Origin of the sequence: Pelotomaculum terephthalicicum JT (assembly GCF_022410535.1) — a bacterium.
Classification (GTDB): Bacteria; Bacillota; Desulfotomaculia; order Desulfotomaculales; family Pelotomaculaceae; genus Pelotomaculum_D; species Pelotomaculum_D terephthalicicum.
Genome location: NZ_JAKNBL010000007.1, coordinates 1 through 57,671, shown reverse-complemented (window position 1 = coordinate 57,671; position 57,671 = coordinate 1). Strand labels below are relative to the sequence as shown.

58 protein-coding genes and 1 riboswitch (1 of these 59 running past the window's edge) are annotated in these 57,671 nt (G+C 46.2%); of the genes, 50 read left to right on the top strand and 8 right to left on the bottom strand.

Annotation, left to right across the window (positions count from 1 at the left end; genetic code table 11):
• The 23 genes from L9W92_RS06870 to L9W92_RS06760 form a co-directional block, all read left to right on the top strand.
• A protein-coding gene (locus L9W92_RS06870; RefSeq protein ID WP_240083006.1) for a phosphatidate cytidylyltransferase crosses the window boundary here: on the top strand, positions 1-289 show its final stretch. It extends 500 nt beyond the left edge of the window; only the last 289 of its 789 coding nucleotides appear in the window; the start codon falls outside the window, past its left edge; its stop codon occupies positions 287-289.
• Positions 290-301: 12 nt separating this feature from the next.
• Positions 302-1,348: a sporulation integral membrane protein YtvI gene (gene ytvI / locus L9W92_RS06865; RefSeq protein WP_240083005.1), complete on the top strand. Its 1,047-nt coding sequence runs from the start codon at positions 302-304 to the stop codon at positions 1,346-1,348.
• Positions 1,349-1,572: 224 nt separating this feature from the next.
• Entirely contained in the window at positions 1,573-2,730 is a 1,158-nt protein-coding gene (locus tag L9W92_RS06860; RefSeq protein ID WP_240083004.1) for a 1-deoxy-D-xylulose-5-phosphate reductoisomerase, read from the top strand.
• A 117-nt stretch (positions 2,731-2,847) separates the two neighbouring features.
• A complete protein-coding gene (gene rseP, locus L9W92_RS06855; protein WP_240083003.1) occupies positions 2,848-3,888 on the top strand; it encodes an RIP metalloprotease RseP in 1,041 nt (346 codons plus the stop codon).
• A 2-nt stretch (positions 3,889-3,890) separates the two neighbouring features.
• Positions 3,891-4,940 (top strand): flavodoxin-dependent (E)-4-hydroxy-3-methylbut-2-enyl-diphosphate synthase, encoded by a 1,050-nt coding sequence (gene ispG, locus L9W92_RS06850; protein ID WP_282442312.1) that lies wholly within the window; start codon positions 3,891-3,893, stop codon positions 4,938-4,940.
• 105 nt (positions 4,941-5,045) lie between these two features.
• Positions 5,046-6,758: a proline--tRNA ligase gene (locus L9W92_RS06845; protein WP_240083001.1), complete on the top strand. Its 1,713-nt coding sequence runs from the start codon at positions 5,046-5,048 to the stop codon at positions 6,756-6,758.
• Positions 6,759-6,760: 2 nt separating this feature from the next.
• Positions 6,761-7,906 carry an MGDG synthase family glycosyltransferase gene (locus tag L9W92_RS06840; RefSeq protein WP_240083000.1) on the top strand — a complete coding sequence of 382 codons (1,146 nt, stop codon included), beginning with the start codon at positions 6,761-6,763 and terminating at the stop codon, positions 7,904-7,906.
• 164 nt (positions 7,907-8,070) lie between these two features.
• Positions 8,071-8,532: a ribosome maturation factor RimP gene (gene rimP / locus L9W92_RS06835; protein ID WP_240082999.1), complete on the top strand. Its 462-nt coding sequence runs from the start codon at positions 8,071-8,073 to the stop codon at positions 8,530-8,532.
• Positions 8,533-8,553: 21 nt separating this feature from the next.
• Positions 8,554-9,636 carry a transcription termination factor NusA gene (nusA, locus tag L9W92_RS06830; protein ID WP_240082998.1) on the top strand — a complete coding sequence of 361 codons (1,083 nt, stop codon included), beginning with the start codon at positions 8,554-8,556 and terminating at the stop codon, positions 9,634-9,636.
• Between the two features lie 21 nt (positions 9,637-9,657).
• Complete coding sequence (gene rnpM / locus L9W92_RS06825) at positions 9,658-9,936, top strand: RNase P modulator RnpM (RefSeq protein WP_240082997.1); 279 nt, start codon at positions 9,658-9,660, stop codon at positions 9,934-9,936.
• A 147-nt stretch (positions 9,937-10,083) separates the two neighbouring features.
• Positions 10,084-12,993, top strand: a complete 2,910-nt coding sequence (gene infB, locus L9W92_RS06820) for a translation initiation factor IF-2 (RefSeq protein ID WP_240082996.1) — start codon at positions 10,084-10,086, stop codon at positions 12,991-12,993.
• 57 nt (positions 12,994-13,050) lie between these two features.
• Entirely contained in the window at positions 13,051-13,410 is a 360-nt protein-coding gene (gene rbfA / locus L9W92_RS06815) for a 30S ribosome-binding factor RbfA (protein ID WP_240082995.1), read from the top strand.
• Positions 13,403-14,380, top strand: a complete 978-nt coding sequence (locus L9W92_RS06810) for a DHH family phosphoesterase (protein ID WP_240082994.1) — start codon at positions 13,403-13,405, stop codon at positions 14,378-14,380. The genes rbfA and L9W92_RS06810 overlap by 8 nt, the downstream gene beginning before the upstream one ends.
• 1 nt (position 14,381) lies before the next feature.
• Complete coding sequence (gene truB / locus L9W92_RS06805) at positions 14,382-15,320, top strand: tRNA pseudouridine(55) synthase TruB (protein ID WP_240082993.1); 939 nt, start codon at positions 14,382-14,384, stop codon at positions 15,318-15,320.
• 218 nt (positions 15,321-15,538) lie between these two features.
• Complete coding sequence (locus tag L9W92_RS06800; RefSeq protein ID WP_240082992.1) at positions 15,539-16,468, top strand: bifunctional riboflavin kinase/FAD synthetase; 930 nt, start codon at positions 15,539-15,541, stop codon at positions 16,466-16,468.
• Between the two features lie 112 nt (positions 16,469-16,580).
• Positions 16,581-16,808 (top strand): hypothetical protein, encoded by a 228-nt coding sequence (locus L9W92_RS06795; protein WP_240082991.1) that lies wholly within the window; start codon positions 16,581-16,583, stop codon positions 16,806-16,808.
• Between the two features lie 12 nt (positions 16,809-16,820).
• Positions 16,821-17,042 carry a hypothetical protein gene (locus tag L9W92_RS06790; RefSeq protein WP_240082990.1) on the top strand — a complete coding sequence of 74 codons (222 nt, stop codon included), beginning with the start codon at positions 16,821-16,823 and terminating at the stop codon, positions 17,040-17,042.
• An 86-nt stretch (positions 17,043-17,128) separates the two neighbouring features.
• On the top strand, positions 17,129-17,398 hold the full coding sequence (gene rpsO / locus L9W92_RS06785; protein ID WP_240082989.1) for a 30S ribosomal protein S15: 270 nt from the start codon (positions 17,129-17,131) through the stop codon (positions 17,396-17,398).
• Between the two features lie 152 nt (positions 17,399-17,550).
• The gene (locus L9W92_RS06780; RefSeq protein WP_240082988.1) at positions 17,551-19,776 is read left to right on the top strand and encodes a polyribonucleotide nucleotidyltransferase; all 2,226 of its coding nucleotides are present in this window, start codon (positions 17,551-17,553) and stop codon (positions 19,774-19,776) included.
• A gap of 292 nt (positions 19,777-20,068) precedes the next feature.
• Positions 20,069-21,352, top strand: a complete 1,284-nt coding sequence (locus tag L9W92_RS06775) for a M16 family metallopeptidase (RefSeq protein ID WP_240082987.1) — start codon at positions 20,069-20,071, stop codon at positions 21,350-21,352.
• A gap of 83 nt (positions 21,353-21,435) precedes the next feature.
• Positions 21,436-21,912, top strand: coding sequence for a dUTP diphosphatase (gene dut, locus L9W92_RS06770; protein ID WP_240082986.1), 477 nt, complete (start codon positions 21,436-21,438; stop codon positions 21,910-21,912).
• A 132-nt stretch (positions 21,913-22,044) separates the two neighbouring features.
• Positions 22,045-22,380: a hypothetical protein gene (locus L9W92_RS06765; protein WP_240082985.1), complete on the top strand. Its 336-nt coding sequence runs from the start codon at positions 22,045-22,047 to the stop codon at positions 22,378-22,380.
• Between the two features lie 48 nt (positions 22,381-22,428).
• The gene (locus L9W92_RS06760; RefSeq protein ID WP_240082984.1) at positions 22,429-22,698 is read left to right on the top strand and encodes a YlmC/YmxH family sporulation protein; all 270 of its coding nucleotides are present in this window, start codon (positions 22,429-22,431) and stop codon (positions 22,696-22,698) included.
• Positions 22,699-22,788: 90 nt separating this feature from the next.
• Here L9W92_RS06760 and L9W92_RS06755 read toward each other — a convergent pair whose 3' ends face one another.
• The gene (locus L9W92_RS06755) at positions 22,789-22,938 is read right to left on the bottom strand and encodes an Hsp20/alpha crystallin family protein (protein ID WP_240082983.1); all 150 of its coding nucleotides are present in this window, start codon (positions 22,936-22,938) and stop codon (positions 22,789-22,791) included.
• Between the two features lie 63 nt (positions 22,939-23,001).
• On the opposite strand from L9W92_RS06755, the gene L9W92_RS06750 reads away from it, so the two are divergent.
• From L9W92_RS06750 to L9W92_RS06695, 12 genes are all read left to right on the top strand, one after another.
• Positions 23,002-24,003 carry an SDH family Clp fold serine proteinase gene (locus L9W92_RS06750; RefSeq protein ID WP_240082982.1) on the top strand — a complete coding sequence of 334 codons (1,002 nt, stop codon included), beginning with the start codon at positions 23,002-23,004 and terminating at the stop codon, positions 24,001-24,003.
• Positions 24,004-24,033: 30 nt separating this feature from the next.
• Positions 24,034-24,237, top strand: coding sequence for a hypothetical protein (locus L9W92_RS06745; protein ID WP_240082981.1), 204 nt, complete (start codon positions 24,034-24,036; stop codon positions 24,235-24,237).
• Between the two features lie 268 nt (positions 24,238-24,505).
• Complete coding sequence (gene dapB / locus L9W92_RS06740; protein ID WP_240082980.1) at positions 24,506-25,306, top strand: 4-hydroxy-tetrahydrodipicolinate reductase; 801 nt, start codon at positions 24,506-24,508, stop codon at positions 25,304-25,306.
• A gap of 92 nt (positions 25,307-25,398) precedes the next feature.
• Positions 25,399-26,304: a dipicolinate synthase subunit DpsA gene (gene dpsA / locus L9W92_RS06735; protein ID WP_240082979.1), complete on the top strand. Its 906-nt coding sequence runs from the start codon at positions 25,399-25,401 to the stop codon at positions 26,302-26,304.
• Between the two features lie 18 nt (positions 26,305-26,322).
• The gene (locus L9W92_RS06730) at positions 26,323-26,922 is read left to right on the top strand and encodes a dipicolinate synthase subunit B (RefSeq protein WP_240083071.1); all 600 of its coding nucleotides are present in this window, start codon (positions 26,323-26,325) and stop codon (positions 26,920-26,922) included.
• A 144-nt stretch (positions 26,923-27,066) separates the two neighbouring features.
• Positions 27,067-28,086 carry an aspartate-semialdehyde dehydrogenase gene (locus L9W92_RS06725; RefSeq protein WP_240082978.1) on the top strand — a complete coding sequence of 340 codons (1,020 nt, stop codon included), beginning with the start codon at positions 27,067-27,069 and terminating at the stop codon, positions 28,084-28,086.
• Between the two features lie 281 nt (positions 28,087-28,367).
• Positions 28,368-29,600 carry an aspartate kinase gene (dapG, locus tag L9W92_RS06720; RefSeq protein ID WP_240082977.1) on the top strand — a complete coding sequence of 411 codons (1,233 nt, stop codon included), beginning with the start codon at positions 28,368-28,370 and terminating at the stop codon, positions 29,598-29,600.
• 35 nt (positions 29,601-29,635) lie between these two features.
• Positions 29,636-30,499 carry a 4-hydroxy-tetrahydrodipicolinate synthase gene (gene dapA, locus L9W92_RS06715; RefSeq protein WP_446676302.1) on the top strand — a complete coding sequence of 288 codons (864 nt, stop codon included), beginning with the start codon at positions 29,636-29,638 and terminating at the stop codon, positions 30,497-30,499.
• 232 nt (positions 30,500-30,731) lie between these two features.
• Complete coding sequence (locus tag L9W92_RS06710; RefSeq protein ID WP_240082976.1) at positions 30,732-32,390, top strand: ribonuclease J; 1,659 nt, start codon at positions 30,732-30,734, stop codon at positions 32,388-32,390.
• Between the two features lie 124 nt (positions 32,391-32,514).
• A riboswitch (cyclic di-GMP riboswitch) is annotated at positions 32,515-32,608 on the top strand.
• 163 nt (positions 32,609-32,771) lie between these two features.
• Entirely contained in the window at positions 32,772-33,668 is an 897-nt protein-coding gene (locus L9W92_RS06705) for a COG1470 family protein (RefSeq protein WP_240082975.1), read from the top strand.
• 89 nt (positions 33,669-33,757) lie between these two features.
• The gene (locus L9W92_RS06700; RefSeq protein WP_240082974.1) at positions 33,758-34,231 is read left to right on the top strand and encodes a hypothetical protein; all 474 of its coding nucleotides are present in this window, start codon (positions 33,758-33,760) and stop codon (positions 34,229-34,231) included.
• Positions 34,232-34,459: 228 nt separating this feature from the next.
• Entirely contained in the window at positions 34,460-35,056 is a 597-nt protein-coding gene (locus tag L9W92_RS06695) for a hypothetical protein (RefSeq protein WP_240082973.1), read from the top strand.
• 286 nt (positions 35,057-35,342) lie between these two features.
• Here the strand turns inward: L9W92_RS06695 and L9W92_RS06690 are convergent, their stop codons facing one another.
• From L9W92_RS06690 to L9W92_RS06680, 3 genes are read right to left on the bottom strand one after another with little or no spacing between them, the layout of a single operon-like run.
• Positions 35,343-36,305 carry an acyl-CoA dehydratase activase gene (locus tag L9W92_RS06690; protein WP_240083069.1) on the bottom strand — a complete coding sequence of 321 codons (963 nt, stop codon included), beginning with the start codon at positions 36,303-36,305 and terminating at the stop codon, positions 35,343-35,345.
• A gap of 19 nt (positions 36,306-36,324) precedes the next feature.
• Positions 36,325-37,428, bottom strand: a complete 1,104-nt coding sequence (locus tag L9W92_RS06685; RefSeq protein ID WP_240082972.1) for an acyl-CoA dehydratase activase-related protein — start codon at positions 37,426-37,428, stop codon at positions 36,325-36,327.
• The gene (locus tag L9W92_RS06680; protein WP_240082971.1) at positions 37,416-38,408 is read right to left on the bottom strand and encodes an acyl-CoA dehydratase activase-related protein; all 993 of its coding nucleotides are present in this window, start codon (positions 38,406-38,408) and stop codon (positions 37,416-37,418) included. The genes L9W92_RS06685 and L9W92_RS06680 overlap by 13 nt, the downstream gene beginning before the upstream one ends.
• Before the next feature lie 284 nt (positions 38,409-38,692).
• Between L9W92_RS06680 and L9W92_RS06675 the strand changes: the two genes are divergently transcribed.
• On the top strand, positions 38,693-39,208 hold the full coding sequence (locus L9W92_RS06675) for an NUDIX hydrolase (protein ID WP_240082970.1): 516 nt from the start codon (positions 38,693-38,695) through the stop codon (positions 39,206-39,208).
• A 53-nt stretch (positions 39,209-39,261) separates the two neighbouring features.
• Here L9W92_RS06675 and minC read toward each other — a convergent pair whose 3' ends face one another.
• Positions 39,262-39,921 carry a septum site-determining protein MinC gene (minC, locus tag L9W92_RS06670; RefSeq protein ID WP_240082969.1) on the bottom strand — a complete coding sequence of 220 codons (660 nt, stop codon included), beginning with the start codon at positions 39,919-39,921 and terminating at the stop codon, positions 39,262-39,264.
• 175 nt (positions 39,922-40,096) lie between these two features.
• On the opposite strand from minC, the gene L9W92_RS06665 reads away from it, so the two are divergent.
• The 3 genes from L9W92_RS06665 to glgA all read left to right on the top strand — a co-directional run bounded on the left by L9W92_RS06665 (position 40,097) and on the right by glgA (position 43,039).
• Complete coding sequence (locus tag L9W92_RS06665; RefSeq protein WP_240082968.1) at positions 40,097-40,399, top strand: MTH1187 family thiamine-binding protein; 303 nt, start codon at positions 40,097-40,099, stop codon at positions 40,397-40,399.
• 107 nt (positions 40,400-40,506) lie between these two features.
• A complete protein-coding gene (gene galT / locus L9W92_RS06660) occupies positions 40,507-41,553 on the top strand; it encodes a galactose-1-phosphate uridylyltransferase (RefSeq protein ID WP_240082967.1) in 1,047 nt (348 codons plus the stop codon).
• Positions 41,546-43,039, top strand: coding sequence for a glycogen synthase GlgA (gene glgA, locus L9W92_RS06655; protein WP_240082966.1), 1,494 nt, complete (start codon positions 41,546-41,548; stop codon positions 43,037-43,039). Before galT ends, glgA begins: the two co-directional genes overlap by 8 nt.
• Before the next feature lie 226 nt (positions 43,040-43,265).
• Here the strand turns inward: glgA and L9W92_RS06650 are convergent, their stop codons facing one another.
• Positions 43,266-44,654 (bottom strand): sigma-54-dependent Fis family transcriptional regulator, encoded by a 1,389-nt coding sequence (locus tag L9W92_RS06650; RefSeq protein ID WP_240082965.1) that lies wholly within the window; start codon positions 44,652-44,654, stop codon positions 43,266-43,268.
• Between the two features lie 576 nt (positions 44,655-45,230).
• Between L9W92_RS06650 and L9W92_RS06645 the strand changes: the two genes are divergently transcribed.
• From L9W92_RS06645 to L9W92_RS06600, 11 genes are all read left to right on the top strand, one after another.
• Positions 45,231-46,574, top strand: coding sequence for an MFS transporter (locus L9W92_RS06645; protein ID WP_240082964.1), 1,344 nt, complete (start codon positions 45,231-45,233; stop codon positions 46,572-46,574).
• 134 nt (positions 46,575-46,708) lie between these two features.
• The gene (locus L9W92_RS06640; protein ID WP_240082963.1) at positions 46,709-47,506 is read left to right on the top strand and encodes an SDR family NAD(P)-dependent oxidoreductase; all 798 of its coding nucleotides are present in this window, start codon (positions 46,709-46,711) and stop codon (positions 47,504-47,506) included.
• Positions 47,507-47,577: 71 nt separating this feature from the next.
• Positions 47,578-48,339 (top strand): SDR family NAD(P)-dependent oxidoreductase, encoded by a 762-nt coding sequence (locus L9W92_RS06635; RefSeq protein WP_240082962.1) that lies wholly within the window; start codon positions 47,578-47,580, stop codon positions 48,337-48,339.
• Between the two features lie 71 nt (positions 48,340-48,410).
• Positions 48,411-49,541, top strand: a complete 1,131-nt coding sequence (locus tag L9W92_RS06630; RefSeq protein ID WP_240082961.1) for an acyl-CoA dehydrogenase family protein — start codon at positions 48,411-48,413, stop codon at positions 49,539-49,541.
• A gap of 25 nt (positions 49,542-49,566) precedes the next feature.
• Positions 49,567-50,751 (top strand): CaiB/BaiF CoA transferase family protein, encoded by a 1,185-nt coding sequence (locus L9W92_RS06625; RefSeq protein ID WP_240082960.1) that lies wholly within the window; start codon positions 49,567-49,569, stop codon positions 50,749-50,751.
• 59 nt (positions 50,752-50,810) lie between these two features.
• The gene (locus tag L9W92_RS06620) at positions 50,811-52,445 is read left to right on the top strand and encodes a class I adenylate-forming enzyme family protein (RefSeq protein ID WP_240082959.1); all 1,635 of its coding nucleotides are present in this window, start codon (positions 50,811-50,813) and stop codon (positions 52,443-52,445) included.
• 1 nt (position 52,446) lies between these two features.
• On the top strand, positions 52,447-52,698 hold the full coding sequence (locus tag L9W92_RS18840) for an SDR family NAD(P)-dependent oxidoreductase (protein ID WP_282442309.1): 252 nt from the start codon (positions 52,447-52,449) through the stop codon (positions 52,696-52,698).
• Positions 52,695-52,931 (top strand): SDR family NAD(P)-dependent oxidoreductase, encoded by a 237-nt coding sequence (locus L9W92_RS18835; protein ID WP_312038073.1) that lies wholly within the window; start codon positions 52,695-52,697, stop codon positions 52,929-52,931. The genes L9W92_RS18840 and L9W92_RS18835 overlap by 4 nt, the downstream gene beginning before the upstream one ends.
• Complete coding sequence (locus L9W92_RS06610; RefSeq protein ID WP_240082958.1) at positions 52,915-54,051, top strand: 2-hydroxyacyl-CoA dehydratase subunit D; 1,137 nt, start codon at positions 52,915-52,917, stop codon at positions 54,049-54,051. The genes L9W92_RS18835 and L9W92_RS06610 overlap by 17 nt, the downstream gene beginning before the upstream one ends.
• Positions 54,029-55,333 carry a 2-hydroxyacyl-CoA dehydratase subunit D gene (locus L9W92_RS06605; protein ID WP_312038071.1) on the top strand — a complete coding sequence of 435 codons (1,305 nt, stop codon included), beginning with the start codon at positions 54,029-54,031 and terminating at the stop codon, positions 55,331-55,333. The genes L9W92_RS06610 and L9W92_RS06605 overlap by 23 nt, the downstream gene beginning before the upstream one ends.
• Positions 55,314-56,093 (top strand): acyl-CoA dehydratase activase, encoded by a 780-nt coding sequence (locus tag L9W92_RS06600; RefSeq protein WP_240082957.1) that lies wholly within the window; start codon positions 55,314-55,316, stop codon positions 56,091-56,093. The genes L9W92_RS06605 and L9W92_RS06600 overlap by 20 nt, the downstream gene beginning before the upstream one ends.
• Before the next feature lie 47 nt (positions 56,094-56,140).
• Here the strand turns inward: L9W92_RS06600 and L9W92_RS06595 are convergent, their stop codons facing one another.
• Both L9W92_RS06595 and L9W92_RS06590 read right to left on the bottom strand, forming a co-directional pair.
• Positions 56,141-56,542: an Asp23/Gls24 family envelope stress response protein gene (locus L9W92_RS06595; protein ID WP_240082956.1), complete on the bottom strand. Its 402-nt coding sequence runs from the start codon at positions 56,540-56,542 to the stop codon at positions 56,141-56,143.
• Positions 56,543-56,666: 124 nt separating this feature from the next.
• Positions 56,667-57,524 (bottom strand): flavodoxin family protein, encoded by an 858-nt coding sequence (locus tag L9W92_RS06590; protein ID WP_240082955.1) that lies wholly within the window; start codon positions 57,522-57,524, stop codon positions 56,667-56,669.
• Positions 57,525-57,671 lie beyond the last annotated feature (147 nt).

Below are 57,671 nucleotides of genomic sequence, written 5' to 3'. Positions count from 1 at the left end.
AACTCTGGAGGGAGCCTCCGGCGGTCTTCTGGGAAGTGTTATTATCGCTTATTTGTTTGGAATTGTTTATCCGTTTTTACCTTTACCCAAGCTGCTGTTATTAGGTTTTATGCTGGGAATTGCCGCCGGTGTGGGTGATTTGCTTGAGTCGGCGTTTAAAAGGCAGGCCGGCCTGAAAGACTCCAGCGCTTTAATTCCGGGTCATGGCGGCATACTTGACCGATTTGACAGCGCCCTGTTTACCGCTCCTTTGGTATATTATTTCGTACGACTATTTATTATTGGCTGAGGTGGCCTGTAAATGCCCAAAAAACTAGTTATGCTAATTTATGCGATAATAATTGCGTTAATCGTTATGATTGCTGTTAAGTATATATTGCCGGTGCTGGTGCCGTTTATAATCGCGCTGGTTTTTAGCATTATTATGGAGCCGATAATTGTGGCTTTACAGCACAAGGGGAGGCTGCCCCGCGGCGTTTCCACTTTTATTGCCATGCTTATCGTCTTTGGGGGAATTGGTGTTATCTTTACGGTAGTAACCTTGAAACTTGTTGCGGAGTTGGTTCAGCTTTCAGTTTCCCTACCCGGAATTGCAGCGGATTTAAGGGTTTATTTTCAAGATTTAATCGAAAAGGCGACGACGTTTTATGTGAATCTGCCACCATATGTTACTTCTTCACTTGAACAAAATATTAACAGTATTGCCGCGAACATCGAAGGTTTTATCACTCGGGTTGTCAATTCAATACTGCAGTATATTTCATTGGTACCCGGCACTCTCACTGTCTTGTTGGTGAGCGGGCTGGCCACATATTTTTTAGCCCGGGACCGCCATTTGATTGTTCAGTTATTGCTGCGTTTCGTTCCGGAACCGTGGGGTGAAAAGTCTGTTGAGGTTATGCGGGAAATATCAGCGGCCTTTTTAGGCTACTTGCGTGCTCAAGCCATTCTTATATCTATGACTGCTATAATTAGTATTACAGGTTTGTACATAATCGGCGCAAAATATGCCCTGACCATGGGGCTTTTGATAGGCTTTTTTGATCTGATCCCTGTTCTCGGACCGGCGGGTATTTACCTGCCCTGGCTAGCATGGTCCTTTGCCTCCGGTGATACGGGTTTTGGAATCAAACTGGCAATTTTATACGCCGTAGTAGTATTGATAAGACAGATATTTGAAACAAAAATCGTTTCGGCAAGTCTTGGTTTGCATCCATTAGCGACTCTAGTGGCAATGTATGCCGGATTAAAGTTGATGGGTGTTTTGGGTTTGGTGCTTGGCCCGGTCTTGCTTATTGGCGTACAGGCCGCGCTAAAATCGGGCATTTTAAATATCAAAACAAAATAAGCATAACTTATTCAGTAGCCAGTAGCCAGAATAAGAGAACAGTGTATTGTCTTTGAATTATTCTGAGTGCTGACTACTGAACACCAGATATTAACTACTAAGGAGTCAGAAGTCAGCATTCAGGGGTCAGAATAAAAAAACAGCTTATCGTTTTTTGAAATCTTTAAATTCTGATTACTGACTACTGCATTCTGAGTACTTGAATATTATTATTGGAGTCTGACATGAAAAGAGTTGTTATCCTGGGCAGCACAGGGTCAATTGGCCGGCAGGCACTTGAAGTTATCCGTCAGTTGCCTGACCGGTTTAAAGTAGTAGGTTTGGCGGCGGGTAAGCACTGGCAGCTCCTTGCCGGGCAAATCAGAGAGTTCCGGCCGGATGCCGTTGTATTGGAAAGAGAACAAGAGCTTAATAATTTACGCGATGAGCTCGTTTGGAGCGGGATTCCGGATTTGGCCTGGGGAAGGTCCGGGCTGGAAAACCTGGCCATGCTGCCGCAAGCTGACATCGTCCTGGTTGCGGTTACCGGGGCGCTTGGTATATATCCGACTATTGCCGCGATTAGCGCAGGCAAGGATGTCGCATTGGCTAACAAGGAAACCTTGGTGGCTGCCGGACATCTGGTTATAGAGTTGGCTGCGCAAAAGAAGTCGGCTTTGTTGCCGGTTGACAGCGAACATTCAGCGATTTGGCAGTGTCTTAACGGTCAAGAGCGAGGGGCTGTGGAAAAAATTATTTTAACAGCTTCTGGCGGACCGTTTCGTAATTTCAGTAAAGAACAGCTGGATAATGTAACTGTTGATATGGCGCTTTCTCATCCAAACTGGCAAATGGGCAATAAAATTACTATTGATTCAGCCACTTTAATGAATAAAGGGCTCGAGATTATTGAAGCAAAATGGTTATTTGGGGTAAGCTACGAACAAATAGAAGTGGTTATACATCCTCAGAGCATTATTCATTCAGCAGTTGAATTTTCGGACGGGTCGGTTATAGCCCAGATGGGGCAGCCGGATATGCGGCTGCCTATACAGTACGCCCTGACTTATCCGGAGCGACTGCCGGGCTGTTGTTCCAGGCTTAAATTGACTCGTTTGCAAGAATTGACTTTTGAAGAGCCGGATATAGAGAGGTTCCCTTCCTTAAAGCTTGCCTTTGAGGCCGGGAAAACAGGGGGGACCTTGCCCGCTGTGCTTAATGCCGCCAACGAGGTAGCTGTCAATTCTTTTTTGGAAAAAAGAATTCCTTTCCAGGCAATTCCCTTTATCGTGGGTGAAGTGATGGAAAAGCATCTGACGGCAAAACAGCCTGGTTTGGAAGAAATTATGGAGGCTGACTCTTGGGCCAGGGAAACTGGGGCCGCATTAATCAGAACCTTGTAACCGCTCAGTGGTCATGAGTCAGAATGAGTGAATGGTTTATCGCCTGGAAATATTCTGGATACTGACTGCTGAATTCTGAATGCTTGATTCCAATGATAATGCAAGGTGGTGTGTTTGTTGCTGACTTTTATCGCTTCGGTATTTGTGTTTGGCATGCTGGTTATTTTCCACGAGTTCGGTCACTTTAGTATTGCCAAACTGGTTGGCATAAAGGTTCATGAATTCAGCCTGGGCTTTGGGCCGAAGCTGTTTGGTATCCCTAAAGGGGAAACTTCCTACAACCTGCGGGCATTACCCCTGGGTGGTTTCGTGCGTATGGCCGGGATGGACCCGAATGAGGAGGAAGCTGATGATGAGCGCGGATTTAATAAAAAAACCGTGGGGCAACGTGTCGCTGTTATTTTTGCCGGGCCGCTGATGAATTTTATTCTGGCGGTGGCTTTGTGGGCTTTTGTCTTTATGTTTCAAGGTATACAGGTTGGAACAACTGAGATCGAAGCAGTCATTCCCGGTTCCCCAGCTGAAAAAGCCGGTATTGTCGCAGGAGATAAAATTGTGGCTGTTAACGGAGAATACTTGGAATGGGAGAAAATTGTCACCAGGATAAGTGAGCGACCGGAAGAAAGAATCGCTGTGACTATATCGCGGGATGGTATTGAAAAACAGTATGATATAGATACTTATAGAGATGAGAACGGCCAGGGGAAAATTGGCGTCAAGTCGGTTTACAGCTACCGTAAAATGGGTTTGATACCGTCTCTGGCACTGGGATTAGAGACGACTGGAAGGATTACAGTCACTATCCTTGACTTCATTGCTAAAATGATTTTCGGGCAAGTGCCGGCGGAACTCGGCGGACCGGTGCGGGTGGTCAGTGAAATTGGCAAGGCGGCGCAGGTTGGTTTTTTCTTCCTGCTGGAGCTTTCAGCTTTTTTAAGTATTAACTTAGGTTTGTTTAACCTCTTTCCGATCCCGGCACTGGACGGCAGCCGGATTCTGTTTCTGGCCTGGGAAAAGATTGGCGGCCGGCCGGTAGACCCGGTAAAAGAAAATTACATTCACCTGGTAGGTCTCGGGCTGCTGCTGCTGTTGATGGTGGTTATTACTTATAATGATATTCTCCAGTTATATATATTCAACCAGGCGCCGGGGCAATAATGATGAAAAGAAGACTTACAAAACCTGTTTTTGTCGGCAAGGTACAGGTGGGCGGCGGGGCGCCGGTAAGTGTGCAGTCCATGACGAACACCGACACCAGGGATATTCCCGCCACCATTTCTCAGATCAATGAACTGGCGGCCGGAGGTTGCCAGATAATCCGGGTCGCTGTGCCTGACCGGGAAGCGGCGGAGGCATTGCCTCTTATTCTAAAAGAGATTAATATACCGCTGATCGCTGATATTCACTTTGATTACCGGCTGGCTCTTGCGGCGATCGGAGCGGGTGTCGACGGACTCAGAATAAACCCGGGTAATATCGGCGGGCGTGAGAAAGTTAAGGAAGTGGTGGCGGCGGCTAGGGAGAGGAATGTGCCTATCCGCATTGGAGTAAACGCCGGCTCGCTGGAAAAAGAACTGCTTGCGCGGGATGGCGGAGTAACCGCGGCGGCGATGGTTGAAAGCGCCGTGCGCCACATAAAAATGCTTGAAGAATTAAATTATACCAGTATTAAAGTATCTTTGAAAGCTTCTGACATCCCTTTGATGCTGGAGTCATACCGCCTGCTGGCGGGTTTGACGGACTATCCTTTTCACATCGGGGTTACTGAGGCCGGTACCATCCGTTACGGGACCATAAAGTCCGCTGTGGGCATCGGCATATTATTGAATGAAGGCATCGGCGATACTATTAGAGTATCTTTGACCGGGGATCCCCGCCACGAAGTGAGGGCCGGTCTTGACATCTTAAAGTCGCTGGGGATCCGCAAGCGGGGTGTGGAGCTTATCTCCTGTCCCACATGCGGACGTACCCAGATCGAACTGGTAAAGATCGCGGAGGAAGTGGAGGAAAAACTTCAAGGCTTGGACAAGCCGCTAAAAGTGGCGGTAATGGGATGCATGGTTAACGGCCCGGGCGAGGCCAGGGAGGCTGATATCGGCATTGCCGGCGGTAAAGGAGTGGGAATTATTTTCCGTAAAGGGAAAGTTATCCGGAAAGTAGTAGAAGCAAAGCTTGTCGAAGAATTGTTGAAAGAGGTAGAATTGCTGTAATATTCAGGAGTCAGGAATCAGGAGTCAGAATGAGAGAATGGTTTATTGTCTTTAAATATTCTGAATTCTGACTCCTTGAAAGAAAATACTGTCTGGAGGAGTTTTATGCGAACGACAGAGTTATTTGCACCTACATTAAGAGAAGTGCCTGCGGAAGCGGAAGTAGTCAGCCACCAGCTGTTACTGCGGGCCGGTTTTATCCGCCGGGAAGCGGCAGGGGTATACACATACCTGCCGCTGGCCCTGCGTGTGTTAAAAAAGATTAATCAGATCATCCGGGAGGAAATGGACCGCCAGGGCGGGCAGGAGTTGCAGATGCCGATTATCCAATCCGCAGAGCTGTGGCAGGAGTCAGGCCGCTGGGACGTGTACGGACCGGAACTTTTCCGTTTAAAGGACCGGCATGACCGGGATTTTGCCCTTGGTCCCACACATGAAGAAATAATTACCGCGCTGGTGCGGGGTGAGGTAAGCTCTTACAAGCAACTGCCACTTTTACTATACCAGATTCAAAATAAATACCGGGATGAGCGGCGGCCGCGTTTTGGTTTGCTGCGCGGCCGGGAGTTTATCATGAAAGATCTTTATTCATTCGACCGGGATGAGCATGGTTTGCAGGTGAGTTATCAAAAAATGCACGACGCCTATACCCAGGTATTCCGGCGGTGCGGATTGCGCTTTAGACCAGTAGAAGCTGATTCCGGAGCAATTGGAGGCAGTGATACCCATGAGTTTATGGTACTGGCCGATTCCGGGGAAGCTACCATCCTATTTTGTGAAAAGGAAGCATGCGGGTATGCCGCCAATGTGGAAAAGGCCGCGCAGCCCAATGTCACAGCCAAACCCTGCGAGGACTTGAAACAGCTTGCCGAGGTGCCGACTCCCGGCGCCCATACAGTGGAAGAGGTCGCTGATTTTTTACATGTGCCGCCGCAAAAGATCATAAAAACACTTCTATATGAAACGGAAAAAGAAGTTGTCGCGGTGTTGGTCAGAGGTGACCGTGACGTCAATGAGATTAAGCTGTCAAACGCTTTGCATTGCTTGCATTTGAAGCTGGCCGGGGCAGCCACGGTACAGAACATAACCGGCGCGCGGGTTGGATTTGCCGGGCCGGTAAATCTGAAAAGCGTAAGAATAATCGCGGATTTGGAAATCTCCGCATTGACCAACGCTGTTACCGGGGCAAATAAGGATGACGCTCATTTGATTAATGTTAACCCGGTTCGTGATTTTAACGTTGATATCGTCAGTGATATCAGGATGGTGCAGGCCGGTGAACCTTGCCCCCGGTGCGGTTCGACGCTGAAAGAGGCAAAGGGGATTGAAGTAGGCCAGATTTTTAAGCTGGGGGATAAGTATAGCAAGGTATTGGGAGCCACTTACCTTGATGAGAGCGGCCTAAAAAAGGCGATTATAATGGGTTGCTACGGTATTGGCGTTACCCGGACGATGGCTGCCGCCATTGAGCAAAACCATGATCAAGACGGGATTATCTGGCCGGTTGCCATAGCGCCGTTTCACGCTGTAGTCGTACCGGTGAGCGTCAAGGATGAAAAACAGACGGCCATGGCGGAAGAAACCTACGACCGGCTTGTTAAGGCGGGGATTGAAACAGTGATTGATGACCGGCCTGAACGCGCCGGGGTCAAATTCAAGGACGCTGACCTGATTGGCTACCCTTTGCGGATTACCGTCGGGGCGAAGGCTGTGGCGAATGAGCAAGTCGAGGTCCGGGTGCGTAAAACCGGTGAAGTGGTGATGATTCCTGTTAATAAGGTGGAAAGTTCTGTGATAAAGCTTTTGGGACAATTGTAATTATGTTAAAAAAAATACTTGTTTTATCAGTTACCGTTGGTAACGGGCATATGCGGGCGGCTGAAGCTATTAAAAAAGCAGCCGGTAACCTTTATCCGGAAACAGAAGTATCCATTCTGGACACTTTCCGCTATGCCAGTCCTTTTCTGGAAAAAGTAGTCTTAGGCACGTATATGGAAATTCTGAAAATGAGTCCGGTTGTATACGGTTACTTGTACCGACAGGCGGAGAAAGGGCAGCCTTTATCAGGACGCGGTAAGCTCGAATTCAACCGTATCTTAAACCTGCTGGTTGCGCCCAAGCTGGTGAAGTATATCAAGGATTTTCAACCGGAAGTAATAGTTTGCACGCATCCTTTCCCAGTGGGGATTATGTCTCACATGAAAAAGAAAGGTATGTTTACGGGACCTGTTTTGGCGGCTATCACGGATTTTACCATACATTCTTTTTGGATATTCCCGGGAGTGGATTATTACCTGATCGGCGACGAGCAATTACAGCCTGAATGTGCGGCGTTCGGGATTAAGCCGGAAAATGTGCGGGCTACCGGGATACCGATAGATCCGGCTTTCGAAAGGAAATATAATAAGAAGGAATTACGGGAAAAGCTCGGGTTGAATCCTGAACTCCCGTCGATATTAGTTGCGGGCGGCGGACTGGGCATGGGAAACCTGGAGTCTGCCATGAAAACGTTGGGAGAGTCTTTTGATGATTGCCAGCTGATGGTTGTTGCCGGTACTAATGACCTACTTAAGGAAAGGCTGGTAAAGCTCGCGCCTGACATGTCCTGTGCAGTAAAGATTTACGGCTACGTCAACAACATCCATGAGTTAATGGCGGCGGCGGACTTGCTGATCGGCAAGCCGGGCGGTTTGTCTTGCGCGGAGGCAATGGCGATGGGCCTGCCTGTATTTATTATTGATCCGCTGCCGGGTCAGGAAGAAAGAAACGCGCAATTCCTGGCGGGGGCGGGGGCAGGGTTGAGGGTTGACGAAAGGAATCTGGCCGGACAGGTTAAATCGTACTTGCAAGATGCCGGCCGCCTGGAAATAATGACCCGGTCCGCCATCACCCTAGGTAAACCTAGGGCGGCGAGTGACGCCGTTAGTATTATGGAGGAGGCTGTTGCAAACAGCCTAAAAAGATAGCCCTTGTCAACAAATGTCTTTTATGATATAGTAGTACCGGTAACAGTGCGTCAGCAACGTATTATTTTTTGGTCTTTTCAAAGAGTGGGTAATTCCCACTCTTTCGTCTTATCACGCAGTCAAAGGTTATATTCGCAAACAGTGGATAATTAGGAGGGTTTCTGGTGGCGAGTCTTCAAGTTGTGAAACTGGTCGAACAGATAGCTTTACCAATCGTTCAGGAGGCTGATCTGGAACTGGTGGATGTTGAGTTCTTAAAAGAAGGCGGCCGTTGGTATCTGCGAATTTTTATTGATAAACCTGAGGGAATCAGCCACGAGGATTGCCGTTTTGTTTCCGAGAGAATCGACAGGTTGCTTGATGAAAAGGTGCCAATTTCGCATTCTTATACATTGGAGGTGTCTTCACCCGGTATTGATAGACTTATAAAAAAGGTTGAAGATTATACCCGGTTTAGGGGGAGAAATATTGTTATTGCCACTTTTGCACCTATTAACGGCCGGAAGAAGTTTAGCGGCCGTCTTGCGGGCACACGCATGGGCGACGTGGTGATTGATATGGATGGCGCGGAATTATTTATTCCCTTGGAACAGATTGCATCGGCGCGGCTGGCAGGGGTACTTTGAGCTTGAGGGGGGGGAAGTAGGATGAATATAGAATTTTTAGAGGCCTTAAGAGATTTGGAGAAGGAGAAGGGCATCGCGGTAGATGTTTTGCTGGAAGCTATTGAAGCGGCTTTGCAATCTGCCTATAAACGGAATTTTGGCTCTCTGCAAAATGCCCGGATCCATATTGAGCGCGAGACCGGAGATTTTAAAGTTTATACCCAGCGCTCGGTAACAGAGTCGGTGGAAGACCCGCGTCTGGAGATTGATTTGGAGGAAGCGCAAAGAATAAACCCCAATTATCAGGTGGGCGATATTGTTGAGGCTGAAGTTACCCCGAGAAATTTTGGCCGCATAGCCGCACAAACAGCGAAGCAGGTGGTAGTGCAACGAATTCGCGAGGCGGAAAGAAATATTGTTTTTGAGGAGTTCGTAAATCGCGAGGGAGAAATAGTCACAGGCACAGTGCAGCGGTTTGAACAAAAAAATGTATTGATTGAGCTGGGTAAAACGGAAGCTATCTTAATGCCTTCAGAGCAGATGCCGGGTGAAGATTACCGGCACGGTGAAAGAATCAAGGTGTATATCGTCGAGGTGAGAAAAACAACCAAAGGGCCTCAAATCATGGTTTCACGTACCCATCCCGGTTTATTGAAGCGCCTTTTCGAATTGGAGGTTCCTGAATTGCAGGAAGGTATTGTGGAGCTTAAAGCGATTGCGCGTGAAGCGGGTGCCCGCTCGAAGATAGCTGTATATTCAAAAGATGAGAATGTCGACCCGGTGGGGGCTTGTGTCGGTCCAAAGGGGATGAGAGTTCAGAACATTGTCAATGAACTGAATGGTGAGAAGGTTGATATTATTAAATGGAACCCGGACCCGTCAAAGTTTGTTGCCAGTTCCCTAAGTCCGGCAAAAGTGATGGCTGTTGAAGTATGGGATGAGGAAAAAATAGCCAGGGTAATTGTACCGGATTACCAACTATCCTTGGCAATCGGCAAAGAAGGACAGAATGCGCGTCTGGCGGCAAAACTGACCAGCTGGAAGATAGATATTAAGAGTGAGTCACAAATGCAGGAAATATATTCTGAGGAATGCGGTGAAGTTTACAAAAGTCCGGATGAATAGTATAAATAGGAGGTAGGGGCGGTGCCTAGGGTAAAAAAAATACCCCAAAGGATGTGTGTCGGTTGCCAGGAAATGAAACCTAAAAGAAAGTTGATCCGGCTGGTGCGTACACCTGATGATACAATTGAGATTGATCTTACTGGAAAACGCTCCGGACGTGGCGCTTATATCTGTCCTGGTGAAGATTGTTTTAAAAAAGCAGTTAAGGGGAAGAAACTTGAAAAGGCTTTGAAAAGCCCAATATCCTCCGAAGTTTTTGACGCCCTGGCAAAGGAATTAATGAAAGTTAGCGGCCATTAAGTGGATATAAAAGATTCTAGCATTATTTATTGTTGTGCGGAGTTGGAAACGGGTGAGTATCCGTAAAGTATCCCTGTCTCGGTAAACATTTGATAGTTGAAAGGGGAGATGTAGTTCGTACAAGATATATATCATGGAGGTGAGCATATGGTGAAAAAACGGGTGCATGAAATAGCAAAAGAACTTAACATAGAAAGCAGGGAAATAATTAATAAATTGAGCGGTATGGGAGTAAACGTTAAATCTCATATGAGCGCGCTGGAGGATAATGATGTTGAACGTTTACTGAAGTTATACAAAAAAGAAACTCCAGAGGTTGGGAAAACAGTGCTCGAGCCGGCACCTGCCGTATCTCAGAAGCAAAAGGTGGAGAACAAGAGCGAGTCTTTAGCTGCAGATTTTAGAAAGACCCGGAAAACGGGAGGGCAGCAGATTGAGCAAAAAAAAGGCGGCAAGGCCCCGGAGGCTAACTATTACCGTGGTCCTGGCTTAGTTGACCGTGTTCCTTCCCGTCCACCGGACAGGCGTTTCGAAGAAAAACCGGTGCCGGGAGAAAAAACTTTGCAAAGAAGAATTGAGGGTCAGCAAAAAAATAACCAGGGTGTAAGAGGTAAAGCTGTTGAAGGGCATAGGGATCGTCAAGCATTCGACAGTCCTCAACAAAACAGGTTTCAGCCAACCCAGCCACAGGGTGGTAGACCCGATGGCGGGCGTCCGGAAAAGTCTTCACAAGATCGCATGCAAAACAGACGGCCGCAAATGGAAGGCGGCCGCCAGGAGCGCCCAATGCAGGGTAAACAACAGCAAAACCGGCCTCCTCAAGATAAAAATCCGGCCCCCCGTTATGATCGCCACAAAACAGGGCCGGGCCGGTCTGTCGACAATAGACAGCAGGGAGCGCCCAGACCGGCTGGTGCAACCGGTTCCCCGGGTGCTAGACCACAGCGATGGAATGAGCGAGGTGCCAGACCGGCCGGTCAGCCAGAGGCAAGACAGAAACCGTTTGAACGACCCGTTCAGGCCGGCGCCGGCCAAGGCGCCAGGACGAAAACAGACTCAACAATGGCGGCGAGGCCGCAGGGGCGGTACGATAATAAAGGCGCTGATAGACCAAAGACTCAGGATAAACCAAAGTCGCAGATTGGGCGACTGAATAGTAAGGGGCGTTATGATAAACGTTCTGTGAGCTTGGATAATACTGACGAAAAACTGCGTTCAAGGACTGCTGCAGGTCCGCGTAAAAAAGGAGCCGTTAAAACCCAGGAAAGTCGCCCGGTTGGGCCGGCTCAACCGGTAGAAAAGAAACCCGTAGTAATAGGTGAATCAATAACAGTACAAGAATTGGCTTTAAAGATCCACAAAAGCCCGGCTGAGCTGATCAAAAAACTGATGCAGCTTGGTGTGATGGCAACAATAAATCAGGAGATTGACAGCGATACCGCAAGCTTGCTGGCCGTGGAATTCGGATATGAGGTTGAGGTTAAGCTTCCGGTTGATCTGGAAGCGTTGCTGATGCAGGAACCGGAAGAGGATGCTGAACAGTTAAATCCAAGACCTTGTATCGTTACTGTGATGGGACATGTCGATCATGGCAAGACTTCTCTGTTAGACGCCATCAGACAGACCAATGTGACTGCCACAGAGGCCGGCGGGATTACTCAACATATTGGTGCCTATCAGGTTGAGCATGGTGGAAAGAAAATCACTTTTGTAGACACGCCGGGACATGAAGCTTTTACGGCTATGCGGGCGCGTGGCGCACAGGTCACCGATATTGCCATCCTGGTAGTTGCGGCTGAAGACGGGGTAATGCCTCAAACCATAGAGGCGATAAATCACGCCAAAGAGGCGGAAGTGCCGATTATTGTGGCCATTAACAAGATGGATAAACCCGGAGCCAACCCTGATCGGGTCAAACAGGAGCTTACTGAACAAGGATTGATAGCCGAGGAGTGGGGCGGGGATACTATCTGTGTTAATGTTTCAGCCGTCAAACGTGAAGGGTTGAAAGACCTTCTGGAAATGATCCTGCTGGTGGCTGAAATGAAAGAATTAAAGGCCAACCCTGAGCGTCCGGCCAGGGGAACAGTGATAGAGGCGGAACTTGATAAAGGTCGCGGTCCGGTAGCCACCGTGCTGGTGCAAAACGGTACTCTGAAGATTGGCGACAACATTATTGCCGGTTCCGCCATCGGGCGGGTACGCGCCATGATTGACGATAAAGGGCGTCGTGTAAAAAAAGCCGGGCCTTCCATGCCGGTTGAGGTATTGGGTTTTTCGGAAACACCGATGGCGGGCGACGTGTTTATTGTTGTCCAGGATGAGAAGCTTGCCAGAAGCATTGTTTCACGCAGACAGATAAAGAAAAGGGAAGAAGAGTTAAAAACCACCACCAGGGTGTCCTTGGACGACTTATTTAAGCGCATCCAGGAAGGCCAGATTAAAGAACTGGGCATTATCGTCAAAGCGGATGTGCAGGGTTCGGTTGAAGCTTTGCGGCAGGCGCTGGAGCGGTTAAATACCGGAGAGGTGAAGGTTAACATTATCCATGGCGGAGTAGGCGCCATTTCTGAAACTGATATCATGCTGGCGTCGGCATCTAACGCCATCATATTGGGATTCAACGTGCGTCCGGATGTAAACGCCAGGAAAGCTGCGGAGAATGAGAAGGTTGACGTACGGCTGTACAGGGTTATATACGAGGCCATAGAAGACGTTAAGGCGGCCATGAGCGGCTTGCTTGAGCCGGAATATAAAGAAGTGGCTCTGGGCAGGGCGGAAATAAGGAAGATATTCAGGGCTTCAAAAATAGGTACTATAGCGGGCTGCTATGTTATGGAAGGCAAGATAGAAAGGGATGCCGGCGTTCGGCTGGTGCGCGACGGCATAGTAATTCATGAGGGTAAATTAAATTCTCTAAAGCGGTTTAAAGACGACGTGAAAGAAGTATTGCAAGGATACGAGTGCGGCCTTGCTTTTGAAAAATTCAATGAGATGCAAGAGGGAGACGTTGTTGAGGCATTTACCGTTGAAGCTGTTAAAAGGGAACTCGCTTAAATGTAGATAGTCAAAGTTATATATAATCACTAACCTCTTACTAGGAGGTGTTAGGCAATGTCTTTCCGTTCTGAACGTTTAGCGGAAGCTATAAAAAAGGAAGTTTCTGATTTGCTGAGGGATGAAATAAAAGATCCGCGGATAGGTTTCGTCAGCATAACTGCAGTAAAAGTATCAAAGGATTTACGTTATGCTGATATTTTTGCCAGCGTTTACGGAGAGCCCGCCGCTCAAAAGGCTTCTATGGAAGCGCTCGCGAAAGCGCAGGGATTTGTCAGAAGTGAGTTGGGCAAGCGAATCCGGCTCCGTTACACTCCGGAGATCGCTTTTAAACTAGATCAATCAATAGGGCAGGGCGCGCGCTTAATTAAGCTTATGGAAGAAGTCCGGGAGAAAGGTGGCCCCTCCGATGAATAAGCTTGAGGTGATTGCCCGGGCCATCAGCAACGTAAAGCATGCGTTGATATGCGGTCATATCATGCCCGACGGTGACTGCCTCGGATCGGTACTGGCATTAGCGATGATATTGAGACAGCTTGGCAAACAAGCAACCGTTGCCGGTCCCGATCCTATTCCTGAGATATATGAGTTTTTACCGGGCATCCAGGATTACCGGGTCGGCAGCCCGCCGGAAGGCGCTTACGACACGCTAATTGCTTTGGATTGTCCCGTAACGGAAAGATTGGGTAGCGGTTACCGGGATTTGCCCGGGCGTGATTTGACTGTAATTAATATAGATCATCATGCCAGCACAAATTCTTACGGTACATACAGGTATATTGACCCTCAGGCGGCGGCGGTCGGAGAAATCATATTTGACTTGCTGCAGTTAATGAAAGTTAATATTTCTTTAGACATGGCAATTTGTTTGTATACGGCGATAGTTACAGATACCGGTTCATTTCAATATGAGAGTACCACCCCCAATACACATAGGCGAGCGGCTCATTTAATTGAAATGGGCGTACCATTTTCCCGGATAAACGTTCTTCTTTATGAAGAAAAATCGCGGGTTTCTCAGCTTTTATTAAGCGCAGCGTTGAAAACCCTCTCATTTAGCGATTGCGGCCGAGTAGCCTGGATGATTATCACCCGTGACATGCTGCGGGACACCGGGGCGAAAGATGAACATACGGAAGGAATTGTGAACTACGCCCGGTCAATTAAAGGCGTTGAAGTGGGATTGCTCTTTCATGAGCTGCCGGACGGCAAATATAAAATTAGTTTCCGATCAAAAAAAACGGTGGACGTTAACCGCCTGGCATCTTTTCTGGGTGGCGGGGGTCATTTGCGCGCCGCTGGCTGTGAAATCGCGGGAAAGATTAGTACAATTGAAAAAGAGGTGGTTGCGGCGGCAGTTCATGCAGCCGGAGGAGCGGGATTGTGATATGAATGGGATAATCAACGTGCTGAAACCTCCCGGGATGACCTCTCACGATGTGGTTGATTTTATCCGCCGCACATTTAAAATAAATAAGGTGGGACATACCGGAACGCTGGACCCCGGAGCAGCCGGGGTGCTGGTTGTTTGCCTGGGCCGTGCCACCCGCGCGGCCCGGTTTATTGCCGGGGACGATAAAGAGTACCGCGCGGAGATTACTTTTGGTACCGTAACTTCCACAGGGGACTCCTTTGGTGAAGTAATAGGCGAGTGTGACGCTTCATATTTGACCGCGGAAAGCGTTAAAGCATCACTGCCGGTTTTTACCGGGGAGATTAGCCAGGTGCCGCCGATGGTATCCGCGCTAAAGTGGCATGGGAAAAAGCTGTACGAACTGGCCAGAGCAGGTTTGACGGTCGAACGCCGGGCACGGGCGGTCACCATTAATAAGCTTGATTATATTGACGGCGCCGGTTGGGGTGGGCCTAAACCGGTGGCGCTGGTGCACTTAACCTGCTCCAAGGGAACATATGTCCGGACACTGTGTGAGGATATCGGCGATCACCTGGGATGCGGCGCTCATATGTCTTTTTTGGTGCGCACAAGAGCAGGCGTTTTTGAAATTGCTGATTCATGCACGCTGGAAGATATTAAGTCATTTGCTGCTGTAGGGAAAGCAGGTAATAATGCTTCTAATATCATTATTCCTGTGGAAGAAGCTTTATTAGGATTACCGCCTGTTAGAGTAAAGAGCGCGGCGGTTGCAGCGGTCAGTTCGGGCTCAAAGCTTTTTTTACCTGGAGTGGCTGAATTGCCTGACGGGTTGACCGAAGGTGTTCTTGTTCGCCTGCAAGGCCCGGAGGGGTTGTTAGCGGTAGCTGAGACCGGCTATGATCCGGCAGATCCGAGCAGGTTAGTATTTAAAACCGTTTGTGTGCTTGTATAATTATATTATATAAGGTAATCGTTGCTAGCGCTGCTAGGTAACACTAATGGTGCAGCTAACGAAAATATGGAAGTACTAATCAGGAGTCAGGAGTCAGGAGTCGGAATGAGAGATGGTTTATCGTCTTGAAGCATTCTGAATTTACGACTGCTGAATCTGAATGCCTGAATAATTAATATACGACCGAACCGGTTCCGTTCAGGCAGGAGGTTGTTAACTTGCATGTTTACCGCCATTGGCATGGCTTAAAGTATAAACATAAAAAGCTGGTAGTTGGAATGGGGAACTTCGACGGTGTGCATATCGGCCACCAAAAACTGATTTCTGAAATAGTGAGTATGGCCAATGAAATTTGTGGTACACCGGCTGTCTTTACTTTTCATCCTCATCCACTGGCTGTCTTGTACCCGGATAATTGTCCTCCGTTGCTGCTATCACATGAAGCGAAACAGGCGTTTATAGCCAAACTAAACGTAGAAGTATTGTTGCTGGTACCTTTCGACCTTGAATTTGCCAAGCTTTCACCGGAAGATTTTATCAAGACAGTGCTGCATGAAGAACTGGGGGCCAGTGGGGTTGTAGTTGGATATAATTATACTTTCGGACACTATGGCCGGGGAACGCCGGACTTACTGGAAGAACAAGCTTCTAAATACAACTACCAGCTGCGTGTGGTTCCTCCGGTAATAGTTGAAGGTCAGGTAGTCAGCAGTTCCCTGATTAGGGAGTTGTTAATGAAAGGCCAGGTGGTTGAGTCAGCCAAATTTCTAGGGTATTATCCGTTTATCGAGGGGCAGGTCGTAACGGGGGAAAGGCGTGGCGGCTCTCTTGGTTTTCCTACCGCCAACCTGAATATAGATCGAAAAATGCTGGTTCCTGCGGATGGTGTTTATTCGGTTAAGGTTTATGTAGACGGTGAAACCTATCTTGGCGTGGCAAATATCGGCGTCAAGCCGACATTTCAAGGTAACGCAAGGAATATTGAAGTGCATTTGCTGGATTTTTACCAGGATCTCTATGGGAAGAATATCAAAGTGAAATTTATCAGGCGGTTAAGAGGGGAAAAAAAATTTCCGACATCAACCGACCTGGTTAAACAAATAGAGCAAGATATTATGGAAACCCGGGCGGGGGTCGAAAGCAAATGAATAAAAAATAACGATTTTCAATATAATTTTATGGGCAGCGTTTACATAAGCGTTTGATTTGTGCTACAATTATCGCGTTAAACGTCCCGTATCATGAGAGGAGGCGTTAACCTTGACTGTGCCAAAGTTCGATTCTCCCGAGGAGGAGATTAAAAAGTGGCTCAATTATATCGCTCTGATTTGCCTGAGCGAGGAATTCCAGTCTCTGAAAAAAGAGCTGGAGTGCATTTACAACCAGTCAAACATTGAGAATGTCCGGTTAACAGCCTTCCAGGATGCCCTATATGCCTTTCTCGCGCAAGAGGGAGAAGAACGAATGTACCAATCTAACGCGTATTAGAGTGTAAACAGGATGAAGGTTATTATTACGGAACACGCCCGCAAGCGATTACGGGATATGAGACAGGATAGAATCACTATAGCGGACATCATTAACGCTGCCAGCGGCATACCAGGACGCATACCGACGGCTACCAGATTCCGTGGTTTTTTAGCTAAGCCTGGCAGAGTGTTTGATATTGTTGCCAAAGATATACCAGGCGGCCGCCTGGTCATAACAATAATCGGGAAGTAGCCTTCCCGAAGAACTGCAGGCTAGGTAACATGTTCTCCGGCGGTTGACTTGGCCGGCAGCGATTTCCCAAAAAGGAGGTGAACAGCATGGCTTTGACTACTGAAGACAAGCAATCCATTATATCCCAACATAAGCTTCACGATAACGACACTGGTTCCCCGGAAGTACAGGTTGCTATTTTGACGGAAAGGATTAACAACCTTACCGGTCACTTGCAGTTGCATAAAGGTGACCACCACTCACGCCGTGGTTTGTTTAAGATGGTTGGCCAAAGAAGGGCCTTGCTAAACTATCTGCGTGACCGGCATTTTGATCGATATCGTTCACTTATCGAAAAACTTGGTTTAAGAAAGTAGCGATGTTTTTGAAGCGGGCTAATTCACCCGCTTCTTCGTCATATGCGGGGGTTTGTGTATTTTATTCTACCCCGAAAGGAAATAATATTAAGAATGTCGAAGATATATTTTGTTAAATGTTTCATGTCTGTTACGGGAGGTATTGCTACTCAATGTTAAATAACCAAGTTTTAATTAAAGAAATTCTCGTCGGTGGTCGCCCGATGATCTTAGAAACCGGCAGGCTGGCAAAACAAGCGAGTGGTTCTGTTTTTGTCCGTTACGGGGATACCACCGTCCTGGTAACCGCTACTATGGCAGGCCACCTCAGGGCAGGGATTGATTTCTTTCCACTTACGGTGGATTATGAGGAAAGGTTTTACGCTGTGGGAAAGATACCGGGCGGTTTCATAAAAAGAGAGAGCCGTCCCAGTGAGAAGGCCGTTCTTTCCGGACGATTGATCGACCGGCCAATCCGCCCCCTGTTCCCTAAAGAAATGCGCAACGAGGTCCAGGTTATCGCCACAATAATGTCCGTGGACCAGGACCACGCACCGGAAATAGCCGCCATGATCGGCGCTTCAGCGGCGTTGCACATCTCGGAAATCCCTATTAAATACCCGATTGGCGGTGTTATTGTCGGCCGGGTGGACGGGCAGTTTATAATCAACCCTGTTTTAGCCCAGAACGAAAAAAGTGAAATGCACCTGGTGGTTGCCGGTACCGGAGACGCGGTAATGATGGTAGAGGCGGGTGCCCGTGAGATTCCGGAAGCGGTCATGCTGGAAGCGATATCTTTCGGACATGACGCTGTGAAAGAAATCGTTAGCTTTATTGAGGAATTTCGTGATGAAGCCCTGGCTTTAGGGCTGGCCAGGGAAAAAGTAACGCCTGTCATGTCCGAACCAGGGCCTGACATTATAGAAGCGGTAACCGGGAAGGCCGGGGAAAAACTTGAGGTTGCCCTCCGGCGGTGCGTAAACGAAAGACTTATTAAGCAAGCCCGTGAATCATATTTGGATGATGTTAAGAACGAATTGGTGGAGCAATTTATCGAAACCTTTCCGGAACAAGAAAATTCAATACGAACGGTTATTGACGCAGTTGAAAAGAAAATCGTACGCAGTATGATCACATCAGAAGGAGCGCGTATTGACGGACGGGCGATTACAGAGGTGCGCCCGATATCCGTTGAAGTGGGCGTTTTACCAAGACCCCACGGGTCCGGGCTTTTTACCAGGGGACAAACTCAAATCCTTTCAGCGGTAACCCTGGGAACAATTTCGGATGAGCAAATCCTGGACGGTCTAGGTGTGGAAGAATCCAAGCGATTTATGCATCATTATAATTTCCCGCCTTTCAGCGTGGGTGAGACCCGGCCGATCAGGTCTCCAGGCCGCAGGGAAATCGGACATGGAGCACTGGCAGAAAGGGCGCTTGCCGCGGTTATACCGAATGAAGAAGAATTTCCCTATACCATTCGCCTTGTTTCCGAAGCTCTTGAATCAAATGGTTCCACCTCAATGGGAAGCGTATGCGGCAGTTGTTTGGCTTTAATGGACGCAGGAGTGCCGATTAAAGCGCCGGTTGCCGGTGTTGCCATGGGTCTGATTAAAGAAGGCGATAAACTCGCTGTACTTACTGATATCCAGGGATTTGAGGATCACCTTGGTGACATGGACTTTAAAGTCGCGGGTACTGCCAAGGGGATTACAGCCCTCCAAATGGATATCAAAATCGCCGGTATTACCCGGGAAGTGTTCGAGCAAGCCCTGGCGCAGGCACATGAGGGTCGTATGCATATTTTAAATAAAATGCTTGAGGTTATTCCCGCTCCCAGACCGGAACTGTCGCCGCATGCCCCGCGTATTATCCATACCACGATTGACCCGGATAAGATACGTGACGTAATTGGGCCGGGTGGTAAGATTATTAAAAAAATCGTTGAGGAAACCGGTGCTGATATAGATATAGAAGATGATGGCCGGGTGTTTATTGCGTCTGTTGACCAGGAAAAGGGTAAAATAGCCCTGCAAATTATCGAATCATTGACAAAGGAAATCCAGGCCGGTGAAATTTATAACGGGCGTGTTACCAAGGTGATGGATTTTGGTTGTTTTGTTGAGATTATCCCGGGAGTTCTGGGGCTGCCGGGTAAAGAAGGCCTTGTTCATATTTCCCAGCTTGAACACCACAGGGTAAATAAGGTTGAGGATGTTGTCAAAGAAGGGGATATGATTCTGGTTAAAACTATTGGATATGATAATCAAGGCCGGTTGAAGCTGTCAAAGAAAGATGTTGTGCCTGCGCCGGCAGGAAAGGTCGCCAAGGACGACCGGGAAAGGTCTCGCGACCGGGGACCGCGGCCGCCAAGACGCCGTGAATTCGGCCGTGGTTAGCAAGACATTATCCTGATTGAGTAATAGCAGCTTGTTTTTTATTATGGATGTGTTTTTCTTTTGGGTAGTAGCATTACTAACACCTCGAATTAGAGGTTTTTTTTTATTTTAATAATAATGCTATGGGACGCATAGGATTTGTTAAGCAGTATCAGTAAATAATCAGAAAAGAAATTGGGAAACCTGATAAGGGAGATTATAAAGCTTTTCAATATATATAGTTCTAATTTAAAGGAATTAGAGCAAATATCACGAATATGTTTCAGGATGTATTTATATAGGAGGTTCCTTTATGTTCCATAAGGTTACTCTTGACAACAATATACATATTCTTTTGGAGCAAGTTCCCCATGTTCGTTCGGTGGCTCTGGGCTTTTGGGTTGATGTGGGTTCGCGTTATGAAAGCTCTGAGAACAACGGTATATCGCACTTTATTGAGCATTTGCTTTTTAAAGGGACTGAAAGGCGAACAGCCAAGCAGATTGCCGAGACCCTTGATGCGGTAGGCGGGCAGCTGAACGCGTTTACTACCAAGGAATATACTTGTTATTACGCCAGGGTTCTTGATGAATATTTTGACCTTGCCGTGGACCTATTGAGCGATATGCTATTTTACTCTAAATTTGCGCCGGATGATATCGACCGCGAGAGAAATGTCATCGTCGAAGAGATTAAAATGTACGAAGATGCTCCGGATGAGTTGGTACACGATATTTTTGCCGGTTCAATGTGGCAGGGACATGCTCTCGGCAGGCCGATTATCGGAACTGCCGAGGTGATAGAGCAGATTTCGAGGGATAAAATAGTTGAGTTTTATAATACCCATTATAAACCGGGAAATCTGGTAGTAACAGCTGCAGGCAATATAGATAAAGATGAGGTAATCAATAAACTTCGTCCAGTGCTGGAAACAAGAAAAGGTTATTTGCCGGCACGCGACATAATTGCTCCCGCGCCAAAGCGGGATGTGGTTTGCCGCAGCAAAGAAACTGAACAAGTGCACTTGTGCATTGGTACTCCCGGCTTAAGCCTGGAAAATGAGAAAACTTACACTTTCCAGGTGCTTAACACTATTCTTGGCGGAGGCTTGAGTTCGAGATTGTTTCAGGAGATCAGGGAGCAGCGCGGGCTTGTTTATTCAGTTTACTCTTATCATAGCTCATACCACGATACCGGTCTTTTTTGTATCTATGCCGGTCTGAGCAAGCAAAACGTAGATGAGGTATTAGAGCTAATATTTAAACAAGTGGAAGATATCAGGTTAAATAGCGTTAAATCCGAAGAACTTCAGCGGGCAAAAGACCAATTAAAGGGTAATCTGCTCTTGAGCTTGGAGAATGTCAGCACACGGATGAGCAGATTGGGAAAATCTCAACTTTATCTGGGGAAGGTTATCCCCCCGGAGGAGGTTGTAGAAAAAATAAACAAAGTAACGATAGCTGATATTCAGGAATTAGCCGCAGAAATGTTAAAGCCCGGGGATTTTTCCATGGCGACTATCGGGCCTTGGACGGACTGTGGTAACATGGAAAAAATGTTGTCAAGGTATGGAAGTCAATTGAGGCGTGAAACATAGATTGATTCAGCGAACCAGAATAGTTTAACGAATATTAATCCTCCGACGAGGAGGATTTTAAATTTGCCGGCGATAAGTTTTCCATGGAGGTATTTATGAGCTTTTCCATAACCGTAAAAGTAAAAAAAGTGTCTGAAAAAATAGGCGACACCATACCGTTTCCGCACTATGCCACGACAGGCTCAGCGGGGTTGGACTTACCGGCTTGCCTGGATGAACCTTTGGTGGTGCCCCCCGGCGCCAGAATGAAAATCCCGACAGGCATTGCCATTGAAATCCCGTTTAAACACATTGTTGGCCTGGTTTTTCCCAGAAGTGGCTTAGCTACCAAGCATGGTATTTCTCTTGCAAATGCTGTCGGGGTTATTGACAGCGACTACAAAGGAGAAATAATTGTGGCTGTTTACAATCAATCTATTAGTGAATACATAGTCAATCCGGGAGAAAGAGTTGCTCAACTGCTTTTCTTGCCGGTATATAATGCCGTCCTTGAACCTGTGGAAGAGCTTGAGGAAAGTGGTCGTGGCGAAGGTGGTTTTGGCTCCACCGGCAAAGTGTGAAATTTAGGTAGTCAAGAGTCAGAATGAGAAAACATTATGGTCTTGAAGTATTCTGACTACTGAATTCTGAGTACCTGTCTTTTTTATCATATTCCCGGCATGTCCTAAATAGATTATTACGGGGGTGGGACTATGCTAAATGGGTTATTATTCGGTACGGTTGTATTGTTGCTGGTAGTTTTTTCTGTCCGCGAAAGAGTTAAACAGCAGAGATACAGGGAAAAAGACTGGGGAGTAATTGGTGAAAGCAAATCCAGTCCACTTTCAAAAGCGCTAACCAACCTTATCGGAGTTGCTGGGGGTATCTATCTTTCACTTGTGTTGATATGTACCTTTGTTGAGCTGCAATTACCGGCGAGAGTGCATTTAGGACATTACAGCCTGGAGCCGTTGGCTGCAATTTCAATTATTATGGCTTTAGCTCAGCCTTATATCCTGAAGGTGATCCAGGCATGGCGAAAAATTTAACAATCAAATTGTCAATATATAAATTAAATTTCGCAAGGGGTGGTTAATATGAGATTGGGTGAGCTCGTCGGTAAAGAAATAGTAAATATTTATAACGGCGCGCGATTGGGTGTGGTAGATGAATCTGACATGGATATAGATATCGATACCGGTGAGATTCGTTCAATAATTCTGCCAAGGAAGAATAACATTATAAATCTGTGGATAGACAAGCCGAAGTTGATAATACCCTGGGAAGCTGTGAGAAAAATCGGCGCTGAAGTTATCATTGTAGAGCTGGATCAGACTAACCCGGCTTTTCAGCGCTATTCGTATTAGTATCCACGCAAGCTTAGTATAAATTAACATAAAACAGGAGGGGATACCGCCACCCCCTCCTGTTTTATGTTAATTTATACTAAGCTAGATTTACTTTACCTTCCGCCTCGTAGCCATATCCGATTTGGGTGCGCGGATTTCCAGGATGCCGTTGGAATATGTCGCTTCTACCTGCCCTGGAAACAAATTATTACCATATACTTTAAAATAAGCGCCCAAATTTTTTTGCTTATCTGTCATCTTTACAACCTGCTTTTGACATACTAAAAATTAAGCATAATTGGGGATGACAGGAGGTCTGACATGGCACGTCAACAAAGAATTGAATTGATTAAAAATATTGCTGAATTGAGAGATGCCGCCGTTATCTGCTATATTACAGGTGACCGGGAAAATATTAATACAAGAATTGCACCTGATGTGACAGAGGTTTTTTACAGACATTTGGAAATGCTTAATAAAAACGATCAAAGAACAGGCAGCCAGATAGATTTGTTTCTATATACTAGGGGAGGCGATGTCCTGACGCCTTGGCGATTAGTTCACCTAATCCGGGAATATACAAATCGTTTTAATATTATCGTTCCTTTTCGTTGTTACAGCGCTGGAACGTTGTTATGTCTGGGGGCGGACGAAATAGTAATGGGTAAAATGGGTGAACTCGGTCCGATAGATCCCAGTGTTGTAAACGCTTTTAATCCACAGGATCCCAACAACCCCACCGCTAGAATTCCGGTAAATATTGAGGATGTTTATTCTTATTTGGCTTTGGCCGGGGAAAAGGCCGGTGTTTGTAGTAATGACCAGCAGGTAAAAGCATTTACCCTTCTTGCGGAGCGGATTCATCCATTAGCCCTGGGGAATGTCCACCGGAATTACTTATTGATCAGATCGCTGGCAAAAAAACTGCTGGCGATGCATCAACAGCCGTTACGGGAAGGGATGAGCGAGCATATAATTGACAACCTTACAGAAAAACTGTACGCACACAATCATATGATTTCCAGGCGGGAAGCATCAGAAGAAATAACTCTTAATATCACCATGCCCGACGGCAATCTGGAATCTTTATTATGGCTGCTTTACCAAGATTATGCGGAAGAATTGGCTCTGTCGGAACCTTTTAACCCAGCGGAGAAGTTAAGTGGCAGTAGGATAGATTTTGAAGTTACCAGCGGCATAGTGGAGTCAATGTATGGTTCAGATGGTTTTGTTTTCTCCGGGGTTGTTGAACGGCGTGATTTTCCTGAGTCCGGTAAGGTAAATGTGAATATATTAAAGCAAGGTTGGAGAATTATTTCGTAGCATAAAATAATTTTGCAGGAGGAAGTAAGTATGAAAGATGAACTGACCAAAATTAAGAATGAAAAAATTAGTTTTAATTTTAAAACAAACGAAACAAAGTATTATCTTTTAACCAGGGGATCAGGATACCCGTTGGCTGAATTTACTTTTCCGGATCTGCCGGAGAGTACCGCGACAAGACTTGTGATTCCGGAAAATATGCCTAAAACATTGGACATGGTTCTTCTATATTAACATACAACAGTCTTTCGTATCGGCCTTTTGGTCTTTCCTGTTAACACACCCTTTCTAAATTGATAGTATTATGACTAAATTAAAGATAAATATACCAAGGCGGAATTCGCCGTTTAGGCCGTTGAAAGAGTTAGCCGTGTAGAGTTCACTTGCACTTAAGTGTCTTTTGTCACTTTAATTCTTATTGACATATCTTATTGACATATTTAATTATATATAAGAAAATTAAGTTTAAAAAGTTAGCGGCGATTTTCAGGGAGGTGTGGTTTTGCTTAGGGTTATTGTTGCCGGTGCTTATGGCAGGATGGGCCGGGAGGTGGTCAAAGCTATCTGGAATTCAGATGATCTGGAACTTATTGGTGCGGCCGACAGTAGGGGAGAAGGAGTGGATGTCGGTTCGTTGATTGAAGCCGGTGAGATTGGGATATCGATAGAAAAAGACCTGGAAGAGCTCATATTGCGGACCCGTCCTGACGTAGTAATAGACTTTACCACTCCTCAGGCTGTATACCGGAATGTAATGATCTGTCTGAATCACGGCGTGCGTCCGGTTGTCGGGACAACCGGGTTGAGTGAGGAAAAAATTCAGGCAATTATTGACCTTTCAAAATCATTGGGCGTAGGTGGTTTGATAGCGCCTAACTTTGCCATAGGGGCGATTTTAATGATGAGATTTGCCTCCGAAGCCGTGCGCCATTTCCCTCAAGTGGAAATAATCGAATTGCATCATGATCAAAAAATTGATGCGCCATCCGGTACATCAATAAAAACAGCCGAGGCGATTATTGAACAGCGTGGAGATCTCGAGCAAGGGCCGGTTAATGAATTTGAAAACATAGCCGGGGCGCGCGGGAGCAAGCTAACAGGTGGGATACGCATACATAGTGTTCGCCTGCCGGGGTTGGTAGCCCATCAGGAGGTCATTTTTGGCGGATTGGGTCAGACTTTAACAATCAGGCATGACTCTATCACCCGGGAATCGTTCATGCCCGGAATACTGTATGGGATACGTAAAGTAGCACATCTTGAAAGGGTGGTTTATGGTTTAGACAAACTGCTTTTTGATTAATCGCAACTTAATATTGACAAGCACCTTCATTTTTAATGGCTCATATAATGTGGGTAAACGCAGCCAACGATGTTAGGGGGTTTCCGACGGTTATGCAGCCAGATCTTGATGGGATTACCGTTGCTGTTATCGGAGGCGATGCCAGATACCTGGATATGATCGAGGAGTTACTTGCATCAGGTATCCGGGTGAATGTTACTGGCCTGCCTGTAAAAGACGGTACCAGCGGTGTTGTTCTCTCGAGTAGTTTAGTGGATAGTCTGAAGGGTGTTAAAGCTGTTGTCCTGCCTATTCTTGGCATTGATGATAAAGGGCTTTTGCACTGTGTTTTGTCCGAACAGACCTTTACCCTAACTGAAGAAATAATGGCGGCTTTACCTGTTAAGACTCTCGTTTTTACCGGACTTGCCGGTACGCTGCTCAAGCAGATGACTGCAAGTTTAGGCCTTCGTCTTATCGAACTAATGAATCTGGACGAGGTGGCGATATTAAATTCAATTCCTTCGTCAGAAGGCGTTGTCCAGATGGCGATGGAAATGTTGCCGATAACTATTCACGGTAGTTCGGCTATTGTCATCGGGTTTGGCCGAACCGGCCGGACACTGTCCCGTTTATTATGGGCGATGGGGGCGCGAACGGGGGTTGTCGCCAGAAAGACTGCGGACATGGCCAGGATTATTGAGATGAATCTAACCCCTGTTTCTTTTACAGAAATGAGAAGCTTTATGGGTGAAGTCGATATAATTTTCAACACGGTACCCGCGCCGGTTTTGACGGAAGACATATTAACAGGTATAAAACCCGGCACGGTAATCATCGACTTAGCCACAGCGCCGGGTGGAACTGATTTTCAGGCGGCGGAGCGTTTAGGACTAAGAGCCGTTCTTACGCCTAGTCTACCGGGCAGGGTTGCGCCTAAAACAGCCGGCCGGATATTAGCCAAGGCGATCACAGGATTTCTGGCAGGGGAAACGGCAGGCGGCTTGCCCGGTTTTTAGATAACGGAGGTGCTTGAGATGCGTTTGCAGGGGGTCAAGGTTGGTTTTGCCTTGACTGGCTCTCATTGTTGTCTGGATGATGTTATACCGCAAGTGCGCAATTTAGTTAATGAGGGTGCTGAAATTTATCCGGTAATGAGTGACGCGCTTTATGCCACTGACACTAGATTTGGATCCAGCCTAAAATGGCAAAACTTGATTAGTGAAATTACCGGCCGTGAAATAATTTCTACTATTGCAGACGCTGAACCCATTGGGCCACAGAAACTTCATGATATAATAGTAGTTGCTCCATGTACGGGAAACACGCTGGCCAAATTAGCCAACGGGATTACTGACAGCCCGGTACTGATGGCCGTAAAGGCTCAATTAAGAAATCAGCGGCCGGTGGTGCTGGCTGTTTCAACCAACGATGGTTTGAGCATGAACGCCAAAAATATTGGTTTGCTGCTTAATATGAAAAATATCTTTCTGGTTCCTTTTGGACAGGACAATCCGACCGAAAAGCCGAGCTCGCTTGTGGCGAAGTGGGATTTGCTAGTAAATACGATACAAGATGCATTAATGGGTAAACAGTATCAGCCACTACTGGTGGTACATCAGGTGGGACATAATTAGGCAAATATTATCAGAATGACACTGTGAAAATGCAAAGTTAAACTCCTGTAAACCCTGTGCAATCTTGTCCGAAAAATACCAGTTGGGACTAGGCAATTAGAAGTGATAACTTTTAAATAAATATTTTATTAAGGGGGTTTTTCTTTGTCGGAGTACAAAGTAGTTTTAGTCGGGGCTAGCGGCGCAGTGGGGCATGAGATTCTAAAAGTGCTTGATGAGCGGAACTTTCCTGTAGGGGATTTAAAACTTTGCGCCACTTCCCGTTCCGCAGGTAAAGAAATGGCTTTTCGGGGGAAGAACTATAGTGTGGAAGAAACAACTCCAGACTCGTTTAACGGCGCCGATATTGTTTTTTTTGCCGGAGGGGCGGCAAGTAAGGAGTTCGGGCCGGCAGCTGTTGAGCGGGGAGCGGTGATCATTGACAACAGCAGCAATTTTAGGATGGATCCTGCGGTTCCCCTGGTGGTTCCTGAAGTGAACCCTGAGGATGTTAAATGGCATAAAGGAATCATCGCCAACCCGAACTGTTCGACTATTATCGCGGTAGTGGCATTGAAACCAATCCATGACGCGGCGAAAATAAAGAGAATTGTAGTGTCGACTTATCAGGCGGTATCCGGTGCCGGGGCGGAAGCTATTGAAGAATTGACTGTTCAGACCAAGGCGGTTTTAGAACAGGGTAAAATCACCCCGGAAGTGTTTCCATACCAAATAGCGTTTAATTTAATACCGCATATTGATGTTTTTATGGATCTGGATTATACAAAAGAAGAATGGAAGATGGTGAAAGAAAACCAAAAGATATTGCATGACGATTCTATAGCGATTACCGCCACTACCGTCCGGGTGCCGGTATACCGCAGCCATTCTGAATCGATAAATATTGAGACCGAGAGGAAGCTTACCGCTTTAGAAGCGAGACAGGTGTTCGAAAAATCTCCGGGTGTTGTTGTTGTAGACGATCCGGCGGCAAAGAAGTATCCAATGCCGTTATTTGCGTCTGACCGGGATGAGGTTTTTATCGGTCGTATCCGCGAGGATAATTCCATTCCTAACGGCCTGAATATCTGGGTTGCAGCCGATCAACTGCGAAAAGGCGCTGCAACTAACGCAATTCAAATTGCTGAACTCTTAATTAAGTATGATTGTTTAATGAAAAAATAATAATCTCAGGAGTCAGGAGTCAGAAGTCAGAATAAGAGAACTAATCGAATATTGAATCTAGAACTCCTTGAACAAAAATGTTAACTTTCGATTTCCTGCTTCTTAGGCAATCAAAATTTTTGCGCCGTCTAAGAAATTTATGAAAGCTTAGTCTAATCGTCAGGATTTATGCCTGACAAGGTGTAAAACTTTTAATTGCCCAACTTCGGACCGGACTCTTGTGTTCATTCTGAATTCTGACTACTGACTGCTGAAAAAAGTGGCTACCGAAAGGAGTATATATGGAATTTATTGTTCAGAAGTTTGGCGGCACGTCCCTTGTTGACGAAGAAATGCGTTTAAAGGTTGCCGCCAAGGTAGCCGAAGCCAGCCAGGAAGGCTACTCTCCGGTTGTTGTTGTATCCGCTATCGGACGCCGAGGAGAGCCTTATGCGACGGATACACTCCTTTCATATGCCGGCAGCGGTAATAAGGAACTATCACCCCGTGAAGCTGATCTTCTGATGTCCTGCGGGGAAATCATATCAGGCGTGGTGTTGGCCGCCACCATACAAAAAATAGGCTACCCGGCTATTTTCCTCACGGGAGCGCAAGCCGGTATAATTACTGATGATAATTATAACGAGGCAAAAATCATTAAAGTTGACCCTCAATGTATAGTACGACACGCTCTGGAAGGGAAAATTGTCATCGTTGCCGGGTTTCAGGGTATTACCAAAGAGGGGGAAGTAACGACGCTTGGCAGAGGCGGCAGCGATACCACCGCAGCGGCTCTTGGCGTTGCGCTGGAGGCAACCAGCGTGGATATTTATACGGATGTTGAGGGAATTATGACCGCGGACCCGCGCATTGTATCTGACGCGAGACCTCTGGAGACAGTAACTTATAACGAGATTTGCCAGCTGGCTCAAGAGGGAGCAAAAGTAATTCACCCCCGGGCTGTGGAAATTGCCATGCAAAAAAATATTCCTTTGAGAATTAAATGCACTTTTAGCGACGCTCAGGGCACGCTGGTAACTTCGTATGGTGAAGTGTATAAGGGTTCTATAGATATTACCAGGGACCGTACAATAACGGGTATTACAAACATCCCTGATGTCAACAGGATGAGAATAGTGATTAAAGATTGTCCGGATGTCCCTGAATTTCAGAAAAAAATATTTAATGCGTTGGCGCAAGCCGGAATCAGTTTGGATCTGATCAATGTACTACCGGAATCAGTTCTTTTTACAGTAAAAAAATCGGTTGCGGCCAAAGCGGTTCGTGTCCTGGAAAACCTTGATATTTACCCTGAGGTGCTGTCTGATTGCGCAAAAGTGGCGGTTGTGGGAGCTGGAATGACCGGTGTTCCCGGTGTTATGGCGAAAATTGTGGAGGCGCTGTCTGCTGAAAAAATACAGATATTACAATCCGCTGATTCTTATACAACAATTTGGATACTGGTAAAGCGGAATGAGATGGAAAAATGTATCCAAATCTTGCACCGGCAATTTAGGCCGGGTGATTATTTATAAAGAAGGTGAAAGAATTGACAAATGATTTCGGGCGAATGATTACAGCCATGGTTACACCTTTTAATGATGATCTTACAATTAATTTTGATCAGGCTAAAAAGTTAGCTTCTTACCTGGTGCAAACCGGATCGGACGGATTAGTGGTTGCCGGTACGACCGGTGAATCGCCGACACTTAATACAGATGAAAAGGTCGGTCTTTTTAAAGCGATCGTTGAAGAGGTTGGTGGTAAAGCTGCTGTAATCGCCGGTACCGGCAGCTACTCGACTGCCGACAGCATAGCCTTGACTCAAGCTGCGCAAAATGCCGGGGTTGACGGTGTTATGCTGGTAGCGCCTTATTATAACAAGCCACCACAGGAGGGGCTTTTTCAGCATTTCAAGGCTATAGCCGAAAGCACGGATCTGCCGATCATCCTTTATAACATACCAGGCAGAACTTCAGTTAACATGTTGCCTGACACAGTGGCCAGACTTGCCCAGATCAGTAATATTGTCGCAATCAAGGAATCAAGCGGCAGTATGGATCAGGTTAGTGAGTTAAAACGCTCCCTGCCTGACTGTGTGGCCATATACAGCGGTGACGACTCATTGACCCTGCCGATTCTTGCCCTGGGCGGCAAGGGTGTTATTAGTGTGGCTTCTCACTTGATCGGTATGCGGATTAAAGAAATGATTAATGCTTATCATTCCGGCAATACTAACTTGGCCACAAAAATTCACCTGGAACTTCTACCGGTTTTTAAAGGGTTGTTTATTACTACCAGTCCGGCGCCTGTAAAAGCTGCCTTAGGCATCATAGGCTGGCAGGTAGGCGGTCTGCGTCTTCCGTTAGTGGAAATTAACGCGGTGGAAAAAGAAAGCATTAGCTCCTTATTGGTAAACATGAAATTATCATAGAAGGTTGAATATTATATCTCTGACTGTGGGAGATGGATTCCGCAGTAATTTGTCCAAGCCTTTTATCGCTGGCTTGTTGCGGGCAAAGAAATGAAGTATAATATTACTTGAGTGCTAAGTGGGCTTTCCTAAAACCTCCAGTCAAAAAAATATTCCCCACCTTCTCCGAGTTTATCTCACCGGTTGCAGTAATGATAGATAGTTGTTTTTGGTAGGTTAAGGAGGTGCGGATTTGGCGCGAGAACCCAAATTGTCCCTGATTCCTCTGGGAGGATTGGGGGAAATCGGCAAAAATATGATGGCGGTGAGATTTGGGGAGAATATTTTAGTTATTGACTGCGGTTTAATGTTTCCGGAAGAAGAAATGTTGGGGATAGATATTGTTATTCCGGATATTACCTATCTGTTGGATAATAGGGAGCATGTGCGCGGGATAGTGCTTACCCACGGCCACGAGGACCATATCGGAGCCCTGCCGTATGTCCTGCGGCAGTTAAATGTTCCTGTGTATGGCACAAGGCTTACCTTGGGCTTGCTGCGGGGCAAGCTGAAGGAGCGGAATGTTGACGCCACCTTAAATTCGGTTAAACCAAGGAGTATCGTTCAAATCGGCCCGTTCAAGGTGGAATTTATCAAGGTGTCGCATAGTATTCCGGATGCCGTGGCAATTGCCGTGCATACACCGGTGGGAGTGATTATTTACACTGGTGACTTTAAGTTTGACCAGACGCCGGTCGACGGCCAGGTTACAGACTTTCACCGGTTGTCCCAGTTGGGAGACAAGGGTGTCCTGGTTTTACTGTCGGATAGCACCAACGCTGAAATACCAGGATACACCCTTTCTGAGCGAATGGTGGGAAATACCTTTGATGATACCTTTCGCCAGGCTACTGAGCGTATTATTATCGCCACCTTCGCATCAAACGTGCACAGGCTCCAGCAAGCCATCCAGGTAGCTCATAAGCAGAACCGCAAGGTTGCCGTTGTGGGACGGAGTATGGTTAATGTGGTCAGTGTGGCTTACGAGCTTGGATATCTTCATATTCCCGAAAACACGATGGTCGAGTTAGATGAGGCGAACCGTCTGCCAAGGCACAAGGTGGTCATTTTGACAACCGGCAGTCAGGGAGAGCCGATGTCGGCTTTAACGAGAATGGCCTTGTCAGACCATAAGCAGGTAGATATCGTACCGGGCGACACGGTTATTATTTCGGCCACGCCCATCCCCGGAAACGAAAAGGTGGTTGCCCGGATTATAGACCAGCTTTTTAAACAAGGGGCGCATGTTATCTACGAATCTGCTTCGAGTATACACGTTTCAGGGCATCCTTGCCAGGAAGACCTCAAAATGATGATTAACCTGGTCCGCCCCAAGTTTTTTGTTCCGGTGCACGGAGAATACAGAATGCTTATTAAGCATGCCGAACTGGCCAAGGAAGTTGGGGTTTTGCCGGGTAATGTCTTTGTGGCTGAAAATGGCCAGGTACTGGAATTTACCCGGCGCGCCGGGCGAATCAACGGTAGAGTAACAGCCGGGAAAGTGCTTGTTGACGGCTTAGGTGTCGGAGATGTTGGCAATATCGTTCTCAGAGACCGCAGACAGCTTTCCCAGGACGGAATTCTAATCGTAGTGGTTACTATAAATCGCGAGGCCGGGTTGATTGTGGCCGGTCCTGACATAGTATCCCGGGGTTTTGTATACGTGAGGGAATCGGAAGAATTGCTGGAAGAAGCAAGGATAAAGGTAAGGACTGCATTAGATATATGTATGGAACATGGTGTATCGGAATGGACAACCATTAAATCGCAAGCAAGGGATGTTTTAGGAAAATTTCTTTATGAAAAAACTAGGAGAAGGCCAATGATTTTACCCATCATCATGGAGGTTTGACGAAAGCAATTACAAATAGTACCTAATATGAATAAAGCCGCTAATGCGGCTTTTTCGTGTTTTAACGGATATTATAGTAAATATAGTGAAAAAATATATTGCATAGGGAAATAATAGCTTATATAATAAAGACAAGCAACTTATGTCGAAAGACATAGGTCGCAAAGCCACGGACCTAATGGGTATTAAATTTGCCTTATGGTAGCCGGGCTGCCTTAGGTTGTTATTAAAGCCAAGCCTAAGTATTTTACTTGGGCTTGGCTTTAATTTTGACAAATTTCGATAAATTATGACGCTGAAAATGTTTTTGATTAACGAGGCGCCACGCATGATTAATACGAATATGATTAAAGGCATGTTTCTGTTTTTTTAGGGTTTGGATTGCTTAATAGTTCATACGCCTATGCCGTGGATTTGAACGGTGTTAGTATGGGCCCGCCAATTGTAGATAAAACCGTTAAACCAGGGGAAAGCTTTGAACAGGAATTTAATGTGCAAAACCGAACAGACGGAACTGTCGAGCTCGAGGCTTATATACAAGATTTTCGCGTGGAGAATAATCAATGGGACAAGGTAGAGGATACCGATTCTAGCTGGTCGCCCATGACTTGGGCCACTGTAATCAACGCTCCGGAAAAACTAAATAGTGGGGAACAAGGTAAAATAAGCGTCAAGTTCGATGTTCCTAAAAATGCGGAAAAGGGTGAATATGTAACTTATTTTAACGTCAAATTCATACCTGTGGTCGCAGGGCAAAAGGGGGAAATGACTGCGACAATTAGCGTTGCATCAGAAATTCGTTCGTTAGTTTACGTAAAAGTATCCGATGCCGCAGGGAATTTAAATCTGATAAGAGCATGGCTCGTGAATAAAGCAGGTACCGGCTTCTGGCATGTCAGTAAGCCTGTCTTTACTATTTCGGTAGTTAATACAGGCAATGTGCATCTGGAAGTGCGGGGCAATATTGATATTACGGACGTGAGCAGAAACCAGGGGGCAAAACTTAATGTACCCATGTTTAACGTTTTACACGGCAAAGAGAAAGAGATTGAAATTCCCTGGAATGAAGCGCCTTTAATCGGTTATTTCAAAGGTAAAATACAGTTGACCCATGATGGTGAAAACTTTGATGAGCGGGAGTTTTCCTTTGTGGTCGGGCCCTTGCCGACACTAGCGGGCACCGTAATAATTTTTTCAGCAGTTATTCTTGCAGTCATTCTGTATATCCGCAAGCTGCAAAAGCAATTGAAGGATGCGGAAAAGACTGCGAAGCAATAATCCCGGGTTATAGTGCTTTGAATAAGGCTATCGATGAAGAATTAGATATCCCAGTTGGTCCGGGTAAGAACATAAAAGGAGGTGAATCTATGAGTAAGAAAGCTGTTGCCATTCTTTTGACATTAGGAATCCTGATGGCTGGGGCAGGTATTGTAAATGCAGCTACCTTGAGCATTACTGCTAATGTTTCATCCTCAGTAACCTTGGCTCTTGACCCAAGTTCCTTTACATTTGATGGTGTGCAGCCGGGTGTTGCTTCTGCTCCCCAGGAGTTGACAGCCACTACTACAGGTAGTGACGTTCTTTACAATTTGCAGTTATCCAGCACTGCCTTTACTACGGCTGGATCGTCCCATTCGGCCAGCACGCTGCAATACAAACCAACTGCCTCTGGCACTTATGTGTCAGCTTCAGGAACCGCTACAAATATGATGACTGCTTCCAGTGTCGCTGACAGCGATGGGGATGCAAAGACTTTTGATTTGCGTGTTAACTTCCCGTCTAGCGCAAATAATGGTACCTATGCTGCCACTGTAACAATTACTGCTACTCCGTCATTATAAAGAATTATTGCCAAAAACAAATGATCCGAAACAAGGCTGCCACCCAAAGCGGACTTTGTCTTGGCAATAATCAATGCTATTTTAACACTAATTCTATTTAAAAAAAATAGAATTCAGGTGGGAAAATAGCAGAAAAAAAGTATAGTGTCTGGGATTATTTCTCAGACACTATACTATTGTCTACTTTGCCGGAAACAAATAGCGACTTGATTAAGGAGGAAGATTTGTTTGAATAAATTGACGGTTAAGCTCGTTTGTTTGTTTCTGGGGTTGCTAAGTTTGACAATTTGCCCGGCAAGCGAAGCCGATCTTGAAATAAAAATCGATCCAAGAAAACAATTTGAAGTTGTATTGGATAATAATTCTTTGTCATTTCCATTGGTTGCTACTGGGAAAATGAGTGAAGAAAGAAGTATCACCACCTTGGTCAAGGGAAATGATTTTTATCAACTATACGTTCAGGCAACGGTTTTAAAAGCAGATGGCTTAAAAGAGCTTTCGCCGGCAGTATTGGAATTTAGAGAAAAATCGGAATCGCGTTGGCTGCCCGCTTCAGATACGCTTATACCTGTATTGGCAACACCGGCGATGGCAAACGTGATGGGCGATCAAAAGGAAATTACTTTTCGCTTAAATGTTCCAAATTCTGCCAAGGCTGGTTTGTACAGTTGTGAGGTAACTATTATTGCCAGAGGGAGAGAAGATTTAAATAAAAGTATGACCGAAGGTGTTTACAAAAGCACGAGCGAAGACGTGATAGAAGATGCTAATAAAAGTACGAATGTGGATGTTAACAAAAGTGTGACCGAAGATGTTTACAGCTAATACGTTTATTTTCAGAAAAAATTTATCCGTTCAGCAAGCTTGCGCGTTGAGCCTGACTATTATATCCTGCGAATATTCGATGAGGCGTAACTCGGCTTCATTTGCTTTAAGGGCATGCTCAGCCTGTTTGCGCACGGTGTATCATTAATCACACCGGTCAAACCGGCAAGTTGTTTGCCTTTCTTGACTTATTTACATGTGGTATATTTATTATATTTTCGATATAAGTTGTCAAAACCCTTTTTATGCCAGGATACCTATATATGAATTGTTAATATATGCTTGATTAGCTGTTTTCAACTATATCCCATTTGTTGCAGCGTGAGCCCCAGCGCCCGATAACTTTTTCTCCCTCGTAAATCTCAACTATTTCACAAACGTTTGGACAACCGTCACAGTCAAAATTACCGGTACGGTATGGGAGCCCCATTATTTTAAGTCCTTTAAAGCGGGTTTTGCCGGTCAAGGCAACTTCTTCCCTGGCTAGCTGGGCCGCGCCGATTGCCCCCATTATTCCGAAATGCTCCGGTATTTGTATGGGCATGCCTAGGGCTTCTTCAAAGGCGGCTCTGATGCCCACATTGGCGGCGACCCCGCCCTGGAACATCACGGGCGGCAATATTTCTTTGCCCTTGCCGACGTTATTGAGATAATTCCGGACCAAAGCCTGGCACAAGCCTTTGATGATATCCTCAACCTTATGTCCCATTTGCTGTTTGTGGATCATGTCCGATTCGGCAAAAACTGTACACCTTCCGGCCACACGGACAGGGGTTTCGGAACGGAGCGCCAGTGCCCCGAACTGGTCAATCGGAATGTTTAGCCGGGAAGCCTGCTGGTCCAGAAACGATCCTGTGCCGGCCGCGCATACTGTATTCATAGCGAAATCAGTCACAATTCCTTCGCGTAGAATGATAATCTTTGAATCTTGGCCGCCGATCTCAAGAACTGTCTGAACATCGGGAATGAGCATGGATGCCGCTACGGCGTGCGCGGTTATCTCGTTTTTAATCACATCCGCTCCGACCATTACTCCGGCCAGATAACGGCCGCTCCCTGTGGTGCCAACCCCCGCGATTTCTAAATCCGCGGGAAGCAGACCGGCAGTCTGTTTCAGCCCTTCCTGGATTACTTCGATGGGCCTACCCTGAGTGCGCAGATAAAGACCGGTGAGCACTGCTCCGGTCTCGTCAAGAATGACGACGTTTATACTCACTGAACCGACATCAATACCCAAGTATGCCTTCATAACAATCCTTTCCATATTACTAGCATGTAAAAGACTCGATTCCACTCTGGAATTGTTTTTTTCTCTTCAGCAAATCAACAAAGGCTTCAAGCCGTGTATTCATGCCGGCTTTTCCTGTCTGCTCGTCAAGGAAAAAAGTAAGAACGGGGATATTATAATCTTTACTTACCTTTGTTAGGATGGTACGTGCCACTATCTCCGGAATACAAGTAAATGGAGCGAGCTGGATTATCCCGTCGAAGCCGCGTTTGGCATAGAGGACGGTGTGACCGATAGAATCCCGGCCATGCCCTCCAATTAGTTCAGGAAGGTAAGGAGAAGCAGCTTCTTTAACTGTAATGCCCTCTGACGTTTCGTTCCACGAGTTATCCCTGGTCCAGCCGGTTAGGAACATCGATTTTTCCACTTCAACCCCCAGGTTTCCAAGAGTCTCTTCTATTTCCAAATTGCTGGCCGGTTCTAAGAGAACGTAGATTTCCCCGACGATGCCGACTTTCAAAACATTGCGATTGGCATCCTGGGGAATGCTGTTAAGCGCTTCCAGAGCGGTGGATTCGGCTTCAACAATTTGTTCGGTGGTATATGCCTGATCGATCCATTCCAGGGCTTTCCTGTAAACTTTCGTAGTGTTGCCGCGGTTGATTTCCCTTGGCCGTACTATATGGCTCAGTTTTTCAAGGTTATCCAGAGCTTGGAGCTTGCGCCACGCCCGCTTTACATGGGCGATAATGCCTTTGATGGAAATGCGTGCCTTGTTTAGCGCGCGAACACTTTTATAAAAATTAAAGGGGTGCAGACGAGGTGGTTCAATAACGATCATTTTGACCTTGTATCCTAAATCACTGAGTAATTTATGGTGTAGCATGGCATATTCCCCGGCACGGCATGGTCCGACGCCGCCCGAGGTGACAATAGTGTCGATTCCCATTTCTATTGTTTCCAGATAGGTGCCCATCAGTATTTTTAGCGGAAAACAGGCAAATTCAGGAGTGTATCTGATCCCCAGGTCTAAAGTGCGTTTGCTTGGGCGCGGTGGAACCACCACCTCGTTTCCTAAATCTTCAAGAAACATTTTAAAGGTCCGGTAGGATTCACCCATGCGCGGGAAAGTTATTTTAGACATGCCAACGCCTCCTTCCGACGCTTCACCATGTCAACAAAGGCTTCAAGACGCGTAGACATGCCGGCTTCGCCAGTATGCTCGTCAATCATCAAAGTCATAAAAGGAATGTTTTTGTACTTCTTCGCTTCCAGTTCAATAAACTTGTTCAACAGCGAGTCCGGCCCGCATCCGAACGCGGTGAGGTGAAGCATACCGTCAATACGTCCTTGTTTAAATAATAGATGGGCGGCTTTTAAGGCCCTGTCGCTGAAAGTCCAAAAAAGCCGTTTCGGCAAGCCGCAATTTTTCTGCCAGGCCAACAATAACGGGGAAATATTCTCAGTGGTAATAGTACCTACTCCCAAACGCCGCAGTTTATCCAAAAGATTGACAGAGATAAAACTGTCATAGATGTTGTATGGATAACCAATAACTGCAAAATTAAGGCTTGGCTCAGGAGGCTTTGACAAAGACCCCGGTTTGCGCAATAAGCTCATCGCTTCATGTGGATTCCAGCCGCTCTGTAATAGTTTGTTATAACGGTTCAAGGTGCGGCATGCCTTTTTATAAGCTCGAAAAGATGAGTGCTTACTGGCATTGAAAATACTGCCAATTTCCGTGTAAGCTTTGAGCATGGCAAAATAACCCTGGCGTGAGTCCATGCGAATATCGATAACCGGCGGCAAACCGGTTATCGAATGCCTGATCATATCCGGCAAACCAAGGAATTTGGGGCAGTATATAGTTTTACGGTTAACGCAGACAACTCTAGGAATAAAGAGGTAGTCAACACGGTCTTTAAGCCCCATGACATGCCCGAAAAAAATCTTAACTGGCACGCATGCGTCAGCAAGCGCCTCACGAACACCATTGTTCAGTATATCTTTAGTCGTTTTTCCAGAGGTAACTACCTGAACGCCGATTTCGTTAAAGAAGGCCTGCCACAACGGGTAATAGATATAATATAGTAAAGCGTTGGGGATGCCGACTTTAACAGCCAAAACAAGGTTTCCTCCCTTTTTGTCAAGGCAAATTCCGTATAACTATATGAACTATCAGGCATGTTATACCAGCAATTATGTATAAAAGAATTCTATGCCCGGGGAAAAAATCCTTCAAAGTTCGGTATTAAAACTATAACCATCATATCAATGCGGGGAAAAAAAGAAATATTGCAGGATATTGGCGATATACAGAGAAATAATACTGCAATGATGTCTATCCGGTTTTGGATCATTGTTGGAAAGGTGTGATAATTTTGGCCGGTAAAGAAGGGGAAGTCCTTTTGGCAAAGCGAGTATATGAAGGAAATATCATTAACTTGAGAGTCGATACAATCACTTTGCCTGGCGGGCGAACTGCGAAACGTGAAGTTGTAGAGCATTCCGGCGCGGTCGCGGTTGTGCCTGTGAATGAAAAAGGAGAAATCCTCCTGGTGAGACAGTACCGCCATGCCACCGGAAAATCGTTGTTAGAAATACCCGCCGGAAAGTTAGAGCCGGGTGAAAGCATGACGGATTGCGCCGGGCGAGAATTACTGGAGGAAACCGGGTATGAGGCAACTAAATTAAAGAAAATGGTTAGTTTTTTCAGCACCCCTGGCTTTACTAATGAAATGCTGCATCTTTTTTTGGCCACCGGACTTGCTTATAAAGGGCAGAAACTGGATGAAGAAGAGGATATTGATGTGCTGACCATGCCGTTTGGACGCGCCATCGAGTTGATCTGGAAGGGGGAGATTTGTGACGCTAAATCAATTGCGGGTATATTGGCCGCGCCGCATTACCTTAAAGAAAGCTAACGGGCCATTGGTACCCTGTTAGCTTTTCATTAACCATAATAATTATAACGGCATTAATTGATAGTCATGGAAGAGAGCATCTCATGTTTCAAATACACTTCAAAAACAATTTCTTTTCCATTAAATCTTGCCAACTGCCGTCCCGGGGGTAATTTCCCATCGTGGCCGGGTGAATACCTCCTGTCGGCTATACTGATAATGGTCGGGGTGAGTTGCCGGGCGATTACCTTAGCCTTGCGGTCTCCGCCGGCGCCGGCGTGAATTACTCCCCGGCAGCAGCCCATTACCAGCACGTTCCCGCCGGACACTATTTCGGCGCCAGGGTGAACGTCTCCGAACACAACGACGTGTTCGGGCGATGATATTTTCTGGCCGGAGCGCAGGGAGCGGCGCACTAAAAGGGCCGCCTCACCGGATCCGGCATTAGTGTATGTCTTAGGGGCCGGCTCTAAATCTGTCTTTATTCCCATGTATTCATCTGTGTTAGGTACTAATCCATATTGTCTGCAAATGCTTACCAATTCGTTTTTTTGGTCGGCTGGAATGTCCTTCTGGTTTTGGAATAGTGAAAATTTCGCTCCTTTAAAAAACCCTCTGGCAGACTCCATCTTGCGCAGGAGGTTCTCCTTAATATCTTCGAAATCACAGCTTGAATCAAGGACGATCACAAGACCGTTCCTGGTTCCCTTAATTCTGACCGTATCTTGATTCATAATCGACCCCTTCCCCCATATTTTTCATTGATTATATTATTTCGATTCATTTGGCTAATTTCCTCTTTGTTATAAAAATAATCAACAATAATTAGAAGCATGGGTGAATAAAAACACTTTATTTGCGGTACCCTCAAATAAGTAATATTGTTCATTGGGGAGGAGGTGAATAAAAATGGCAATTGTTGAAGTAAGTGTAGTGCCGATGGGAACACCTACGCCAAGTATCTCCAGCTACATTGCCGATTGCTGCGAATTGGCAAAAAAGGAGGGCGGCATTAAAAGCCAGGTAACTTCTATGTCAACTATTCTTGAAGGTGATTTGGACAAAGTAATTGATGTAGTTAAAAAAATGCATCAGGAGCCTTTTAGAAGCGGTGTGGGTAGAGTTGTTACATCGGTAACTATTGACGACAGGCATGACAAACCTGATTCTATGGCAGCACGTGTGGATTCTGTAAATAATGTAGATCTTTAATCTTGCGTTTGTTTTAATTTTTTTGATAGTTTTCCGCTACGGTGGCATAAATAATATTACTGATTTTATCTTGTAAAAATACACAGAACAAGCCAGGGGGTAGAGAAATGTCTGAATGGAGGAAAGATCCCATCGTCGACCGTTGGGTTATTATTTCCACCGAGCGCGGGAAACGGCCAAATGACTACAAGGATATATCGGAAAATAAAAAAACTCATGAATGTCCCCTATGTGTTGGGAAAGAAAATTTCACGCCGCCAGAAATTATGGCCTACCGTGAGCCAGGCAGTCAAAACAACAGGCCCGGTTGGTGGGTTAGAGTAGTTCCCAACAAGTTTCCCGCTTTGAGGGTTGAAGAGGAATCTTCTTTGAGTCAGCAGGGGATATACATGTCTATGAACGGGATCGGCGCGCATGAACTCATTGTGGAATCTCCCAGCCATGAGCCCGGTCTCGATACCCAGACAGAGAAACAAGTGGAAGAAGTTATTTGGGCGTGGCGGGAACGCTCTCTGGATCTAAGAAAAGACTCCAGGCTAAAGTATATCCAGATCTTTAAAAATACTGGTCCGGTGGCAGGCGCCTCCCTGGAACATACTCACTCCCAGCTTATTGCTACACCTTTGGTCCCTGTAGAAGTCGTTCAAGAATTGAACGGAGCGAGGGAATATTCTTCCCGGCACGGATCATGTGTCTATTGTGACATGGTCAGTCAGGAAATCGCCGAGCAGTACAGAGTTGTTGTTGAAAGCAGCAATTTTTTGAGTTTTAGTCCTTTTGCTTCCCGTTTTCCTTTCGAAACTTGGATTGTACCGAAGGAACACCAATATGATTTTGGGCAGATCCGCGAAGAAATGGTGAGAGACTTGGCCGGTATTTTAAGGACGACTTTACGCAAGATTGCCATAATGATTAGAAACATACCATATAATGTGGTTCTTCATACCGCACCAGTGAATATCCAAGAAGAAATGCATTATCACTGGCACTTGGAGATCATGCCGCGCCTTACCATAATGGCGGGATTTGAACTGGGAACGGGGTATTTTATTAACCCGACTCCACCTGAAATGGCCGCACAAGCCCTCAGGGACACGGAAGAGTTCTATCCTCTGCATGACGGGTCTAGCCGGGAGGTGTATCATTATGTTTGATCGTCCCTTGAAAATTCTCCTTGTTTCGTCCGAGGTGGTTCCTTTTGCAAAAACGGGCGGACTGGCTGATGTTGCCGGCTCCCTGCCAAAGGCACTGGCGACCGTTGGCAACGATAGCTTGGGCAACGATGTCCGGGTGGCTATGCCGCGCTACCGGCAAATCGAAGGAGATACTTATAAAATGGATTTCCCGGTTCCTTTCAACAACCGTTATGAAACTGCTATTATCAGGGAAAGTTCCATTGAAGCGCACTATCGAGGTGAGCGCAGAACAATACCGGTCTATATGGTGGATAATTATCATTACTTTTACCGGGACCGCATGTATATGTTTGACGATGAAGCGGAACGGTTCGCTTTTTTCTGCAGGGCATTGCTGGAGATGCTGCCGAAGCTGGAATGGCAGCCTGATGTTATTCATTGTAATGACTGGCAGAGCGGGCTGATCCCCTTGTTTTTAAAAACACATTATCTGCAAAACGAGTTCTATAACCGGATAGCTACAGTTTTTACAATTCATAATCTGCAGTATCAGGGCAATTTCCCCAGGGACGTGTTGCAAGTCCTCGGGCTGGGTGAAGAATATTTTCACCCGGAACGATTGGAGTTTTACGGTGCGGTTAGTTTCATGAAAGCGGGAATTGTATATGCTGATGTAATTAATACTGTCAGCCGGACTTATGCGGCGGAAATCCAGCACCCGGAGCTTGGCGAGCGTATGGACGGACTGCTGCGGAAACGTTCCGCGGACTTGTATGGCATTGTCAATGGAATTAATTATCACGAATTTAACCCGCGGACCGATCCGCGGATTCACCGCAATTTCGACCAGTACAGTATAACGAATAAAAAGGAAAACAAGTTTGCCCTGCAAAGAGAACTGGAACTCCCCGTCAGGGATGTTCCGGTAATCGGATTGATCTCGCGTCTGGTGGATCAGAAGGGATTGGATTTAATTGCGGAAATAATCGATGAGATCATGGATGGTGATATTCAGCTCGTAGTATTGGGCAGCGGTGAAACTTATTATGAAAAAATGTTTGAAACAATTAAATCCCGCTATCCGGAAAAGATGGGTATATATATCGGGTTTAACGCTATACTGGCTCAGCGCATTTATGCCGGAGCGGACATGTTTCTGATGCCCTCGCGGTTCGAACCATGCGGTCTTGGACAGTTGATCAGCCTCAGGTATGGGACAATTCCTATTGTGCGTTTCACCGGCGGGCTGGCTGACACGGTGAGTGACTATAACCCTGCAAACGGTTCAGGCAATGGTTTTGGTTTTACCGAGTATTCCAGTGTGAAGTTATTGGATGCCCTTAACAAGGCGCTTCAACTATACCGGGAACAAGTAAACGATTGGCAAAAGCTGGTTATTAACGCAATGGAACTGGACTTCTCCTGGGCGCGATCCGGAGTTGAGTATATTCATTTATTCCAGGAAGCCATGAGCAAACACCTTTCTATCCAAAGAACTGCCTAAAAGTGAAGGCATAAAGCGTATGAGCAGAAAAATTGTAACTACTCAGACCTAACGCCTAATTTAAGTCTTAGATATAACTTGAAACAAAGGGATTCCCCCATAAGGGGCATCCCTTAAAGTATACTTTCAAGCCGTCGTGCTTGGCGATTCCAGTGTAAACGGGCTTTTCATGGAAAATTTCGCAGTCTATCCGCAAAAATTTTGAGTTTATTCGCAAACGCTACAATCAGTATATGTTATTACCTTCCAACTTTCTATATAATGTCGACCGACTTATGCCTAATAATTTTGCAGTTTTAGATTTATTTCCGTGTGTATTTTTCAAAACTTGTAAGATAGTTTCCTTTTCAAGATTGTTTAATGAACAGATATTTAACCCGCTTTCAACGATACTATTCTCCAAATCTTCCAGCCTAATAATATTATCTTTGCAGAATAATACAGCCCTCTCTATTACATTTGCCAATTCTCTAATATTGCCGGGCCAATTAGAACTTTGTAAAAAGTTAGTTGCATCTTTAGAAATTTCTTTGATTTGTTTATTGTTTGCTTCTCCATATGTCTGTACAAAATAATTAACTAAAGTTGGGATATCCTCAAGATGATTACGCAACGGAGGGATATTTAACGAAACAACTTTTAATCTGTAATATAAGTCTTTTCTGAATTTACCATCGTAATAAAGTTTTTGGAGGTCTTGATTTGTAGCAGCAATAATTCGAACATCAATTTTTTTAGCACGCAAGCCTCCCACACGCATAACCTCTTTTTCTTGAATAATTCGCAACAGCTTACTTTGAAGCTGCATGGGCATATCTCCAATTTCATCTAAAAAAATAGTGCTTTTATCTGCCAGTTCAAACTTACCCGGCTTACCATGCTTGCTTGCGCCTGTAAAGGCTCCGCCTTCATAACCAAATAACTCTGATTCGGCTAGTTCTGCCGGTATAGCCGCACAATTAATATTAATGAATGGTTTGATACATCTATCACTAGCATTATGAATAGCTTGTGCAAACAATTCTTTACCTGTCCCGCACTCCCCCGAAATAAGAACAGTTGCAGAAATTTTTGCTGCCTGTAGAGCCTTCCTTTTGAGTTCTTCCATTACCTTACTTTTGCCGATAATTGAATCAATAGTATATCTTGTACCATTTATTTCATAAAGTTCTTCCTGCTTGATTTGATGAAAAGATTTTTGTTGGGTATTTTTTATTTGACAAAAACTTTTGATATGGTCCACTAAAAAGCGAATGATATAATCGCTGGTTATGAAACCGATAGGTTTACCATCAAGATCGACGACAGGAGTTTGACCTATTCTTGCTTTGAGTAACCATTGGTTAAGTTCAGAAAGATTATTAAATCTTTCATTTTCCTTAAAATACAATACGTCTGTTATAAAATGGTCTACTAACGTGTCTTTTGTACTTACTCCTTTTAGTAAGCAGTCAAATAAATTGGACCGTGTGAATATCCCGATAAGATGGTTGCTTGAATCAACAATAGGAATTCCGCCGAGTTTAGTTTTTCGGAAAATTTGTATAGCTTCATGTATTGTACTGTTGCGATTAAGAAACAGTGCAGTTGGTACGGTTAGGTTTTTTGCCAGCATTATGCTATTCACCTCGCACTTAAGATTTATGTGTCCCATAATCATCCAGTGTATGTTCTTGGCACGATATCCGCTCAAGAACTTACGATGCGGACAGCATATATGTATCCAATTAATATGGGCCATCAGCCATCAATTAATTGCTTATCTGCAACTTATTTGGTTAATATTCCTGATTCGGTTTTATCAAAAATATTTTTCGAAAACAAAATAATTTTCCTGATCAATTAAAAGTTTATTATAATTATTCTAAATTTTTTTAATTGTTTAGTCAACAGTTAATAAAAAAAGCTCTGCAATCTCAATACCTTTGATCTGCATAAGGATAAAAAGTTTCTACAAAACCAAGTGGGAAATAGCTTTGGCATAAACATTGCAAATAATCCATGATTAAGGGGCATTTATGAAGGGGGTTTGTTTAAACTACATGTGGAAAGAGGTAGTAGCTAATCTTGAACTAAAGGAGGGATGTTTTGATTATCGATTTACCTGATATTTGAGAGGTCTTTAGCTGGCTGAATAGACAATATATTCTCAATGTTCTTAACTTTTTGAAAATATTAAGGAGGTCAATAAATGAATAGCGACATAGCCACATCAACAAATGTAAAACCGGTAAGTAAAAAAACGCCGCCGGAAGCAAAAGCAGCCATAAAGGGAGCTTTTTTGGGCTTTTTTATTGACATGTTTGATATCTATTTGCCTGTCATCTGCCTGGCTCCGGCAATGGTGTATTTTCTGCCTAAGGATTTGCCCGTAACCACAACGAATACTTTATTTTATATAACCTTGGCGGTAACTTTGCTGGGGAGACCCCTTGGTGCGGTTATATTCGGCCATTTCGGAGATAAGATAGGGAGGAAAAAATCATCGCTAATTTCTGTAGCTGGTTTTGCGGTAATGACATTACTTATAGGTGTGCTTCCCGGATATCAGACACTGGGGTTGGCGGCAGGTGGCTTGCTTTTGGCGTTTAGATTTATAGATGGGATTTTTTTGGGGGGACAATACTCGACAGCAGTGCCCCTGGCAATGGAGTACGCGCCCAAAAGCAAGAGAGGGCTTTACGGTGGAATTATTCAATCCGGCTTTCCCGTTGCATATATACTTGTTTCCATAATTACCTCGTTTATGCTTAAATATATGCCGGCCGGAGGGCTTGACTCGCCATACATTCAGTATGGCTGGAGAATCCCGTTTGTTGCAGGTTTTTTCATATCTCTAGGGTACCTTTGGTTTTATTATAAAAATGTTGAGGAATCAAAGTCGTGGGAAAAGACGGAAAAGGTTAAAATACCGCTTGTTGAAGTTCTTAGTGGCGAAAGTTTGCGTAATTTCCTGCAGGTGTTTATATTGATGAACGGCCTGTTTTTCCTTGCAAATTCCATACTGTTTGCTATTCCGGGTATTCTCATAAATATTTTAAAAATGCCGGCTTTTCTGGTGACGAATGTAATGATGGGTGTTTATGTTGTTGACTTTTTTGCATATATAATCGGCGGCGCGTTAAGTCAAATAATCGGCCGGAGAAAGCTGTTCATCATTACTGGAGTACTTTCTTGTACCATCTTACCGTATATATACTACCTTGTTGTGAAATACGGTACGACAATGGGTTCCTTTGCATTGTTCGTATGTATATCAATATTGATTGCCGTGACGTTCGGCGGGTCATTCTCATTTTCAATGCCATATATCAATGAAAGGTTTAAAACCTCAATAAGGTCTTCGGGGTTCGGCATGGGATACAGTTTCGGAGTTATAATTCCTTCGTTTTACTCGTTCTATATGCTGGCTCTTAAAGGCATAGTACCTTATGAGTATACTCAGATAGTGCTTCAGGTATTAGGCGGCGTTTTAACTGTGATAGGCGCCGCGATGGGGCCGGAAACAAAAGATATTGACTTGGGGCCGTCATGATGTGTTGCATAATGTAAAATCTGTGCTTGTTTGGTTTGGCCGCTAAGGCCAAACCAAACAGCGGAAGTAATTAATTTACGGATGATCATTCAGGCAATAAAAATTACTGAATATTAAATTGGAGGTGTTCACATATGCGCTTTAAAGGAAAAGTCGCTGTTGTTACAGGCGGGGCAAGGGGTATAGGCGAGGCGGTAACGCTGGGCTTAGCCAGGGAAGGGGCTGTCGTAAATATCGTTGATGTTTTAGAGACAGAATCAAACGATATTGTTAATAAAATCAGGGAAAATGGAGGTGAGGGGCGTAGTTTTATAGTTGACGTGACAAAGAGCGATCAAGTGAACAAGATGGTCGAAGAGGTTATTGGAGCCTATGGCTCAATAGATATTTTGGTTAATTGCGCCGGGATTCTTATTGCCTCGCCAATAATTGATTGCAAGGAAGAAGATTGGGATAAAGTATTAAGTATTAATCTCAAGGGTATATTTCTGAGCAGTCAGGCGGTAGGGAAACAGATGATCAAGCAAAGAAGAGGATCCATAGTTAATATATCATCCACAGGCGGAATAAGCCCATCGTTCGGTTTGTCGGCTTACAGTATCAGTAAAGCCGGGGTCAGTATGCTGACCAGGCTGATGGCTATAGAGTGGGCCGCCTATAATATCAGAGTTAATGCCGTATGTCCCGGCCCCATTGCCACCTATGTTCTTGATCGCGCGTATGAGGACCCTGTGAAGCGTGTCGCGAGAGAAGCTTCGATACCTTTAAACAGATTTGGAACCACTGAAGAAGTTGCCAATGCGATTCTTTTCTTAGCTTCCGATGAAGCAGGCTATATAACAGCGGAAAACCTGTTGGTAGATGGAGGCGCGGATTCCAGCACCACCCTGCTGGTCGATGTGATCAAACAGAAGATGTTGGAAAAGGGCTAAAACAAGGGTGGACTTTGGTTAACGCCGGGTAATGCCGTGAAATTAAGAAGGTTTATAGGGAGGTTCTTAAAATGACGTTACTGGAAGGTAAAGTGGCGGTAATCACGGGGGCGGGGGCGGGCTTGGGCCGGGAAATAGCCATAGCCATGGCGGGGGAAAAGGCCATGGTGGTGGTGGCGTCCCGCCGGGAGGAAAACGGCCGGGAAACGGTGGACCTGATCACCCGTGAGGGCAACCAGTCTGTCTGCATCGTTACCGATGTGGAGAGCGAGGCATCAGTGAAGGGCATGGTGGATAAGGTGATGGACGAGTACGACCACATTGACATCCTGGTAAATAATGCGGGTATTATTGTGCGCAAGTCGCTTTTGGACCACACCCTGGAAGATTGGGAAAAGGTCCTGCGGGTGGATTTAACCGGGACCTTTCTTTGCTCAAAATACGTGGCGCCGCATATGATCGTTCAAAAAAAAGGGAAAATCATTAATATAGCCTCCATTGCCGGCCTGAGTGGTTATACCTACCCTTCTTACGGGGCCTCCAAGGCCGGGGTGGTTAACCTGACCCGCGGCTTGGCCTGGGAATTGGGGCCGCACGGCATCAACGTCAACTGTGTCTGCCCCGGCCTGGTGCGCACCGCGCTCAACCAGCACTTGGTGGACAGCCAGGAATTCCAGCAGGCAATCCGGAAAATCCCGCAGCGGCGGCTGGGATTCCCCAGGGAAGTAGCTGACACGTGCATATTTCTTGCATCCGATCGGGCGGACTACTTTAATGGCGCGGCGCTGACCATGGATGGAGGCTCTATTTCCTACTTCAACTTTTTTGAATAAACCGCACCGTATTGTGCACAAACTGATTGTCTAACTGGAAAATATTAAAGACGTGGGAGGAGGAGTTTTAAATGTTGAATTTGACACCGGAGCAGTCTATGTTTCAAAAGACGACTAGGGAAATCGCCAGGGAGAAGATTGCACCTCTGGCGGCGGAAATGGACCGGGAACAGGAATTCCGTACAGAAATACTGGAGCTTTTTGACCAGTGCGGCTACCTGAGTATGATGCTCCCGGAGGAATACGGCGGCATTAACGCAGATACGGTATCCTTGTGCCTGGTGATTGAAGAGCTGGCCAAAGTTTGCGCTTCGACCTCGGTTACACTGACCGGCCATATCACTGGGTCGGTGGCCTTTTTACGGTCGACCAGCGAGGAGCAGAAACAAAAATTTCTGGCCCATAGCGGCCGGCCAAAGATATTTGGTATTTCCATCAGTGAACCGGGAGCCGGATCGGACGTATCCGGTATAAAGACGTCGACCAAGCTGGAAGGGGATTATTACCGGGTTAACGGCACCAAGTGCTTTGTTACCAACGGGGGTCTGGCTGATCTGTATATCGTTTTCATCCGGACCTCGCCGAACCGCAAGGGGGGGATCGGTACTTTTCTGGTGGAAAAGGACACACCCGGCTTTTCGATCGGTAAAAAAGAAGATAAAATGGGTTTTCGCGGGTCCAACACCACTGACCTTATTTTCGAGGATGCCCTCATCCCCAAGGGAAATATCCTGGGCGAAGGCAGCGGCGGCTTTGAGGTAGTCATGAGGACAATGGATAAAATGCGGGTCATTGTTGGCGCGCTGGCTTTGGGAATTGCCGAAGGGGCGCTGGAATTCGTCTTAAACTATGTTAAAGAGCGGAGCCAGTTTGGCAGGTCGATTGCAGAATTTCAGGGGCTCAGGTTTATGCTGGCGGATATGTCCACCAGGGTGAACGCCGCCCGCCTTCTGGTCTACAGCGGGGCTAAGATGGTTGACCAGGGTCTGGAGGACGTGAGCATGTATTCTTCGATGGCCAAGTATTATGCTTCGGATGTGGCCATGTACGTTACCACCAACGCCGTCCAACTGATGGGTGGCAACGGGTATATGAGGGACTACCCTGTTGAACGGATGATGCGGGATGCCAAGGCCACCCAGATTTTTGAGGGTACCAATCAAATCCAGCGGTTGGTGATCGCCAAACGACTATTATCGTAAGAATAAAATGATCGGAGTAAAAGGTATGCGTGGAGACAGACAAAATACTTCTTCCAAGATTCGTATTCTGGATTTAACCAGGTATCTGCCAGGTGGTTTCTGCACCCAGATCTGGGCTGACCAGGGTGCAGAAGTGATCAAGATCGAAGAGGTGGAACGGGGTGATTTCTGCCGCTTGGACCCCCCTTTCATTAACGGTCAGAGTTACTATTACCTGGCGCTAAACCGGAATAAGAAGAGCATGACCTTGAATTTGAAAAAGGAAGAAGGCAAAAAAATATTTATGGACCTGGCGCGCACGGCGGACGTGGTTGTTGAAAACTACCGGCCCGGCGTCATGGACCGCCTGGGTCTTGGCTACGATAGGCTTAAAGAGATAAACCCGCGCCTGGTGTATTGTGCCTTGACGGGCTATGGTCAGGACGGCCCTTACCGGGAAAAGGCGGGCCATGATCTCAATTTCCTGGCCGAAAGCGGTTACCTGGACATGTCTATCAAGTGCGGCAATAAAATACCAGCCCTGTTTTTGGGGGACATGGCCGGAACGATGTATACAGCCCTCGCCATCGCCATGGCGCTGCTGAACCGGACGCGGACGGGCCAGGGGCAGTATGTCGATATCTCGATATTCGCTAGCTTATTCTCCTGGATGACCTTGCTGGTAGGCAGGTCCCACGCCCTGGGCAGGCCACTGGAGGCTAAAGACCTGGACCATTCAGGCGAAAGCCTTTGCTATAATATTTACCGCACCGCGGATGACCGGTTTATTGCCTTGGGGGCTATCGAAGAGAAATTCTGGGTTAATTTATGCGAGGCGCTGGCTCTGACCGATCTGATATCAAGTCAGTTTGTCAAGCGGTCACAGGACCCGGATGCTTTTGCCCGCCTGGAGAAGATATTCGCCGGCAAGACCCAGCAGGAGTGGGTGGCATGGGCTGAAGGGCGCGACATGTGCTTTTCCCCGGTCAAGTCCATCGCCGAGGCTCTCGCCGACCCAGATCTGGCGGCCCAAAATTTGACTTACATGATGCAGGTGCCCGGGGTGGGGGAGGTTATTCAAGTGGCCATGCCCATGAAATTTTCTTTCTCCAGCGACGCCGGCGGAAATAATCCACCGCCTGCTCTTGGCCAGCATACCGAGGAGATACTGGCGTCAATAGACATTGACGAAGAAGAGAGAAAGAGATTAAAAGTGGAAAAAGTGGTTTAATAAGGTACCGAGTTAAGTTAATTTATAAGACCAATTTACATGAAAAGAGGGCATAGAACGTGAAAAGTTATAGCCAGTCAACCGACGGAGTTATACCGGCGGGAATAACTACTGGAGAGTACTTGAGCAGGGCGGTAAAGGAAGTAGGCGGGAAGGCCGCCATCATTTTTGAAGACAAGCAAATAACTTACTCTGAACTGGCTTCGCAAGTTGACACCATAGCTGCCTCGCTTCTTCGCCTGGGTGTTGGTTACAGCGACAGAGTAGGCATTCTGATGCCCAACTATCCGGAGTATATATATGCCAGCCAGGCGATCATGAAGATCGGCGCCGTCAAGGTACTGTTGCACATCAATTTTCGGGAGCTTGAAATCAAGAACACCCTTAAACATAGCGGGGCCAAAGCGGTCTTTGTTGTCTCGGCATTTGGCGGCTTTTCTTTTGCCGAATATATTCACAGCCTGCGCGAAGAACTGCCCGACCTTAAATATGTAATAGTCTTGAAAGGGGAAGCTTTGCCAGGCATGATTCCCTATAGGCAGATTATTGAAGACAATCCCAACGCGCAGGAAGCGGTAGAGAATTATGTAAACCAACAGCAGGTGGAGGCCGACGACGTGGCGGCTATAGTTTATACCTCGGGTACAACCGGCACGCCCAAGGGCATCCTGCACACCCATAACAACATTTGCCGGCTGGCCTACGCCAGCAATGCGCGGCGCAAGGTGACGGAAGACGATATATGGCTGAACATGCTGCCCCTGTCTTCCGCATTCGGCTTGCAATATGGGGAGCCTTGCCCGCTCATCAGCAAAGGTACTCTGGTGCTGACGGATAGCTTCAATGAAGTCAATGCCTTGGAATTGATAGAAAAGTACAAGGTTACGTCCCCCGTAGGTGTGCCCACCCAGTTTATCAGGATGCTCAAAAACCCTCGCTTTGGTGAATTCAACGTTTCCTCAGTGCGAAACGCCTACCTGGGCGGGGCTGCCGTACCCGCCGACATGATGATTGATATTAAAGAAAAGTTCGGATGCTCTGTTGTCCAGACTTACGGAACGTCCGAAACGGGCCACGCTACCCAGCACTATTTGGATGACGATATAGAAACCATATGCGGAACTTCAGGCTATCCCACTTACGGCGGAACAGAAGTAAAAATAGTCGGTGCCAACGGAAAGATAGTCGATGTCGGGCAGGTTGGTGAAATTTACATGCGCCACTCCGCCACGGCCCGTGGCTATTACTTGGACCCGGAAAGGACGAAAGATGCTTTTGACGACTGGGGATGGGTACATGTGGGTGATTTGGGAGTGATGGATGAACGAGGTTATATCACTGTCATCGGTCGCCTCAAGGAATTGATCGTGCGCGGCGGATTCAATATTTACCCCGACGAGATTGAGTCCCTGCTCTATACCCACGAAAAAATCGCCCAAGTAAGCGTAGTGGGCTACCCAGATCCGGAATTGACGGAGCGTAGTTGTGCGTTTATCATTCTGAAGGCCGGCTGCGAGGATGTTACCAGGGAGGAATTGGTAGCTTTTATGGAAAAAAAGGTGGCACGCTATAAGATCCCTGATCGTGTGATAGTGGTCAATAGTTTTCCGATGACGGCCAGTGGCAAGGTACAGAAACATAAACTGCGTGAACTGATAACTGGTTGTGTACAGAATGAGTCTGGAGGTGCGTAATATGCAACTGAGCGAAAAATTGTCTATTGTTACCGGCGGCGGAGGTGGGTTCGGGCAAGAAATCAGTCTCACCCTGGCCCGGGCAGGAGCAGCCATCGTGGTGGTGGATATGGACGAAAAGCGGGCGGAGGATGTAGCCCCGGCTGGTGCGGGAAGCGGGAGGCCAAGCTCAAGCCTTCAAAGTAGATGTTACCAGTGTCTTCCAGATAACGAAACTGATGAACCGGGTGAAAGAAAAAATTTCAAGGGATAGATATCTTAATCAACAACGCAGGCCTAACACTGGGGAAACCTGCCGAGAAAGTGACGGAGCAGGATCGGTACAGGGTGATGGACATCAATCTGAAGGGCACCTTTTTCATGGCCCAGGCGGCAGGTAGAGAGATGATTGCTCGTGGGGGAGGTAATATTGTCAATATCGCTTCCACCAACTACAAGAAAAGAAGAAGGGAATATAGGGATGTTAAATATGGGAAAAGGATTTGATTTCCGAGAGTTCAAGGCCAAGCAAGAAAAGTTGGCATTAGAATGGAAAAGTAACGGAGGAAAAGTCGTTGGCCACTACTGCAACTATGTGCCAGAGGAAATCCTCCATGCAGCAGGGATACTCTCCATCCGGTTGCTGGGTACAACGGACAATATCACACATGCCGATGCACACATTCAGAGTTTCGTATGCAAACTGATTAGAGCAGGCCTCGACATGGGTTTAAAGGGAGAACTAGATTACATGGATGGCATGGTGATCCCTAATACTTGTGACGGGATGAGACTTCTCTTCGAAATATGGAAGAAGAACATGGACAAGGGGTTCCTGCGCCTGCTCGACCTGCCGATATTGATCAGGCAAGGCTTAAGTCAAGATCGTATGCGTAATGATTTTGGTCTGTTTAAGAGACAAGTGGAGGAATACTTTGGGAAGCTTATATTAGAAGAAGAACTCTCCAATTCCATTCGCGTCTATAATGAGAACCGCACTCTCCTAAAAGAATTATACAACCTAAGAAGAAAAGAAGAAGGAATCATCTCAAGCGTTGAGGCATATGAAGCAGTTCTGGCGAGTTTGACCTGGCCGAAAGAGCTCAGCTCCGAACTATTGAAGAGCATGATCGCAGAAGCGAACAAGAAGATTGCCGAACGAAAAGAAGTAAAAAGTAAACCGAAGGTTAGGTTTCACGTATCGGGAAGCGTGCTTACCGATCTGAGAATTTTGGAAATCGTTGAAGAGTTCGGGGGGGTTGTGATCTCAGATGACCTCTGTACAGGGACACGTTATTATTGGGACAATGTAGAAGAAACAGGAGACCCCATGAAGGCGATTACCAACCGCTATATTGAGAAACTTCCTTGTCCCTGTAAATCGCCAAACGATGAACGGCACGATTTCATTTTTGACTCCATTCGTCAAGGAGATGTCCATGGAGTGATTTTCGTCATGGAAAAATATTGCGATCCGCACCTTTTCGACTATCCTCTTCTTCGGAAGCAGATAATGGATATGAATATTCCCACCCTCGGGATCGAATCGGAGCTGGGAGTAAGCGGTCAAGAGCAGTTGCGTACCCGGATCCAAACTTTCATCAATGTTGTCCAAGGAGGTCAATAGTCTAATGGGAAATCAGAGCAGTCCTAAAAAGGGCAGGGCTTTAAAGACATCTTATGAAGCCTCAACCATCCTTAGAAATTATTGGGAAACCATCCATGCAGCAAAGAAGGCAGGAAAGCCCATTGGCTATTGCTCCGGGAATGCGCCTGTAGAACTTATGTATGCCTTTGACATCCTACCCGCCTACCCAGAAAACTATGCTGCGGTCGTAGCGTCAGCAAAGATAGCCCTGCCATTAGTACAAATGGCAGAATCAAAAGAATTTTCGCATGACCTCTGCTCATACGCGAAGATTAACCTGGGCGAAGTCTTCTGGGAAGGAAAAGGTAAACCGGAAATGCCCTTTGGCGGTCTTCCTACCCCTCCGGATATTCTTTTGACGACAAAGATTCCCTGTATCACCCAGGTGAAATGGTGGGAAGTGCTCAGGGATGTTTATCACTGTCCGATGATTCTTTTGGATGCACCCATGCTGGAAGGCACAGTGGATAATCAGCCGAGTGAAGATCAGGTCGATTTCGTCGTAGATCAGCTGAAGCTGATTATCGCACAACTGGAGGACTTTACCCACACGAAATTTAATGAAGAAAAATTCTTCCATTGTCTTTCTCTTTCCGACCAGGCAGGCGGCCTCTGGCACGATATTATCGACCTGAGGGGAGAAGCGGTTCCGACTCCTGTTGGCTCCCGGGAGATGTGCGGTAATGTTTTCTCGCTGGTAGCCATGTTGGGAACTGAAACTCCGGTAAAATTCTACCAGAAGATGAAGGAAGAACTCCAATACAAGACGTGGAAGAAAATTGGAGCGATTCCCAATGAGAAGTACCGCCTCCTGTACGAAAACATCCCACTCTGGTACAACCTGGAAATGCTCTCCGACGTAGAGAACAAGGGTGCCGTTTTCGTTTTTGAAACCTACCTTAGATACGTCTGGGGCGGCCGGATCGATCTGACCGACCCGTATCGGGGTTATGCCAAGAAGATCCTTTCAGATGTTTTTCTAAACATGAACCTGCAGCTTCGTTATGATATCATGGCAAGGGATATAAAGAACTACCATATTGATGGAGTCGTCTTTCATTCCAACCGGAGTTGCAAACGATACTCATTAGGGTATTACGAATTGAAAGAAATGCTTCTTGAGAGGCTGGGCATCCCGAGTGTGGTAATTGAGGCGGACCATTCAGACCCCAGTGGTTACTCAGAGGGTAACACGAAGATGAAATTGGATGCATTTATAGAATTGCTGGAGGAGCGTCGAAATGCTGGTAGCAGGGGTTGATGCAGGCTCCAACGCCGCGAAGATTGTACTCATGGAAGAGGACCAAATCCTCTCCCATGGGGTTTTAAAAACAGGAGCTAATAGTTTAGGCGCGGTAAAAGATTTACTTCAACATATTTTAGAACAACAACATAAGAAGATGGAAGACATAAGCGATATTGTCTCAACCGGGTATGGAAGAAACTACATCCCCTTCGCGACATTCCAGGCCACTGAGATTTTTTGCCACGCGAAGGGAGTCTTTAGGACGATGCCCCAGGTAAGGACGATTATTGATATCGGCGGTCAGGACAGCAAGGTGATCTATCTCGACAACAACGGCCGGGTAGCCGACTTTGTGATGAATGATAAGTGTGCGGCTGGAACGGGTCGCTTCATCGAATCGTTGGCTATGGCCCTGTCGGTTCCTTTGGAGGAAATGGGGCCGCTCTCTGTTAGCGCCGGGCAGGAGATTACCATCAGCAGTACGTGTACGGTATTTGCAGAATCTGAGGTGGTTTCTTATGTGGCCCAGGGTTTCCCCAAAAGTGATATTATTTCAGGCGTTCACCACGCCTTAGCCGGCCGGGTCGTTTCAATGGCCAGACGGAGGGAAATTCGCCGCGAGATCTGTTTGACAGGAGGCGTGGCCAAAAATATCGGTGTCGTACGATGGATAGAAAAGGAGTTGGGCGAGTCTGTGAGAATCCCGGAAGAGCCACAACTTACGGGTGCAATCGGAGCGGCCATGATCGCCTTAGAGAGGGCCCGCCAACAATGAGTGGGATATTAATTTGAGGGTGACCAAAGGTCACCCTTTCTTCAATTTTATTTTATTTTGCCGTCTTCCTCTTTATTATCTGGTCCAAAAGATACACCTTGTACGTTAACGTTAACACTTAACACCTTTAAGCCTGTCATACTTTCCACAGCGTTTCTTACTCTTGTTTGGATCTGGCTGGCGACTTCTTGAATATGGCATCCGTATTCCACAATAACATGGATGTCAATCGTAGCTTCCTTTTCGCCTACCTCAGCTTTCACACCTTTAGACATATTCTTGCGGCCCAGTTTTTCAGCGATGCCTCCAGCCAGACCTCCGCTCATTCCGGATACACCTTCTACTTCTGTGGCGGCCAAGCCAGCAATTATTTTAACAACATCTTCAGAAACTTTAATCGTGCCGGAACCACCCTCGTCTATAATAACATGATTGCCGTTGTCATCCATTATAAAAAACCTCCTCATTTTATCGGTATTTTCCTTATTATACCATTGGATTTAAACTTTTGTCCATATAAACAGGAGATCCTAAAAAATAATATTGAATTTGATATACCAACTAAATATAATGCTACCATTTGGCTTTTTTATATTGGCGTAGTCGTTCTTTTATGGCGTCCCTTTTTGCCAGGTATTTGTCTTTTGATGGAATTATCCAGTTGTCCAGGTGCTCGCGGCGGTGTTTGTACGAAAAAAAGTGGTTCTGTATATCTTCCGGGTTTGTTATTAATGTCCATTGGCCTTCTTTTAGTGATACTTTCCCATTTATGCCGCAAGTGCAGCACATCATCTCGCCAGAACCGGAAAAATGAAATGATTTACTGTAACAAACAGGGCATTGTCCGGGCTCCGGGTTTCTTTTCTTGCTCTTTCCCTGCAGTTCGGCAGCGACAGTCATGCCCAGGCGCCTTGCCCCGCTGATGTTTCTATCATCAAGCAGAACTTCTCCAGGGCCTGTTGCGTATGCCTCCAAATAATCAACCGGACGATATCCGTATGCCAGGGGTAAGACATTTAGGATTTCCACGCCCAGCGGGTTCCACTCGCTGTTGCCGGCCACACTAATAATTGCCGCGACCCTGTTGCGTTTAAAAACCTCATCTAGGTCTTTCGCACAGATAAAAGCCCTGTCGATGACCATTTTCACAATGCCTGCCGGACTGAAAACATAAGTTGGCGCCGCTATCAAAAGACCGTGGGAGGTTTTCATTTTGTCCCACAGAAGCGGCATATCATCATCTTTTATGGCACATCCGCCGGTAAATACGCAGGACAAGCAACCGCGGCACTGTTTGATATTATAATCGGACAGGCGCAGGTATTCAACTTCCATGCCACACTCCCGGGCGCTTAATAACGCTTCCTGCAGCAGGACGTCTGAGTTCCCGTAACGCCTGCCGGAACAATTAATTCCCAGTACCTTATGCATGCAAAAACCTCCGTTTAATATAAATAGCCTCTCGGCATTCGCCGAGGCAGATGGCACAAGGCTTTGCTTGAACCATCGTTATTGAATTCCTCCTACTTACCATAGAGGAATTTTTTTTAAATCCGCATCCAATTGGGAATTCGGATC

Excerpts from the sequence above, each read along its gene's own strand:
- ytvI (WP_240083005.1), top strand. The coding sequence starts at position 302 with ATGCCCAAAAAACTAGTTATGCTAATTTATGCGATAATAATTGCGTTA.
- L9W92_RS06860 (WP_240083004.1), top strand. The coding sequence starts at position 1,573 with ATGAAAAGAGTTGTTATCCTGGGCAGCACAGGGTCAATTGGCCGGCAG.
- ispG (WP_282442312.1), top strand. The coding sequence starts at position 3,891 with ATGAAAAGAAGACTTACAAAACCTGTTTTTGTCGGCAAGGTACAGGTG.
- L9W92_RS06845 (WP_240083001.1), top strand. The coding sequence starts at position 5,046 with ATGCGAACGACAGAGTTATTTGCACCTACATTAAGAGAAGTGCCTGCG.
- L9W92_RS06840 (WP_240083000.1), top strand. The coding sequence starts at position 6,761 with ATGTTAAAAAAAATACTTGTTTTATCAGTTACCGTTGGTAACGGGCAT.
- nusA (WP_240082998.1), top strand. The coding sequence starts at position 8,554 with ATGAATATAGAATTTTTAGAGGCCTTAAGAGATTTGGAGAAGGAGAAG.
- infB (WP_240082996.1), top strand. The coding sequence starts at position 10,084 with ATGGTGAAAAAACGGGTGCATGAAATAGCAAAAGAACTTAACATAGAA.
- rbfA (WP_240082995.1), top strand. The coding sequence starts at position 13,051 with ATGTCTTTCCGTTCTGAACGTTTAGCGGAAGCTATAAAAAAGGAAGTT.
- L9W92_RS06810 (WP_240082994.1), top strand. The coding sequence starts at position 13,403 with ATGAATAAGCTTGAGGTGATTGCCCGGGCCATCAGCAACGTAAAGCAT.
- truB (WP_240082993.1), top strand. The coding sequence starts at position 14,382 with ATGAATGGGATAATCAACGTGCTGAAACCTCCCGGGATGACCTCTCAC.
- L9W92_RS06790 (WP_240082990.1), top strand. The coding sequence starts at position 16,821 with ATGAAGGTTATTATTACGGAACACGCCCGCAAGCGATTACGGGATATG.
- rpsO (WP_240082989.1), top strand. The coding sequence starts at position 17,129 with ATGGCTTTGACTACTGAAGACAAGCAATCCATTATATCCCAACATAAG.
- L9W92_RS06780 (WP_240082988.1), top strand. The coding sequence starts at position 17,551 with ATGTTAAATAACCAAGTTTTAATTAAAGAAATTCTCGTCGGTGGTCGC.
- L9W92_RS06775 (WP_240082987.1), top strand. The coding sequence starts at position 20,069 with ATGTTCCATAAGGTTACTCTTGACAACAATATACATATTCTTTTGGAG.
- dut (WP_240082986.1), top strand. The coding sequence starts at position 21,436 with ATGGAGGTATTTATGAGCTTTTCCATAACCGTAAAAGTAAAAAAAGTG.
- L9W92_RS06765 (WP_240082985.1), top strand. The coding sequence starts at position 22,045 with ATGCTAAATGGGTTATTATTCGGTACGGTTGTATTGTTGCTGGTAGTT.
- L9W92_RS06760 (WP_240082984.1), top strand. The coding sequence starts at position 22,429 with ATGAGATTGGGTGAGCTCGTCGGTAAAGAAATAGTAAATATTTATAAC.
- L9W92_RS06755 (WP_240082983.1), bottom strand. The coding sequence starts at position 22,938 with ATGACAGATAAGCAAAAAAATTTGGGCGCTTATTTTAAAGTATATGGT.
- L9W92_RS06750 (WP_240082982.1), top strand. The coding sequence starts at position 23,002 with ATGGCACGTCAACAAAGAATTGAATTGATTAAAAATATTGCTGAATTG.
- L9W92_RS06745 (WP_240082981.1), top strand. The coding sequence starts at position 24,034 with ATGAAAGATGAACTGACCAAAATTAAGAATGAAAAAATTAGTTTTAAT.
- dpsA (WP_240082979.1), top strand. The coding sequence starts at position 25,399 with ATGCAGCCAGATCTTGATGGGATTACCGTTGCTGTTATCGGAGGCGAT.
- L9W92_RS06730 (WP_240083071.1), top strand. The coding sequence starts at position 26,323 with ATGCGTTTGCAGGGGGTCAAGGTTGGTTTTGCCTTGACTGGCTCTCAT.
- dapG (WP_240082977.1), top strand. The coding sequence starts at position 28,368 with ATGGAATTTATTGTTCAGAAGTTTGGCGGCACGTCCCTTGTTGACGAA.
- dapA (WP_446676302.1), top strand. The coding sequence starts at position 29,636 with ATGATTACAGCCATGGTTACACCTTTTAATGATGATCTTACAATTAAT.
- L9W92_RS06700 (WP_240082974.1), top strand. The coding sequence starts at position 33,758 with ATGAGTAAGAAAGCTGTTGCCATTCTTTTGACATTAGGAATCCTGATG.
- L9W92_RS06690 (WP_240083069.1), bottom strand. The coding sequence starts at position 36,305 with ATGAAGGCATACTTGGGTATTGATGTCGGTTCAGTGAGTATAAACGTC.
- L9W92_RS06685 (WP_240082972.1), bottom strand. The coding sequence starts at position 37,428 with ATGTCTAAAATAACTTTCCCGCGCATGGGTGAATCCTACCGGACCTTT.
- minC (WP_240082969.1), bottom strand. The coding sequence starts at position 39,921 with ATGAATCAAGATACGGTCAGAATTAAGGGAACCAGGAACGGTCTTGTG.
- L9W92_RS06665 (WP_240082968.1), top strand. The coding sequence starts at position 40,097 with ATGGCAATTGTTGAAGTAAGTGTAGTGCCGATGGGAACACCTACGCCA.
- galT (WP_240082967.1), top strand. The coding sequence starts at position 40,507 with ATGTCTGAATGGAGGAAAGATCCCATCGTCGACCGTTGGGTTATTATT.
- glgA (WP_240082966.1), top strand. The coding sequence starts at position 41,546 with ATGTTTGATCGTCCCTTGAAAATTCTCCTTGTTTCGTCCGAGGTGGTT.
- L9W92_RS06650 (WP_240082965.1), bottom strand. The coding sequence starts at position 44,654 with ATGCTGGCAAAAAACCTAACCGTACCAACTGCACTGTTTCTTAATCGC.
- L9W92_RS06645 (WP_240082964.1), top strand. The coding sequence starts at position 45,231 with ATGAATAGCGACATAGCCACATCAACAAATGTAAAACCGGTAAGTAAA.
- L9W92_RS06640 (WP_240082963.1), top strand. The coding sequence starts at position 46,709 with ATGCGCTTTAAAGGAAAAGTCGCTGTTGTTACAGGCGGGGCAAGGGGT.
- L9W92_RS06635 (WP_240082962.1), top strand. The coding sequence starts at position 47,578 with ATGACGTTACTGGAAGGTAAAGTGGCGGTAATCACGGGGGCGGGGGCG.
- L9W92_RS06630 (WP_240082961.1), top strand. The coding sequence starts at position 48,411 with ATGTTGAATTTGACACCGGAGCAGTCTATGTTTCAAAAGACGACTAGG.
- L9W92_RS06625 (WP_240082960.1), top strand. The coding sequence starts at position 49,567 with ATGCGTGGAGACAGACAAAATACTTCTTCCAAGATTCGTATTCTGGAT.
- L9W92_RS18840 (WP_282442309.1), top strand. The coding sequence starts at position 52,447 with ATGCAACTGAGCGAAAAATTGTCTATTGTTACCGGCGGCGGAGGTGGG.
- L9W92_RS06610 (WP_240082958.1), top strand. The coding sequence starts at position 52,915 with ATGGGAAAAGGATTTGATTTCCGAGAGTTCAAGGCCAAGCAAGAAAAG.
- L9W92_RS06605 (WP_312038071.1), top strand. The coding sequence starts at position 54,029 with ATGTTGTCCAAGGAGGTCAATAGTCTAATGGGAAATCAGAGCAGTCCT.
- L9W92_RS06600 (WP_240082957.1), top strand. The coding sequence starts at position 55,314 with ATGCTGGTAGCAGGGGTTGATGCAGGCTCCAACGCCGCGAAGATTGTA.
- L9W92_RS06595 (WP_240082956.1), bottom strand. The coding sequence starts at position 56,542 with ATGGATGACAACGGCAATCATGTTATTATAGACGAGGGTGGTTCCGGC.
- L9W92_RS06590 (WP_240082955.1), bottom strand. The coding sequence starts at position 57,524 with ATGCATAAGGTACTGGGAATTAATTGTTCCGGCAGGCGTTACGGGAAC.